46 protein-coding genes, 2 tRNA genes, 6 rRNA genes and 4 pseudogenes are annotated in these 57,671 nt (G+C 33.6%); 42 read left to right on the top strand and 16 right to left on the bottom strand.

Annotated features, from left to right (window positions below; genetic code table 11):
- Positions 1-1,085 precede the first annotated feature (1,085 nt).
- The 37 genes and pseudogenes from AB4W73_RS00290 (at position 1,086) to pgi (ending at position 23,376) form a co-directional block, all read left to right on the top strand.
- Positions 1,086-1,274 carry a DsrH/TusB family sulfur metabolism protein gene (locus tag AB4W73_RS00290; protein ID WP_367680723.1) on the top strand — a complete coding sequence of 63 codons (189 nt, stop codon included), beginning with the start codon at positions 1,086-1,088 and terminating at the stop codon, positions 1,272-1,274.
- 167 nt (positions 1,275-1,441) lie between these two features.
- Complete coding sequence (gene rpsL, locus AB4W73_RS00285) at positions 1,442-1,816, top strand: 30S ribosomal protein S12 (protein ID WP_367680479.1); 375 nt, start codon at positions 1,442-1,444, stop codon at positions 1,814-1,816.
- 97 nt (positions 1,817-1,913) lie between these two features.
- Entirely contained in the window at positions 1,914-2,384 is a 471-nt protein-coding gene (gene rpsG, locus AB4W73_RS00280) for a 30S ribosomal protein S7 (protein ID WP_367680478.1), read from the top strand.
- A gap of 105 nt (positions 2,385-2,489) precedes the next feature.
- Positions 2,490-4,625: an elongation factor G gene (gene fusA / locus AB4W73_RS00275; protein ID WP_367680477.1), complete on the top strand. Its 2,136-nt coding sequence runs from the start codon at positions 2,490-2,492 to the stop codon at positions 4,623-4,625.
- A gap of 71 nt (positions 4,626-4,696) precedes the next feature.
- On the top strand, positions 4,697-5,881 hold the full coding sequence (gene tuf / locus AB4W73_RS00270) for an elongation factor Tu (protein ID WP_367680476.1): 1,185 nt from the start codon (positions 4,697-4,699) through the stop codon (positions 5,879-5,881).
- Between the two features lie 281 nt (positions 5,882-6,162).
- On the top strand, positions 6,163-6,474 hold the full coding sequence (rpsJ, locus tag AB4W73_RS00265; protein WP_367680475.1) for a 30S ribosomal protein S10: 312 nt from the start codon (positions 6,163-6,165) through the stop codon (positions 6,472-6,474).
- A gap of 30 nt (positions 6,475-6,504) precedes the next feature.
- Positions 6,505-7,239 (top strand): 50S ribosomal protein L3, encoded by a 735-nt coding sequence (gene rplC, locus AB4W73_RS00260; RefSeq protein ID WP_367680474.1) that lies wholly within the window; start codon positions 6,505-6,507, stop codon positions 7,237-7,239.
- A gap of 15 nt (positions 7,240-7,254) precedes the next feature.
- Positions 7,255-7,860, top strand: a complete 606-nt coding sequence (gene rplD, locus AB4W73_RS00255; protein ID WP_367680473.1) for a 50S ribosomal protein L4 — start codon at positions 7,255-7,257, stop codon at positions 7,858-7,860.
- Positions 7,857-8,042: pseudogene (gene rplW / locus AB4W73_RS00250) on the top strand (50S ribosomal protein L23); the annotation flags it as partial. The gene rplD and the pseudogene rplW, both read left to right, overlap by 4 nt.
- A 483-nt stretch (positions 8,043-8,525) precedes the next feature.
- Positions 8,526-8,840 carry a 50S ribosomal protein L23 gene (locus AB4W73_RS00245; protein WP_367680722.1) on the top strand — a complete coding sequence of 105 codons (315 nt, stop codon included), beginning with the start codon at positions 8,526-8,528 and terminating at the stop codon, positions 8,838-8,840.
- Positions 8,841-8,858: 18 nt separating this feature from the next.
- Entirely contained in the window at positions 8,859-9,686 is an 828-nt protein-coding gene (gene rplB, locus AB4W73_RS00240) for a 50S ribosomal protein L2 (protein ID WP_367680472.1), read from the top strand.
- A gap of 17 nt (positions 9,687-9,703) precedes the next feature.
- Positions 9,704-9,982 carry a 30S ribosomal protein S19 gene (rpsS, locus tag AB4W73_RS00235; protein ID WP_367680471.1) on the top strand — a complete coding sequence of 93 codons (279 nt, stop codon included), beginning with the start codon at positions 9,704-9,706 and terminating at the stop codon, positions 9,980-9,982.
- Positions 9,983-9,995: 13 nt separating this feature from the next.
- Complete coding sequence (rplV, locus tag AB4W73_RS00230) at positions 9,996-10,349, top strand: 50S ribosomal protein L22 (RefSeq protein WP_367680470.1); 354 nt, start codon at positions 9,996-9,998, stop codon at positions 10,347-10,349.
- Between the two features lie 2 nt (positions 10,350-10,351).
- On the top strand, positions 10,352-11,050 hold the full coding sequence (gene rpsC / locus AB4W73_RS00225; RefSeq protein WP_367680469.1) for a 30S ribosomal protein S3: 699 nt from the start codon (positions 10,352-10,354) through the stop codon (positions 11,048-11,050).
- 12 nt (positions 11,051-11,062) lie between these two features.
- On the top strand, positions 11,063-11,473 hold the full coding sequence (rplP, locus tag AB4W73_RS00220) for a 50S ribosomal protein L16 (protein WP_367680468.1): 411 nt from the start codon (positions 11,063-11,065) through the stop codon (positions 11,471-11,473).
- A complete protein-coding gene (rpmC, locus tag AB4W73_RS00215) occupies positions 11,473-11,688 on the top strand; it encodes a 50S ribosomal protein L29 (RefSeq protein ID WP_367680467.1) in 216 nt (71 codons plus the stop codon). Before rplP ends, rpmC begins: the two co-directional genes overlap by 1 nt.
- Positions 11,681-11,938 carry a 30S ribosomal protein S17 gene (rpsQ, locus tag AB4W73_RS00210; protein ID WP_367680466.1) on the top strand — a complete coding sequence of 86 codons (258 nt, stop codon included), beginning with the start codon at positions 11,681-11,683 and terminating at the stop codon, positions 11,936-11,938. The genes rpmC and rpsQ overlap by 8 nt, the downstream gene beginning before the upstream one ends.
- A gap of 175 nt (positions 11,939-12,113) precedes the next feature.
- Entirely contained in the window at positions 12,114-12,485 is a 372-nt protein-coding gene (rplN, locus tag AB4W73_RS00205; protein WP_367680465.1) for a 50S ribosomal protein L14, read from the top strand.
- 10 nt (positions 12,486-12,495) lie between these two features.
- A complete protein-coding gene (gene rplX / locus AB4W73_RS00200) occupies positions 12,496-12,828 on the top strand; it encodes a 50S ribosomal protein L24 (protein ID WP_367680464.1) in 333 nt (110 codons plus the stop codon).
- Between the two features lie 14 nt (positions 12,829-12,842).
- The gene (gene rplE, locus AB4W73_RS00195; RefSeq protein ID WP_367680463.1) at positions 12,843-13,430 is read left to right on the top strand and encodes a 50S ribosomal protein L5; all 588 of its coding nucleotides are present in this window, start codon (positions 12,843-12,845) and stop codon (positions 13,428-13,430) included.
- Positions 13,423-13,746, top strand: coding sequence for a 30S ribosomal protein S14 (rpsN, locus tag AB4W73_RS00190; protein WP_367680462.1), 324 nt, complete (start codon positions 13,423-13,425; stop codon positions 13,744-13,746). The genes rplE and rpsN overlap by 8 nt, the downstream gene beginning before the upstream one ends.
- A gap of 32 nt (positions 13,747-13,778) precedes the next feature.
- Positions 13,779-14,171, top strand: a complete 393-nt coding sequence (gene rpsH, locus AB4W73_RS00185) for a 30S ribosomal protein S8 (RefSeq protein ID WP_367680461.1) — start codon at positions 13,779-13,781, stop codon at positions 14,169-14,171.
- 13 nt (positions 14,172-14,184) lie between these two features.
- Positions 14,185-14,718, top strand: coding sequence for a 50S ribosomal protein L6 (gene rplF, locus AB4W73_RS00180; RefSeq protein WP_367680460.1), 534 nt, complete (start codon positions 14,185-14,187; stop codon positions 14,716-14,718).
- A gap of 8 nt (positions 14,719-14,726) precedes the next feature.
- Positions 14,727-15,080 (top strand): 50S ribosomal protein L18, encoded by a 354-nt coding sequence (rplR, locus tag AB4W73_RS00175; RefSeq protein WP_367680459.1) that lies wholly within the window; start codon positions 14,727-14,729, stop codon positions 15,078-15,080.
- 12 nt (positions 15,081-15,092) lie between these two features.
- On the top strand, positions 15,093-15,596 hold the full coding sequence (rpsE, locus tag AB4W73_RS00170; RefSeq protein WP_367680458.1) for a 30S ribosomal protein S5: 504 nt from the start codon (positions 15,093-15,095) through the stop codon (positions 15,594-15,596).
- 5 nt (positions 15,597-15,601) lie between these two features.
- Entirely contained in the window at positions 15,602-15,808 is a 207-nt protein-coding gene (gene rpmD, locus AB4W73_RS00165; protein ID WP_367680457.1) for a 50S ribosomal protein L30, read from the top strand.
- Positions 15,808-16,281 (top strand): annotated as a pseudogene (rplO, locus tag AB4W73_RS00160) (50S ribosomal protein L15); the annotation flags it as partial. The gene rpmD and the pseudogene rplO, both read left to right, overlap by 1 nt.
- Positions 16,282-16,287: 6 nt before the next feature.
- The gene (locus AB4W73_RS00155) at positions 16,288-16,503 is read left to right on the top strand and encodes an uL15 family ribosomal protein (RefSeq protein WP_367680721.1); all 216 of its coding nucleotides are present in this window, start codon (positions 16,288-16,290) and stop codon (positions 16,501-16,503) included.
- A gap of 7 nt (positions 16,504-16,510) precedes the next feature.
- Positions 16,511-17,842, top strand: coding sequence for a preprotein translocase subunit SecY (gene secY, locus AB4W73_RS00150; RefSeq protein WP_367680456.1), 1,332 nt, complete (start codon positions 16,511-16,513; stop codon positions 17,840-17,842).
- Between the two features lie 37 nt (positions 17,843-17,879).
- A complete protein-coding gene (gene rpmJ / locus AB4W73_RS00145) occupies positions 17,880-17,996 on the top strand; it encodes a 50S ribosomal protein L36 (RefSeq protein ID WP_367680455.1) in 117 nt (38 codons plus the stop codon).
- 143 nt (positions 17,997-18,139) lie between these two features.
- Positions 18,140-18,532 (top strand): 30S ribosomal protein S13, encoded by a 393-nt coding sequence (gene rpsM, locus AB4W73_RS00140; protein WP_367680720.1) that lies wholly within the window; start codon positions 18,140-18,142, stop codon positions 18,530-18,532.
- 16 nt (positions 18,533-18,548) lie between these two features.
- Positions 18,549-18,938 (top strand): 30S ribosomal protein S11, encoded by a 390-nt coding sequence (gene rpsK / locus AB4W73_RS00135; RefSeq protein ID WP_367680454.1) that lies wholly within the window; start codon positions 18,549-18,551, stop codon positions 18,936-18,938.
- 29 nt (positions 18,939-18,967) lie between these two features.
- Complete coding sequence (gene rpsD, locus AB4W73_RS00130; RefSeq protein ID WP_367680453.1) at positions 18,968-19,588, top strand: 30S ribosomal protein S4; 621 nt, start codon at positions 18,968-18,970, stop codon at positions 19,586-19,588.
- A gap of 27 nt (positions 19,589-19,615) precedes the next feature.
- Positions 19,616-20,620, top strand: coding sequence for a DNA-directed RNA polymerase subunit alpha (rpoA, locus tag AB4W73_RS00125; protein WP_367680452.1), 1,005 nt, complete (start codon positions 19,616-19,618; stop codon positions 20,618-20,620).
- Between the two features lie 39 nt (positions 20,621-20,659).
- Positions 20,660-20,845 (top strand): annotated as a pseudogene (locus AB4W73_RS00120) (bL17 family ribosomal protein); the annotation flags it as partial.
- Positions 20,846-21,103: 258 nt separating this feature from the next.
- Positions 21,104-21,343 (top strand): annotated as a pseudogene (gene rplQ, locus AB4W73_RS00115) (50S ribosomal protein L17); the annotation flags it as partial.
- A gap of 389 nt (positions 21,344-21,732) precedes the next feature.
- Positions 21,733-23,376, top strand: a complete 1,644-nt coding sequence (gene pgi / locus AB4W73_RS00110; protein ID WP_367680451.1) for a glucose-6-phosphate isomerase — start codon at positions 21,733-21,735, stop codon at positions 23,374-23,376.
- Between the two features lie 203 nt (positions 23,377-23,579).
- On the opposite strand, the gene AB4W73_RS00105 is transcribed toward pgi, so the two are convergent.
- The 4 genes from AB4W73_RS00105 to AB4W73_RS00090 form a co-directional block, all read right to left on the bottom strand.
- Positions 23,580-23,656: transfer RNA gene (locus AB4W73_RS00105), tRNA-Asp, on the bottom strand.
- 51 nt (positions 23,657-23,707) lie between these two features.
- Positions 23,708-23,823, bottom strand: a 5S ribosomal RNA gene (gene rrf / locus AB4W73_RS00100).
- 70 nt (positions 23,824-23,893) lie between these two features.
- A 23S ribosomal RNA gene (locus AB4W73_RS00095) occupies positions 23,894-26,807 on the bottom strand.
- A gap of 497 nt (positions 26,808-27,304) precedes the next feature.
- Positions 27,305-28,851, bottom strand: a 16S ribosomal RNA gene (locus AB4W73_RS00090).
- 2,215 nt (positions 28,852-31,066) lie between these two features.
- On the opposite strand from AB4W73_RS00090, the gene AB4W73_RS00085 reads away from it, so the two are divergent.
- The 5 genes from AB4W73_RS00085 to topA all read left to right on the top strand — a co-directional run bounded on the left by AB4W73_RS00085 (position 31,067) and on the right by topA (position 42,393).
- Positions 31,067-32,613, top strand: a 16S ribosomal RNA gene (locus AB4W73_RS00085).
- A 497-nt stretch (positions 32,614-33,110) separates the two neighbouring features.
- A 23S ribosomal RNA gene (locus tag AB4W73_RS00080) occupies positions 33,111-36,024 on the top strand.
- Positions 36,025-36,094: 70 nt separating this feature from the next.
- Positions 36,095-36,210 (top strand): 5S ribosomal RNA (rrf, locus tag AB4W73_RS00075).
- 26 nt (positions 36,211-36,236) lie between these two features.
- Positions 36,237-36,312: transfer RNA gene (locus tag AB4W73_RS00070), tRNA-Trp, on the top strand.
- 3,462 nt (positions 36,313-39,774) lie between these two features.
- Positions 39,775-42,393 carry a type I DNA topoisomerase gene (gene topA / locus AB4W73_RS00065; RefSeq protein WP_367680450.1) on the top strand — a complete coding sequence of 873 codons (2,619 nt, stop codon included), beginning with the start codon at positions 39,775-39,777 and terminating at the stop codon, positions 42,391-42,393.
- Between the two features lie 692 nt (positions 42,394-43,085).
- Here the strand turns inward: topA and rlmB are convergent.
- From rlmB to mnmG, 12 genes are all read right to left on the bottom strand, one after another.
- Positions 43,086-43,823 (bottom strand): 23S rRNA (guanosine(2251)-2'-O)-methyltransferase RlmB, encoded by a 738-nt coding sequence (rlmB, locus tag AB4W73_RS00060; RefSeq protein WP_367680449.1) that lies wholly within the window; start codon positions 43,821-43,823, stop codon positions 43,086-43,088.
- Positions 43,824-44,924: 1,101 nt separating this feature from the next.
- Positions 44,925-46,751 (bottom strand): glutamine--fructose-6-phosphate transaminase (isomerizing), encoded by a 1,827-nt coding sequence (gene glmS / locus AB4W73_RS00055; RefSeq protein ID WP_367680448.1) that lies wholly within the window; start codon positions 46,749-46,751, stop codon positions 44,925-44,927.
- 12 nt (positions 46,752-46,763) lie between these two features.
- On the bottom strand, positions 46,764-48,137 hold the full coding sequence (gene glmU, locus AB4W73_RS00050; RefSeq protein WP_367680447.1) for a bifunctional UDP-N-acetylglucosamine diphosphorylase/glucosamine-1-phosphate N-acetyltransferase GlmU: 1,374 nt from the start codon (positions 48,135-48,137) through the stop codon (positions 46,764-46,766).
- 113 nt (positions 48,138-48,250) lie between these two features.
- Positions 48,251-48,685, bottom strand: a complete 435-nt coding sequence (locus AB4W73_RS00045; RefSeq protein WP_367680446.1) for a F0F1 ATP synthase subunit epsilon — start codon at positions 48,683-48,685, stop codon at positions 48,251-48,253.
- Positions 48,686-48,706: 21 nt separating this feature from the next.
- Positions 48,707-50,089 (bottom strand): F0F1 ATP synthase subunit beta, encoded by a 1,383-nt coding sequence (atpD, locus tag AB4W73_RS00040; protein WP_367680445.1) that lies wholly within the window; start codon positions 50,087-50,089, stop codon positions 48,707-48,709.
- Between the two features lie 35 nt (positions 50,090-50,124).
- The gene (gene atpG / locus AB4W73_RS00035) at positions 50,125-51,003 is read right to left on the bottom strand and encodes a F0F1 ATP synthase subunit gamma (RefSeq protein ID WP_367680444.1); all 879 of its coding nucleotides are present in this window, start codon (positions 51,001-51,003) and stop codon (positions 50,125-50,127) included.
- Between the two features lie 12 nt (positions 51,004-51,015).
- Complete coding sequence (gene atpA, locus AB4W73_RS00030; protein ID WP_367680443.1) at positions 51,016-52,560, bottom strand: F0F1 ATP synthase subunit alpha; 1,545 nt, start codon at positions 52,558-52,560, stop codon at positions 51,016-51,018.
- 15 nt (positions 52,561-52,575) lie between these two features.
- Positions 52,576-53,115 carry a F0F1 ATP synthase subunit delta gene (atpH, locus tag AB4W73_RS00025; RefSeq protein WP_367680442.1) on the bottom strand — a complete coding sequence of 180 codons (540 nt, stop codon included), beginning with the start codon at positions 53,113-53,115 and terminating at the stop codon, positions 52,576-52,578.
- Positions 53,116-53,126: 11 nt separating this feature from the next.
- Positions 53,127-53,597: a F0F1 ATP synthase subunit B gene (gene atpF, locus AB4W73_RS00020; RefSeq protein WP_367680441.1), complete on the bottom strand. Its 471-nt coding sequence runs from the start codon at positions 53,595-53,597 to the stop codon at positions 53,127-53,129.
- A gap of 65 nt (positions 53,598-53,662) precedes the next feature.
- Positions 53,663-53,902: a F0F1 ATP synthase subunit C gene (gene atpE / locus AB4W73_RS00015; RefSeq protein WP_367680440.1), complete on the bottom strand. Its 240-nt coding sequence runs from the start codon at positions 53,900-53,902 to the stop codon at positions 53,663-53,665.
- Between the two features lie 41 nt (positions 53,903-53,943).
- The gene (gene atpB / locus AB4W73_RS00010) at positions 53,944-54,768 is read right to left on the bottom strand and encodes a F0F1 ATP synthase subunit A (RefSeq protein ID WP_367680439.1); all 825 of its coding nucleotides are present in this window, start codon (positions 54,766-54,768) and stop codon (positions 53,944-53,946) included.
- 799 nt (positions 54,769-55,567) lie between these two features.
- On the bottom strand, positions 55,568-57,457 hold the full coding sequence (gene mnmG / locus AB4W73_RS00005; protein ID WP_367680438.1) for a tRNA uridine-5-carboxymethylaminomethyl(34) synthesis enzyme MnmG: 1,890 nt from the start codon (positions 57,455-57,457) through the stop codon (positions 55,568-55,570).
- Positions 57,458-57,671 lie beyond the last annotated feature (214 nt).

Here is a 57,671-nt window from a genome sequence, read left to right as displayed (position 1 = left end):
TTTTACACTATAAATTTCATGAGGTAGTCAAAATATTTTATTTGAATTATTATTTATTAGTTACTAGTCCTTACATATAGACACTTAACAAGCTAGTAGTACTTATCAATTTATGTAAGCACTATTAATTACAGGTTATCAATTAGCTAGTATTTTTTATCGCTAATAGGCATTGAATGCGAATCAATTAACAGCACCGGTCACAGATGAATTTAATCTTGTATAAGAGCATGACAAAAGTTATTTCGTGGTAAAAATAATACTTAACGTCTGCATAGCAGTGGCATTATGGCGTAATATTAGCAATAAAGTGGTACAGGATAATCTTAGTATACTGCTAGTTTATAATCTAATTTTATATTTAGCAGTTTGGGTGTATTAGCTGAAATATTATGGATCTGTGATCGCATAGTGCAATTTTAATTTTAATATATAACTTAATAATAAAAAAATTAATTCAGTCGCTTTTGTTTTTACATGATCAACTCATAATTCTATCGTAGATAGAGAAAAGTTAGATGCACTATTTGCTAATTTAGTGTTAATGGATAATACAGATAGAATTGTTATTTTTCTTTATTGTTAATAACGTGTTATAGCTATCATCATAAATAATAACTAAAAAATTTTTAGTTTAAGACTATATTACTATTTTTTAGTATACTATCATTATATAATATAAAAATACTATCTATGCAAAACTTTATTAAAGCAACATAGACTTAATATTGATAACAAATAGATTATTAATGATATTATCTTATTGTTTCTAATAGATTTGAGCCTTCAACTAAAGATTTATGATATTAAACTAATATTTTAAAAACCTATTCTAAATCTCTTATATTCGTTACTATTTTATAAAAAATATACTAAATACTATGTACTCTATTTTATATGCAATAAAAGAATAGGATATATTATATCTGTGTTTTTTCTTTTAAGCACAGCGAAAAGATTTATAATAAGACTCTAAAGTTATTAATCAGGATAGGATGCTAATATAGTGTATAGTATTAGTTATTTTCCATATTAATGTAATTTAGTTTCTCTATTAAGGTAGTAACACTATAGGATAATATCTTATTTTTATAGGATGGCGTAATAGTTTTAATAAAAAGAATATAGTTTATAAATTAATATTAAGTCAATTAAAAAATCTGTTTGTGCTGGAAGATGATTTAGTAATACAAGACTTACATTATCAAATTACAGATTATATTAAGGTAATTAACTATAATACTTTCATTAACCTTACTATTAAACATTATTAATATTTAGATGGTAAGCATAATAAGATACAATAATCTAGGTAATATTGTATATTTCTTGACTCCTTGTATTGTCAGCCATAAAATTTTACGTTCTCTTAATTTGCCAGTTATGCACAGGGAGAATAATTTATTATCATTTATAAAGAAAGCTAGGAGTTTATTTAATAATGACAACGATTAACCAGTTAGTTCGTAAGCCACGTAGTAGTAAAATTATAAAAAGTAATGTTCCTGCTCTGGAAGCTTGCCCGCAAAAACGTGGGGTTTGTACTCGCGTATATACCACTACACCAAAAAAACCTAACTCTGCAATGCGTAAAGTATGTCGTGTACGTTTAACTAATGGATTTGAAGTAACTTCTTATATTGGTGGCGAAGGCCATAACTTACAGGAGCACTCAGTAGTTTTAACTCGTGGTGGTCGTGTTAAAGATTTACCTGGTGTTCGTTATCATGTTGTTCGTGGAGCGCTTGATTGCTCAGGGGTTAAAGACCGTAAACAAGCACGTTCTAAATATGGTGTGAAAAAACCTAAATCTTAATGGTACTTCGTTAAGTAAGGCTAAATATTATTATTCTAATATTAAAATAAACTCACAGAATTTTGGACAACCCTGAATTATCAACGGAGTTATTATCATGCCACGTCGTCGCATTATTGGCCAACGTAAAATTTTACCAGATCCTAAATTTGGATCTGAGTTATTAGCTAAATTTATTAATATCCTGATGGTAGATGGCAAGAAATCTATTGCTGAAGCTATCGTCTATAGTTCGCTAGAAAATCTAGCACAGCGTTCTAGTAAAAATTATTTAGAAGCTTTTGAAATAGCGTTAAATAACGTACGTCCTACAGTAGAAGTTAAATCGCGCCGCGTTGGTGGTTCTACTTATCAGGTACCGGTTGAAGTCCGTCCGGTTCGCCGTAATGCTTTAGCAATGCGTTGGATTGTTGATTCTGCACGTAAACGTAACGACAAGTCAATGGCTTTACGCTTAGCGAATGAATTATTTGATGCAGTAGAAAACAAAGGTGCCGCTATTAAAAAACGTGAAGATGTTCATCGTACAGCTGAAGCTAACAAAGCATTTGCTCACTACCGTTGGTAATTTTAGTACTATTCGTTAATTACTAAGCAGGAATATACTAACCATGGAAATACTATAGTAGCAAGTTTAGTATATAGGTTAACCTGAACCTTTAGGAGAAATTACATGGCTCGTAAAACGCCCATTGAGCACTATCGTAATATTGGTATTAGTGCGCATATCGATGCTGGTAAAACAACTACTACTGAACGAATTTTGTTTTATACTGGTGTGAATCATAAAATCGGTGAAGTGCATGATGGAGCGGCAACTATGGACTGGATGGAACAGGAGCAGGAACGAGGGATTACAATTACTTCTGCTGCTACTACCTGCTTTTGGTCTGGCATGGCTAAACAATTTGCATCTCATCATATTAATATCATTGATACTCCAGGACATGTTGATTTTACTATTGAAGTAGAACGTTCCATGCGCGTTCTTGATGGTGCAGTAATGATTTATTGTGCTGTTGGTGGTGTTCAACCGCAATCTGAAACTGTATGGCGTCAAGCGAATAAATATAAAGTTCCACGTATTGCGTTCATTAATAAAATGGATCGTATGGGCGCTAACTTTCTACGTGTTATTAAGCAATTACGAGATCGTTTAAATACAAATCCAGTACCAATTCAATTAGCTATAGGTGCAGAAGATAATTTTACTGGTGTTATTGATCTAGTAAAAATGAAAGCTATTAACTGGAGTGATCATGATCAAGGAGTCACTTTTAAATATCAGGATATCCCATTCGATATGCAAGCATTAGCTAATGAATGGCGTGAATATTTAGTTGCAGCGGCCGCTGAAGCTTCAGATGAACTGACAGATAAATTTTTTACTGATAGTAATTCTCTAACAGAAGAAGAGATTAGAAAAAGTTTACGTGATCGAGTATTAAAAAATGAAATTATTTTAGTTACCTGTGGTTCTGCATTTAAAAATAAAGGCGTACAGGCTTTACTAGATGCTATTATCGAATATTTACCAGCACCTACTGATATTCCAGCAATTAATGGAACATTGAATGACAATACTCCAGCTGAACGTCAATCTAGTGATAAAGAACCATTTTCTGCATTAGCTTTTAAAATTGCTAGTGATCCCTTTGTGGGAAATCTTACTTTCTTCCGTGTTTATTCTGGCGTAGTTAAGTCTGGTGATATGGTATTAAACTCAGTAAAAGAACAGCGTGAACGCTTTGGCCGTATTGTGCAGATGCATGCTAATAAACGTGAAGAAATTAAAGAAGTATATGCAGGTGACATTGCCGCTGCTATTGGTTTGAAAGATGTCACAACAGGTGAAACTTTATGTGACTTAAATCCTAATAGTATAATTATTCTTGAACGAATGGAGTTTCCTGAACCTGTTATTTCTGTTGCTGTAGAACCAAAAACTAAAGCTGACCAAGAAAAAATGGGTATGGCTTTAGGACGTTTAGCGAAAGAAGATCCATCTTTTCGTGTAAGAACTGACGACGAATCAGGCCAAACTATAATTTCTGGTATGGGTGAATTACATTTAGAAATTTTAGTTGAACGAATGCGTCGTGAATTTAATGTAGAAGCAAACGTTGGTAAACCTCAGGTTGCTTATCGTGAAACTATTCGAGCTACTGTTGAGCAAGAAGGAAAACACGTAAAACAGTCTGGTGGTCGTGGTCAATTTGGTCATGTATGGTTAAAAATTGAACCTTTAGTAAAAGATGATAATGCAGAAGTAATAGATAACAAGTTAAACTATGAATTTGTTAATAATATTGTTGGTGGTGTTATTCCTAAAGAATATATACCAGCAGTAGATAAAGGTATTAAGGAGCAGTTAAAGACAGGTATTTTAGCTGGTTACCCCATTGTTGATGTTAAAGTTACTTTGTTTGATGGCTCTTATCATGAAGTAGATTCCTCAGAAATTGCGTTTAAAATTACAGGTTCTATGGCATTTAAAGCTGCTTTTATGAAAGCAAAACCAGTTTTATTAGAACCAATTATGAAAGTTGAAGTTGAAACACCAGAAGATTACATGGGTGATGTTATTGGTGACTTAAATCGTCGTCGTGGTATAATCGAAGGCATGGAAGATACAACTACTAGTAAGATTATTAGCGCTAAAGTGCCATTAGCTGAAATGTTTGGTTATGCTACTGATTTACGTTCTCAAACTCAAGGGCGTGCTTCTTACTCCATGGAATTTCAACAGTACGATGAAGCACCGCATAATGTAGCTTGTGCTATTATTGAAGTTCGTAATGCTAAATAATATTACAATTTTAAAAAAAATTTAGATTAAGTGTTCTTTCTTTAAGAAAATACTAGAGTGAGGAAATAATCGTGTCTAAAGAAAAATTTGAACGTAAAAAGCTCCACATTAATGTAGGTACTATTGGCCATGTTGACCATGGTAAAACTACTCTAACTGCCGCTATTACTTCAGTATTAGCTAAAACGTACGGCGGTACTGCTAGGGCGTTTGAGCAAATAGATAACGCGCCAGAAGAAAAAGCACGAGGTATTACCATTAATACTTCTCATGTTGAATACGATACCCTAATTCGTCATTATGCACACGTTGACTGCCCAGGACATGCTGATTATGTAAAGAATATGATTACTGGTGCAGCTCAAATGGATGGAGCAATCTTAGTTGTTGCCGCAACAGATGGCCCAATGCCACAGACACGTGAGCATATTTTATTAGGTCGCCAAGTTGGTGTTCCTTATATGATCGTGTTTATGAATAAATGCGATATGGTTGATGATGAAGAGTTACTAGAATTAGTTGAAATGGAAATTCGTGAACTTCTTACTCAATATGAGTTTCCGGGTGACGATACGCCAATTGTAAGAGGATCAGCACTAAAAGCATTAGAAGGTGAGGAAAAATGGGAAGCAAAAATTATTGAACTTACTAATTGTTTAGATAACTATATTCCTGAACCAAAACGTGATATTGATAAACCATTTCTATTACCAATTGAAGATGTATTTAGTATCGAGGGTCGTGGTACGGTAGTAACTGGTCGTGTAGAGCGAGGCATTATCAATAAGGGTGATGAAGTAGAAATAGTTGGTATTAAAGATACAATTAAGAGCGTTGCTACAGGTATTGAGATGTTTCGTAAATTACTTGATGAAGGCCGTGCAGGTGAGAATATTGGTGTCTTATTGCGTGGTATTAAACGTGAAGAGATTGAACGTGGGCAAGTCTTATGTAAACCAGGTAGCATTAAACCTCATACTATATTTAAAGCAAAGATTTATGTTCTTACTAAAGAAGAAGGTGGTCGTCATACCCCTTTTATCAATAAATACCGTCCGCAGTTCTATTTCCGTACTACCGATGTAACTGGTGCTATTGAACTACCAGAAGGTGTAGCAATGGCAATGCCAGGTGATAATATTGAGATGGAGATTACCTTAATACATGCGATAGCAATGGATGAAGGGTTACATTTTGCGATTCGTGAAGGTGGTCGTACTATTGGTGCTGGTGTTGTTGCTAAGATTATTCAATAACATTTAAACATTAAAAGGGTACAGAGGTGCCCTTTTAATGTTTTATTATAAAGATTATTAATACTAACTTGTTTCCTATTAAAGTTTGTGTATAGTAGCATTACTTTGCTAGGCCTTAGTGAGTTATCAAGTTAGTTTAAACTCATTATTTTAATATTATCAGCAAATAAATACTCCCGACAGAGGAGTTATATATTAAATGACTGCACTCTTCTTCTTATTAATTAAAAAATAAGAGTGATAGTTGTTTGCTTTTTATAAATTATTGGAGCTCTGGTCTCATGCAGAAACAAAGGATTCGTATCCGCCTGAAAGCATTTGATCATTATTTAATCGATCAATCAACAGGAAAAATCGTCGAGACTGCAAAACGTACTGGTTCGCGAGTTCGTGGGCCAATCCCATTACCAACCCGTAAGGAGTGCTTTACTATTTTAACTTCTCCGCATGTTAATAAAGACGCACGCGATCAATATGAAATTCGTACTCATGAGCGCCTGGTTGATATTGTTGAGCCAACTGAGACAACTATTGAGGCCTTAATGCGCCTCGATCTAGCTGCCGGTGTCGATGTGCAGATTAGCTTGAGTTAATCAGACCATTGAACGATTGAGGTTAAAATAATGATTGGTTTAGTTGGTAAAAAACTTGGCATGACACGTATCTTTACTAAAGAAGGTGTCTCAATTCCTATAACTGTTATTGAAGTGGAAAATAATAGGATCACTCAGGTTAAAACTTTAGATACTGATGGCTATTGTGCTATTCAAGTTACTACTGGTAGTAAAAAAGCAAATCGTATAAATAAACCTACGGCAGGACACTTTACCGAAGCTGGTAAAGTAAAATTAGGTAGAATGGTAAGTAAAAAAGCGCGTAAAACACGTAAAACACGTGAAGATGCGCGTAAAAGAATGAGTTTAGAAACAGGTGAAAAATTAGGTGTAAAAGCAGGTCGTGGTTTATGGGAATTTCGTTCTACAGAATGCCATGAATATGCTGTTGGTAATGAAATTAGCGTCAAAATTTTTATAAATATTAAAAAAGTTGATGTTACTGGAACATCTAAAGGTAAAGGTTTTTCAGGTACAGTAAAACGCTGGAATTTCCGTACTCAAGATACCACTCATGGTAACTCCCTATCTCACCGTGTCCCAGGTTCCATCGGTCAAAACCAAACTCCAGGTAAAGTATTTAAAGGTAAAAAAATGGCCGGTCAATTAGGTAATGAACGTATAACTATTCAAAACCTAGACTTAGTACATATTGATGTAGAACGTAACCTCTTGCTAGTTAAGGGCGCTGTACCAGGAGCAACTGGTAGCAATTTAATTATTAAACCAGCTGTTAAGGCGTAGCGTCAAGGAGATAAAATGGAATTGGCAATAAAAGACGCATCAGGTGTACTGACTGTTTCCGAAACTACTTTCGGGCGTGATTTTAATGAAGCGCTAGTGCATCAGGTTATTGTTGCTTATGCAGCAGGATCTCGCCAAGGTACTCGTGCTCAGAAAACCCGCGCTGAAGTAGTAGCTTCGGGTAAGAAACCATGGCGTCAAAAAGGAACAGGTCGTGCGCGAGCAGGTTCCGTTAAAAGTCCTATTTGGCGTTCTGGTGGTGTTACTTTTGCTGCGAAACCCCAGGATCATAGTCAAAAAGTAAATAAAAAAATGTATCGTGGTGCGATGACATGTATCTTGTCAGAACTTGTGCGTCAGAATCGTTTGATCCTTGTTGAAGAGTTTTCTATTATAGCACCTAAAACTAAGTTATTAGTACAAAAGCTTAAAGAAATGGGCATAAAAGATGTATTAATTATAACTAATATAATTGATAAAACATTATATTTGGCTGCTCGTAACTTATATAAAGTTGATGTTTGTGATGCTACGAGTATCAACCCAGTTAGCCTAATTACTTTTAATATAGTAGTAATAACTACTGATGCGTTAAAGCGCGTTGAGGAGATGCTAACATGATTCCTGAAGAGCGTTTACTAGAAGTATTACGCGTTCCATTAGTATCTGAAAAGGCAACTGTAGTAATGGAAAAAAATAATACTATTGTTGTTAAGGTTGCTAAAAATGCGACTAAAACAGAGATTAAAGAAGCAGTAAATAAATTATTTTTTAGTACTTACGAAGTAACTTCTACTCAGGTTAATACAGCAGTAAATAATCTAAATTTCTTAAGTAATACAGAAATCATAGCAGAACTACACAAATTATTCGCAGCTACAGGTGCATTTAAAACAAAAATTACTATTATTATAAATGAGTTATTCAAAAAAACTAAAGAAAAAGTAACTGAAACAGAAGTTAAAACAGAAACCTATAAATTATGTAAAATTAGAAAAGCACCTAAAATAGGAATCGACAATGCTTTGGAAAAACTATTTCTTAATGTTAACAGTATTAATAAAATAAGTTTTCAAAAAAGCTTATTGCATAAACAAATTAAAACTGAAAAAGAAATTTTAAAAGTACTAGAAGATCTATTTTCTAGAACTAAATTTATAACTAAATCAGAACTAAAAGCTTTAATAGACAATATATTTATAATACCCAGTGAAATAAAAATTAATACTGTAATTAGTAAGTTATTTGAAGCTCGCAAAGCGCTTAAAGTAGAAACTAAGACTGCGATGAATGAATTATTTTCTAAAGCTGAATCTAAGACTAAACCAGGATTTAGAAAATTTTTAATAGATTTAGATAAGCTAACAAAAAAAGAAGTAAGAGACTCAAAATCAATTAGGTATACCGGTTTGCTAAAAACAAAACTTAATGTTGTAATTAATAAATTATTTGAAAGTAAAGTTAAAGATGTAAATACTTTACTAGTTAAAGGTAAAACTAAGCGTCGGGGTCAACGTATAGGTCAGCGTAGTGATTGGAAAAAAGCTTATGTCACCCTTAAAGAGGGCTACAGGCTAGATTTCATCAATGACGCAAAGTAAATCGAAGGAGAGTAAACAATGGCACTACTTGTTAAATGCAAACCTACATCTCCGGGTCGTCGTCATGTTGTTAAATTGGTTAGTCCTGAGTTACATAAGGGTAAGCCCTATATTTCGCTACTTGAAAAATTAAGTAAAAGTGGCGGTCGCAATAACCAGGGTCGTATCACTACTCGTCATATTGGTGGTGGCCATAAGCGACATTATCGTCTTATTGACTTTAAGCGTAATAAAGACGGTATTCCTGCTAAGATTGAACGTTTAGAGTACGATCCGAACCGTTCTGCTAATATCGCGTTAGTTTTATATTCAGATGGTGAACGTCGTTATATTCTAGCCCCAAAAGGTCTAGTAGCAAAAGATACAATCCAATCGGGTATTAATGCCGCAATTAAATTAGGAAATACTCTACCTATGTATAATATTCCAATGGGATCAAAAGTTCATAACGTAGAGATGAAACCAGGTAAGGGCGGTCAATTAGCGCGTTCTGCTGGTGCATATGTTGAGATTGTTGCGAGCAATGGCCCTTATGTTACTCTACGTCTACGTTCTGGCGAAATACGTAAGGTTTTATCTGCTTGTCGTGCTACTTTAGGTCAAGTTGGTAATACTGAACACATGTTACGTCAATTAGGTAAAGCAGGAGCTAGTCGCTGGCGCGGTATTCGTCCTACTGTTCGTGGTACAGCAATGAACCCAGTAGATCATCCACATGGTGGTGGTGAGGGGCGTAATTTCGGTAAACATCCAGTAACCCCATGGGGTATTCAGACTAAAGGTAAAAAAACACGTAGCAATAAACGTACTAATAAATTTATAGTATATCGCCGTAATAAAAAGTAATTATTAGAGGATAAGCCATGCCACGTTCTCTCAAGAAAGGTCCTTTTATAGACTATCATTTGCTGAAGAAGATAAAGAAAGCGGTGGAAAATAGAGATAAAAAACCAATTAAAACTTGGTCCCGTCGTTCAACAATTCTTCCAGAAATGGTTGGCTTAACCATCGCTATCCATAATGGTCATCAGCATATTCCAGTATTTATTTCCTCAGAAATGATCGAGCATAAATTAGGTGAATTTGCATTAACCCGTACTTATCGCGGCCATGTAGCCGATAAAAAAATTAAAAAACGCTAAAGTAGGAGGAGAGATGGAAACTATTGCTAAACATCGCCATGCTCATTCTTCTGCCCAGAAGGTTCGTCTTGTGGCGGATTTAATCCGCGGAAAGAAAGTATCGCAAGCTCTAGAGACTTTAATTTATACCAATAAAAAAGCAGCTAATTTGGTTAAAAAAGTATTAGAGTCTGCTATTGCTAACGCAGAACACAATGATGGTTCTGATATTGATGAGCTTATGGTTGCAAAAATTTTCGTAGATGCAGGTCCTAGCATGAAGCGTACTATGCCACGTGCAAAAGGTCGAGCAGATCGTATTCTAAAGCGTACCAGCCATATTACTGTGGTTGTGTCCGATAATCGACGAGACTTTGTTGGAGACTAGTAATGGGTCAAAAAGTACATCCTAATGGTATTCGGTTAGGTATTGTTAAGCGCTGGAACTCTACTTGGTATGCAGATACTAAAGAATTCGCTATTAATCTAGATAGCGATTTTAAAGTTCGTCAATTTTTGTATAAAGAACTGGCAAAGGCATCTGTTTCTCGTATAGTTATTGAACGTCCCGCAAAAAGTATTCGGGTAACTATTCATACAGCTAGACCAGGAATTATTATTGGTAAAAAAGGTGAGGATATTGAAAAATTACGTAAAATGGTAGCGGATATTGCTAGCGTACCAGCGCAGATTAATATTTCAGAAATTCGCAAACCAGAATTAGATGCAAAATTAGTAGCTGATAATATAACTTCACAGTTAGAACGTCGCGTTATGTTCCGTCGTGCAATGAAGCGTGCCGTACAGAATGCTATGCGTCTTGGTGCAAAAGGTATTAGAATTAACGTTAGTGGTCGTCTTGGTGGTGCTGAAATTGCGCGTACTGAGTGGTATCGTGAAGGTCGTGTTCCGTTACATACATTACGTGCAGATATTGATTATAGCACATCTGAGGCGCATACTACTTATGGTATTATCGGCGTTAAAATTTGGATCTTTAAAGGTGAGATCTTGGGTGGTATGACCGCTATTGAACAACCAGACCAAACTGCTCAGCCTAAAAAGCAACAGCGTAAAGGCCGCAAGTAAGGAGAATCGCTGATGTTACAACCAAAACGCACAAAATTCCGTAAGATGCAGAAGGGTCGTAATCGTGGTCTAGCACATGGCAGAGATATTAGTTTCGGTGAATTTGGCTTAAAGGCTTGCGGTTGCTGTCGCATAACAGCGCGTCAAATTGAAGCAGCTCGTCGTGCATTAACACGTGCAATTAAGCGTCAAGGTAAAGTTTGGATTCGTATATTTCCTGATAAACCAATCACTCAAAAACCACTAGAAGTACGAATGGGTAAAGGTAAAGGTAATGTAGAGTATTGGGTAGCTTTAATTAAGCCAGGAAAAATGCTATTTGAAATGGCTGGTGTTTCTGAAGATATTGCTCGTCTAGCATTTAAGCTCGCGGCAGCAAAGTTACCTGTTAGAACCACGTTTGTAACTAAGACGGTGATGTAATGAAAGTGAAAGAGATACATAAAAAAAGCATTACGGAGCTAAACACTGAGCTACTTAGTTTATTGCGTGCACAATTTAACCTACGCATGCAAATAGCTAGTAATCAGTTAAAGCAAACTCATCTGTTAAAACAAGGACGGCAACAGATCGCACGTATTAAGACTTTACTAACCAAAAAGACTAAAGAGGCTAAAAAGCGGGTGCATTATGACTGAAAAAAAGATCCGTACGAAGCAGGGTCGTGTAGTAAGTGATAAAATGGATAAATCTATTGTTGTTACTATTGAGCGAATGGTAAAGCATCCAGTTTATGGTAAATTTATAAAACGTACAACAAAATTACATGTACATGATAAAGATAATGAATGTAGTATTGGTGACATAGTAAAGGTCCGTGAATGCCGTCCACTATCAAAGACTAAATCTTGGATACTTGTTAAAATTGTAGAAAAAGCAATTCTTTAATTTATATTGCTACTTAACAAATTAATTTAAAACGTATTATTTATTTTGTCTACCTATAATCTAGTAGCAATGTTATAATATTTTATCTTAATTTACTAGGTCTTAACTAGTCTATCTCAGGCTCTAATGTGTCTATTTAGGTCTAAATAATAGTTGATATTAGCGGAGTATTAATATGATCCAAGAACAGACTATGCTAGTCGTAGCCGATAACTCTGGTGCACGTCGCGTGATGTGTATCAAGGTTCTTGGTGGCTCACGTCGCCGTTACGCACACATTGGTGACATCATCAAAATTTCTATCAAGGAAGCGATTCCTCGCGGAAAAGTAAAAAAGGGTGATGTAATGAAAGCGGTAGTTGTGCGCACTAAGAAGGGTGTACGTCGTCTTGATGGTTCTGTCATTCGCTTCGATGGTAATGCTTGTGTTATATTAAATAATAGCAGTGAACAACCAATTGGTACCCGTGTTTTTGGTCCTGTCACTCGTGAACTACGTAGTGATAAGTTCATGAAAATTATTTCTTTAGCACCAGAGGTACTATAAGGAGTGAACTATGGCAACAAAAATTCGTTATAATGACGAAGTAATTGTACTTGTTGGAAAAGATAAAGGTAAGCGTGGTAAAGTATTGAATGTTTTATCTTCTGGTAAAATTATTATTAATGGTATTAATTTTATTAAAAAACATCAAAAACCCGCTCCAAACCAGAAGCAGCCAGGTGGTATTCTTAAAAAAGAGGCAGCAATTCAAGCTTCTAATGTTGCACTGATTAACACAGAGACAGATAAGGCTGATCGCGTGGGCTTTAGATTTCAAGAAGGTAAAAAAGTGCGTTTCTTTAAATCTAATGGCAAAACTGTTCCTAGTAAAAAAATTAGTAAGTAATTTGGAATAATACGATGGCAACACTTCATAATTGCTACAAAAAAAAGATAGCCCCAGAATTAAAAGTTAAGCTTGGTTACAGCTCTATTATGGAAGTTCCTAGGATTAAAAAAATTACCTTAAATATGGGCGTTGGTGAAGCTATTTCTGATAAAAAATTATTAGATAGTGCAATGAATGATTTAGCAGCTATTTCAGGCCAAAAGGCATTAATAACTAAAGCTCGTAAATCAATTGCAGGATTCAAAATTCGTCAAGGTTATCCAATCGGTTGTATGGTAACCCTGCGCGGTAAACGTATGTGGGGGTTTTTTGAGCGTCTTATTTTTATTGCTATACCTCGTATTCGTGATTTTCGTGGTTTATCTACTAAGTCATTTGATGGTAATGGAAATTACAGTATAGGGGTGCATGAGCAAATTATTTTTCCAGAAATTGACTATGATAAGATTAATCATATACGTGGCTTAGATATCACCATTACTACTACTGCAAAATCTAATAAAGATGGTTATGAGTTACTAGCTGCTTTTAAATTTCCATTCCGCGATGATTTCCTATTTCCAACTTGCAAGGAAGGTAAGGTTATAACCTATGGCTAAGCAATCATTAAAAGCACGTGAAATAAAACGTTTAGAGTTAGCTATTAAATATCAAAAAAAACGCGTGGAATTAAAAAGTATTATTGCTAGTAAAGGAAAAGCATCCGAAACGCATTGGAGCAATGAAGAGCGCTGGGCTGCTGTTCTTAAACTACAAACCTTACCACGTGATTCCAGTCCATCTCGTCAGCGTAATCGCTGTCGTCAAACTGGTCGTCCGCATGCTTATCTAAGAAAGTTTGGCTTAAGTCGCATGAAAGTCCGTGAAACCGCAATGCGCGGTGAAATACCGGGCCTCAGAAAGGCTAGCTGGTAATCACCTATTAAGAATCACTGGAGCAAAGATAAATGAGCATGCAAGATCCAATCGCAGATATGTTAACTCGTATCCGTAACAGTCAGGCTGCAAACAAAGTAATAGTTACTATGCCTTCCTCTAAGCTAAAAGTAGCTATTGCTATAGTTCTAAAAAAAGAGGGTTTTATTAATAATTTCTGTATTACTGGAGAATCTAAACTCACCTTAGAACTAGAGCTTAAGTACTTTGAAGGAAAGCCAGTAGTAGAAACTATTCAACGCATTAGTCGTCCAGGTTTGCGTATCTATAAGAAAAAAGATGAACTACCAAAGGTTATGGCTGGTTTAGGTATTGCTATTATCTCTACCTCTCGAGGTATTATGACTGATTATGTAGCTCGTAAAGCTAAAGTTGGTGGTGAGATTATCTGTTACGTAGCTTAATTTGGGAGGAAGAATGTCTCGTATTGCAAAATTACCCGTTATTATTCCTGCCAATATAGAGGTAACACTCAATAGTCAGGTTATTTCAATTAAGAGTAAAAATAGCGAGCTAACTCGTATAATCCATAGTTCTGTTATTATTAAGCATGAAGAAAATACATTATTTTTCGCTTCATATGAAGGTGCTATAGAAGGTTCAGCACAAGCAGGTACTGCTCGTGCATTAGTTAATGCTATGATTCTTGGTGTAACTAAAGGTTTTACTAAGAAGCTACAATTGGTAGGTGTAGGTTATCGTGCTAAAATTAATGACAACAAAATAAACTTAACATTAGGTTTTTCTCATCCTATTGAATACAAGCTTCCAATTGGTATTACTGCTGAATGTCCAAACCAAACTGAAATCGTGCTAAGAGGCGCTGATAAACAGGTTGTTGGTCAGGTTGCAGCAGATCTACGTGCCTATCGTCGTTCCGAGCCTTATAAAGGTAAAGGTATCCATTATAATAATGAGATCATGCGTACTAAAGTAGCTAAGAAAAAATAAGGTACACTATGGATAAAAAAGTAGCCCGTATCCGTCGTGCGACCCGTACACGACGTAAATTAAAAAAACTAGGCGCAACTTGCTTAGTAGTGCATCGCACCACACGCCATATGTATGCACAGATTATTAATTCAAATAGTTCTAAAGTTTTAGTAGCAGCCTCTACAGTAGAGAAAGTTATTAAAGAACAATTAAAATATACTGGTAACAAAGATGCAGCAGTAATAATTGGCAAAGTAATTACTGAACGCGCGTTAGCAAAAGATATACAGAATGTATCTTTTGATCGTTCTGGTTTTCAATATCATGGTCGAGTTAGGGCATTGGCAGATGCTGCCCGTGAAGCTGGCCTTTGGTTTTAAGGTAAAAATAAAATGGCTCATACTGAAAAACAAGCTGGTGAATTTCAAGAAAAGCTAATTACGGTGAATCGTGTATCTAAAACTGTAAAAGGTGGTCGTATTTTTAGTTTTACTGCACTTACAGTTATAGGTGACGGCAATGGTCGCGTTGGTTTTGGTTATGGTAAAGCACGCGAGGTTCCGGCAGCAATCCAAAAAGCAATGGAAAAAGCACGACGTTCTATGATTAAAGTTCCATTAAATAATGGAACTCTACAGTATGCTATTAAGGGCACTCATACGGGTTCTAATGTATTTATGCGACCTGCTTCTGAAGGTACTGGCATCATTACTGGTGGTGCTATGCGCTCTGTTTTAGAAGTTGCAGGGGTTCGTGAAGTATTATCTAAAACTTATGGTTCTACTAATCCAATTAATGTAGTTCGTGCAACTTTTGCCGCCTTAAAAAGAATGAAATCTCCAGAAATGGTTGCTGCAAAGCGTGGTAAAACTGTTGAAGAAATTCTAGGGTACTAATAACCGTGATAAAAACTATGATTAAAATAACCCAAACTCGCAGTTCTATTGGTCGCTTACCTAAACACAAGAAAACACTCATTGGTTTAGGACTACGTCGTATTGGTCATACTGTAGAGCGCGAAGATACCCCTTCCATACGCGGTATGATAAAACAGCTTTCTTACATGATAAAAGTTATTAAAAAAATCAATGTTGAGGAGAGCAAATAATGCGTTTAAATGCTCTGTCTCCAGCTAAAGGAGCAAAAAACATACCAAAGCGTGTAGGTCGCGGTATTGGTTCTGGCTTAGGTAAGACCTGTGGTCGTGGTCATAAAGGTCAGAATTCGCGATCTGGTGGTGGTGTGCGTCGTGGTTTTGAAGGAGGCCAGATGCCTCTACAGCGTCGTTTGCCAAAGTTTGGCTTTATTTCTCGTAAAGCTAGATTTATAGCAGAAGTTCGTCTTTCCGAACTGTTATCAATAGACACTAATATAATCGATTTAAATACATTAAAAATTGCTAATATTATTAATTCTCAGATTAAATCTGTAAAAATTATTATGTCTGGTAAAATTAATCGTGCAATAATTTTACGTAGTCTATATGTTATCAAACATACTCATGAAGAGAGTATGGGAGATTTGCGCGTTACTAAAGGTGCCCAAACTGCTATTGAAGCCGCTGGTGGTAAAGTTAAAAAAACTGTAATTGCAGAAATCAATTTATTCAGGCTAGCTAAAATAGAAGGTAATATCATTAATTTAAGTATACTAAAAGCAGCTAATATTGTTAATACTGAAGTTGAATCTGTGAAAGTTGTATTACCTGGTAAAATTAATCGCGCAATAACTTTTTATGGTTTACGTGTTAGTACTAATGCCCGCACTGTTATTGAAGCAGCTGGTGGTAAAATTGAGGAATAAGTAACAGATGACTAAGCAACCAGGACTAGATTTTCAAAGTGCTAAAGGTGGATTAGGTGAGCTAAAACATAGACTACTATTTGTTATTAGCATACTTGTTGTTTTTCGTATTGGCTCTTTTATTCCAATTCCTGGTATTAATGCTGCTATACTTGCTAAATTACTTGAACAACAGAGTGGCACCGTTATTGAAATGTTTAATATGTTTTCTGGTGGCGCTCTTAGTCGTGCTTCAATTTTTGCCTTAGGCATTATGCCATATATTTCAGCATCAATTATTATTCAATTATTAATGTTAGTTAATCCTGTATTAGCAGAGATAAAGAAGGATGGTGAAGCTGGTCGTCGAAAGATTAGTCAATATACTCGCTATAGTACGTTAGTATTAGCTATATTCCAATCGATTGGCGTTGTTACTGGATTACCGAATATGCCTGGAATGCAGGGTTTAGTACTAAATCCTGGTTTTGCTTTTTATTTCATTGCTATTGTAAGCCTAGTTGCTGGAACTATATTTCTTATGTGGCTAGGTGAGCAAATTACTGAACGAGGCATTGGTAATGGAATTTCGATTATAATCTTTGCTGGTATTGTAGCAGGATTACCATCAGCAATAGCCCATACTATTGAGCAAGCTAGACAAGGTGATTTACATTTTCTTTTATTACTGTTAGTTATGATATTAGTATTTGCAGTTACTTTTTTTGTTGTTTTTATCGAACGTGGCCAGCGGCGTATTGTTGTTAACTACGCAAAACGTCAACAAGGTCGTCGTGTTTATGCAGCACAGAGTACACATTTACCATTAAAAGTAAATATGGCTGGAGTTATTCCAGCAATTTTTGCTTCTAGCATAATTTTATTCCCTGCAACTATTGTTTCTTGGTTTGGCGGTGGTACTGGCTGGAATTGGTTAACAACTATTTCAATGTATTTGCAACCAGGGCAACCGCTTTATATATTACTATATGCATCAGCAATTATTTTTTTCTGTTTCTTTTATACTGCATTAGTATTTAATCCTCGTGAAACAGCAGACAACCTAAAAAAGTCTGGCGCATTCATCCCTGGTATCCGCCCAGGAGAACAAACAGCTAGATATATTGATAAAGTAATGACGCGCCTTACCTTAATTGATGCTATTTATATTACTTTTATCTGCTTAATCCCTGAATTTATGCGTGATGCAATGAAAGTACCTTTTTATTTTGGCGGCACTTCACTATTAATTGTTGTAGTGGTTATCATGGATTTTATGTCACAAGTACAAACTTTAATGATGTCAACTCAATATGAGTCTACATTGAAAAAAGCAAACCTAAAAAGCAATAATAGTTAGTTAGATAGAAATCTTAAGAAGCGAAGTGGAGAAAAAAATGAAAGTTCGTGCTTCTGTTAAAAAATTATGTCGTAATTGTAAAGTCGTTAAACGTTATGGCATCGTTCGTGTAATTTGCAGTATTGAACCAAAACATAAACAGCGTCAAGGATAATTTTTTACATAATTTTCTTGCAAAGCTGAGTTAAGCTAGCTAGATTAGCTAACTAATCTTTTATATATAACTAGATGTCATTTAAGTATCCTAAAATGAGCTTTTAGAATGGTATTTTTTTATAAAATAATTAGGAGTGCATGGTGGCCCGTATAGCAGGCGTTAACATTCCTGACCAAAAACATACTGCTATTGCGTTAACAGCAATTTATGGTATAGGGAAAACTCTTTCACAGTCTATCTGTGATATTACAGGTATTGCTAAAAATATTAAGGTGAAGGAACTTTCTGAAGAACAAATCGAGAAGTTACGTCAAGAAATTACCCGGTCAGTTATGTCTGATGATAATAAACTTAAGCCTAAATATGTTATAGAAGGTGATCTACGTCGTCAAATTACTCTTAATATCAAACGTCTTATAGATCTTGGAACTTATCGTGGCTTGCGCCATCGTCGTAGTTTACCAGTTCGTGGGCAACGTACAAAGACTAACGCACGTACCCGTAAAGGTCCGCGTAAACTAATTAAGAAATAATCAGGGTAATTAAATAATGGCAAAGGTTTCTGTTCATACGCGCAAGCGTATAAAAAAACAAGTTTCTGATGGTATAGCTTATATTCATGCTTCTTTTAACAATACTATTGTTAGCATTACTGATCGTCAAGGTAATGCTTTAGGTTGGGCAACAGCGGGAGGATCTGGTTTTCGTGGTTCTCGTAAGTCAACTCCATTTGCAGCACAAGTTGCAGCAGAGCGCTGCGCTGAGGTAGTTAAAGACTATGGTATCAAAAATTTAGAAATTATGGTTAAAGGACCAGGTCCAGGTCGTGAGTCTACTATCCGCGCGTTAAATGCGGCAGGCTTCCGCATCACTAATATTACCGATGCGACTCCTATTCCTCATAATGGTTGTCGTCCACCTAAAAAACGTCGTGTGTAGTACTGTACTAAATTTGTTGGAGAAAAAAAATGGCAAGATACCTGGGACCCAAGCTTAAGCTTAGCCGTCGTGAGGGTACTGATTTATTTCTAAAATCAGGCACACGTACGATTGGTACCAAGTGTAAAATTGATCAACCACCTGGCCAGCATGGTACACGTAAACCACGTTTGTCCGATTATGGTATACAGTTACGTGAAAAGCAAAAAGTTCGCCGGATATATGGCGTTTTAGAACATCAATTTCGTAATTATTATAAAAAAGCTGCAAGTATAAAAGGGAATACAGGTGCAAACTTATTACAACTATTAGAAAGTCGTTTAGATAATATTGTTTACCTTATGGGTTTTAGTGCTACTCGTGCTGAAGCACGTCAGTTAGTAAGTCATAAAGCTATATTGGTAAATGAACATATTGTTAATATTGCTTCCTATCAAGTATCTCCAAATGAAAAAATAAGTGTTCGTAAAAAAGCAAAAACACAAAAACGCATTAAGGCTGCTTTAGAGCTATCTGAGCAGCGTGAAAAACCAAATTGGTTAGAAGTTAATGCTGTTGAAATGATTGGTATATTTAAGTGCATTCCTGAACGTACTGATTTATCTGCGGATATTAATGAACACCTGATCGTTGAACTTTACTCTAAGTAAAGTTCAGTACCAAAGAGAGAGGATATAATGCAGGGTTCTGTAACAGAGTTTCTAAAACCACGCTTAGTAAACATTGAACAAATTAGTCATACGCATGTCAAGGTAACACTTGAACCTTTAGAACGTGGCTTTGGCCATACTCTTGGTAACGCACTACGCCGCATTTTACTTTCATCTATGCCTGGTTGTGCAGTGACCGAGGTTGAAATTGCTAGTGTACTTCATGAATATAGTAGTAAAGAAGGTATACAAGAAGATATTCAAGAAATCCTACTTAACTTAAAAGGATTAGCAGTAAAAATTCAAGGTAAAGATGAAGTTATTCTTACTCTGAATAAATCTGGTATTGGTTCTGTGATAGCTGCTGATATTACATATGATAGTGAAATTGAAATTATCAAACCACAACAAATAATTTGTAACTTAACTAACGAGAACTCATCTATTAGTATGCGTATCAAGGTTCAACGTGGTCGTGGCTATGTTCCAGCTTCTACCCGAATGCATTTAAAAGAAGATGAGCATCATATTGGTCGTTTATTAGTGGATGCATGCTATAGTCCTGTAGAGCGTATTTCCTATGATGTTGAAGCGGCTCGTGTAGGACAACGCACTGACTTGGATAAGCTAGTTATTGATATGGAAACTAATGGTACTATTGAACCTGAAGATGCTATTCGTCGTGCTGCAACTATTTTAGCTGAACAGTTAGAGGCTTTTGTTGATCTACGTGATATACGCCAACCAGAAGAAAAAGAAGTGAAGCCAGAATTTGATCCAGTTTTGCTACGTCCTGTTGATGATTTAGAGTTAACTGTCCGTTCCGCTAACTGCCTTAAAGCAGAAGCTATCCAGTACATTGGTGATCTAGTACAACGAACAGAGGTTGAATTACTAAAGACGCCAAATTTAGGTAAAAAATCGCTTACTGAAATTAAGGACGTACTAGCTTCGCGCGGTCTATCTTTAGGTATTCGCTTGGAAAAATGGCCTCCAGTTTGTATTGCTGATAATCTACCAGAACACTTATAATAATCGTAGATTAAAGTTTTATTGAAAAGGATAAGGTTTATGCGCCATCGTAAAAGTGGTCGTCAACTAAACCGTAATAGTAGTCATCGACAGGCTATGTTACGTAATCTAGCCAGTTCTTTGCTCCGTCATGAAGTAATTAAAACAACCTTACCGAAAGCAAAAGAGTTGTGTCGTATTGTTGAACTACTAATTACTATCGCTAAGAACGACTATATAGATCACGAAGGAAGTTATGAAGTTAAGAAAAAAGAGTATGAAGTTAAGCAGGATAAATACAAAGTTACGAAAAAAAAATACGATACTAAAGTAGAGGAATTAATTACAGAAAGTAAAGAATATAAATCTGAGCAAGAGGAAAATCAAAGCTTTGTAGGGTTTGAGAAACATCTTAAGAATTTTAAAAAAAACCTTAAAGCAAATCTTAATAAGAGGTTTAAAGAAAAACACAGTCAACTCGATGAATTCGATAAATATAATGCAATTAAAAAAATCAAGGTAGACGCTATTAAACCAGTAGCTAAACATTTAGCTAGATATCGTCAAGTATTTGATTATCTTCGTGATAATAAAATAGTAGTAAAGTTATTTAATGATTTAGGTCCAGGTTTTATAGCACGTCCAGGCGGTTATACTCGAATTTTAAAGTGTGGTTTTCGTATCGGTGATAATGCACCTATGGCATATATCCAACTAGTTAAGCCTAAATATCCAACTAAGTAGAGAAATAAAATAATTATAGCAAACTACCGTAAGCATATAAAAACCGGGCCCATCCGGTTTTTATATTAGTTAAGGAAGATACGGTTATTTAAGAAATATACAATTATTTATAAAATTCTATAGTAATAATTTAACTAATTAAACTTTAATATTACTCTGGTACTATTAATTATTTTATAGCCTTATAAATTAAATATGTAGTTATTAAAGAAAATAAGTCTTAATATATACAAATAATAGCGCTTAATAGAAATTAAGTATGTTAATCACAAAAAAATAATAAATAATATATTAATATAATTACTTTTATTATTAAATATAATTATATCATATCGCCATTCCATATAAAAAATAGATTGTATTTTTCTCTCAGAGCGAAGAATATTATCATGAAAAATATTAATCCTAGCCATACTCCTGCCTGGATAGCATTACAGCAACATTTTAAAAAAATAAAAAATGTGCATATCCGTGATCTTTTTGCTGAAGACAAAGAAAGATTTAATAAATTTTCAATTATATTTGATGATCAATTATTAGTAGACTTTTCAAAAAATCGTATTACTACTACAACTATGAAAAAATTACAAGCTCTAGCAAAGGAGACTAATTTACAAGACGCAATTAATTCAATGTTTAACGGTGAAAAAATTAATCGTACAGAAAACCGCGCAGTTTTACATATCGCTTTACGTAATCGTAGTAATAATCCTATTTTACTAGATGGTGAAAATGTAATGCCAAAAGTGAATAATGTACTAACAAGAATGAAAAAATTCTGTCAGGACGTTATAGATGGAGTTTGGAAAGGCTATAGCGGTAAAGCAATTACTGATGTGGTTAATATTGGGATTGGTGGCTCAGATCTTGGTCCTTATATGGTAACTGAGGCACTTTACTATTATAAAAATCATCTACAAATACATTTTGTTTCTAACGTTGATGGCACTCATATTACTGAAACATTAAAAACACTTAAACAGGAAACAACACTATTTTTGATTGCATCTAAAACATTTACTACCCAAGAAACAATGACTAATGCTCATAGTGCTCGTAAATGGCTTCTTAAAACAGCTAGTCAAAAAGATATTGCAAAACATTTTATAGCATTATCTACTAATAATAAAGCAGTAAGTGAATTTGGTATCAATATAGTATATATGTTTGAATTCTGGGATTGGGTGGGTGGTCGTTACTCTCTATGGTCTGCTATTGGTTTACCTATCGCATTGTCAATTGGCTTTAATAATTTTTTAAAATTATTAGATGGCGCTTACGCAATGGACTGTCATTTTAAAGACGCTCCAATTAAACAGAATATACCAATTTTATTAGCACTAATTTCTATCTGGTATAGTAATTTTTTTGGTACAGAAACTGAAGCTATCTTCCCTTATGATCAATATATGCATCGTTTTCCTGCCTATTGTCAACAAGGTAATATGGAATCTAATGGTAAATGTATTGATCGTAATGGTCAACAGGTAAATTACCAAACTGGTTCAATTATTTGGGGCGAACCTGGTACTAATGGTCAACATGCTTTTTACCAATTAATTCACCAAAGTAGTAAAATAATTCCTTGTGATTTTATTGCCCCAGCTATCAGTCATAATCCACTTAATGATCATCATTTTAAATTATTATCAAATTTTTTTGCTCAAACAAGAGCGCTAGCATTTGGTAAGACTAGAGTTGAAGTAGAAACTGAATTTACTAGTAAAAATTTAGCACAAACAAAAAATATTATACCATTCAAAGTTTTTGAAGGAAACAAACCAACTAACTCAATCTTACTACGTGAAATTACTCCATTTAGTCTAGGATTATTAATTGCTTTGTATGAGCATAAGATTTTCACACAGGGAGTAATCTTGAATATCTTTAGTTTTGATCAATGGGGCGTAGAACTAGGTAAACAATTAACTCATAAAATTTTACTTGAATTACAGAACAGTACAAATATTTCTAGTTATGATAGCTCAACAAATGCTTTAATTAATAAATTTAAACAATGGTGTAAGAGCTAATATTTTAGTATTAAATTAATTTGTATAAATGTATTACTAATTTTATATAGTAATATAAAAAGTATTAATAAATTTTTCAAAAATATTTAAATAAATTAAAAGTTTATTTAGAGTAGTTGTTAGTAATGCTTTAAAGCAATAAAAAATTAATAATAAATATACAATGATTTATTAAAAAATCATTGTATACGTAAAAATTATAATGGCGGTGCGGACGGGATTTGAACCCGTGACCCCCGGCGTGACAGGCCGATATTCTAACCAACTGAACTACCGCACCACTAATTCTCTTATGTTATCAACGTAAAATATTGATAATGTAAAATATGAAGCCTGGCAGTGTCCTACTCTCACATGGGGAAACCCCACACTACCATCGGCGCTACAACGTTTCACTTCTGAGTTCGGAATGGGATCAGGTGGGACCATCGTGCTAAGACTACCAGGCAAAACTCTTTTTTTAAAATATTCGTTCTAGAAACAAGTTAAATTAACATAAAAACAACTTTGGTGTTGTAAGGTTAAGACTCCTGGGTCATTAGTACTGGTTAGCTCAATACATTACTGTAATTACACATCCAGCCTATCTACGTCTTCGTCTTAAACGTCCCTTCGGAGATTTTTATCTCTGGGAAGAATAATCTTGGGGCAAGTTTCCCGCTTAGATGCTTTCAGCGGTTATCTCTTCCGCATTTAGCTACCGGGCTATGCCATTGGCATGACAACCCGTACACCAGCGATGCGTCCACTCCGGTCCTCTCGTACTAGCAGCAGCCCCCCTCAATCTTCCTACGCCCACGACAGATAGGGACCGAACTGTCTCACGACGTTCTAAACCCAGCTCGCGTACCACTTTAAATGGCGAACAGCCATACCCTTGGGACCTACTTCAGCCCCAGGATGTGATGAGCCGACATCGAGGTGCCAAACACCGCCGTCGATATGAACTCTTGGGCGGTATAAGCCTGTTATCCCCGGAGTACCTTTTATTCGTTGAGCGATGGCCCTTCCATTTAGAACCACCGGATCACTAAGACCTACTTTCGTACCTGCTCGAGCTGTCACTCTCGCAGTCAAGCTAGCTTATGCCTTTGCACTATCCTCACGATGTCCGACCGTGATTAGCTAACCTTTGTGCTCCTCCGTTACTCTTTAGGAGGAGACCGCCCCAGTCAAACTACCCACTAGACACTGTCCTTACACCGGATTACGGCGCTAAGTTAGAAAATCAAAAACTAAAGAGTGGTATTTCAACAACGGCTCCATATAGACTAGCGCCTACATTTCATTGCCTCCCACTTATCCTACACATTAATTCTCAATTTCCAGTGTCAAGCTATAGTAAAGGTTCACGGGGTCTTTCCGTCTTGCCGCGGGTACACTGCATCTTCACAGCGAATTCAATTTCACTGAGTCTCGGGTGGAGACAGCCTAGCCATCATTACGCCATTCGTGCAGGTCGGAACTTACCCGACAAGGAATTTCGCTACCTTAGGACCGTTATAGTTACGGCCGCCGTTTACCGGGGCTTCGATCAAGTGCTTTTCTTTATAGATAACACCATCAATTAACCTTCCGGCACCGGGCAGGCGTCACACCGTATACGTCCACTTACGTGTTAGCACAGTGCTGTGTTTTTAATAAACAGTTGCAGCTAGCTGGTCTCTGCGACTTACATACGCTCAGCACGTTTTCAGTGCTTCACCTATATTAGCGTGCCTTCTCCCGAAGTTACGGCACCATTTTGCCTAGTTCCTTCACCCGAGTTCTCTCAAGCGCCTTGGTATACTCTACCTGACTACCTGTGTTGGTTTTGGGTACGATTATTTATTACATTTCACTTAGTAGCTTTTCCTGGAAGCTGGGCATCTATTACTTGAGTACTTACATACTTCCCCATCTCGCCTTAGAATTATGTGTCGTCGGATTTGCCTAACTACACTTCCTACACGATTGAACCAGGTAAACCATCTCCTGGATAATATAGCCTTCTCCGTCACTACTTCGTCATAACAAACTGTACAGGAATATTAACCTGTTGCCCATCGACTACGCTTTTCAGCCTCGCCTTAGGGGTCGACTCACCCTGCCTCGATTAACGTTGGACAGGAACCCTTAGTCTTTCGGCGAGCGGGTTTTTCACCCGCTTTATCGTTACTTATGTCAGCATTCGCACTTCTGATACCTCCAGTAAACATCTCTATTTACCTTCTACGGCTTACAGAACGCTCCCCTACCCAATAATTATTACAAATGTAATGATTATTGCCGCAGCTTCGGTGTATGGTTTTAGCCCCGTTACATTTTCCGCGCAGGCCGACTCGACCAGTGAGCTATTACGCTTTCTTTTAATGATGGCTGCTTCTAAGCCAACATCCTGGCTGTCTTCGCCTTCCCACTTCGTTTCCCACTTAACCATAACTTTGGGACCTTAGCTGGCGGTCTGGGTTGTTACCCTCTTCACGACGGACGTTAGCACCCGCCGTGTGTCTCCCGTGATATATTCTTTGGTATTCGTAGTTTGCATCGGGGTGGTAAGCCGGGATGGCCCCCTAGCCGAAACAGTGCTCTACCCCCAAAGATAACCTCACGAGGCGCTACCTAAATAGCTTTCGGGGAGAACCAGCTATCTCCCGGTTTGATTGGCCTTTCACCCCCAACCACAAGTCATCCGCTCATTTTTCAACATAAGTCGGTTCGGTCCTCCAATAGACGTTAACCTATCTTCAACCTGCTCATGGCTAGATCACCGGGTTTCGGGTCTATACCTTGCAACTTATCGCCTTGTTCAGACTCGGTTTCCCTACGGCTCCCTTAAACAGTTAACCTTGCTACAAAATATAAGTCGCTGACCCATTATACAAAAGGTACGCAGTCACCTTATACAAGGCTCCCACTGCTTGTACGTACAGGGTTTCAGGATCTCTTTCACTCCCCTCGCCGGGGTTCTTTTCGCCTTTCCCTCACGGTACTAGTTCACTATCGGTCAGTCAGGAGTATTTAGCCTTGGAGGATGGGCCCCCCTTCTTCAAACAGGATTTCTCGTGTCCCGCTCTACTTTTTGAGTAAAATGTTAGCGTATTTTTAAGTACGGGGTTATCACCCTTTATTACTGGTCTTTCCAAACCATTCCTCTAATACCCTTAACAATAAATATACTCTAGGCTGCTCCCCGTTCGCTCGCCACTACTAAGGGAATCTCGGTTGATTTCTTTTCCTCGGGGTACTTAGATGTTTCAGTTCTCCCGGTTCGCTTCGTTAAACTATGTATTGATCTAACGATAGTGTAACGTATTACACTGGGTTGCCCCATTCGGGAATCGTCGGTTATCTCGCTTCATATCAGCTTACCGACGCTTTTCGCAGATTTGCACGCCCTTCTTCGCCTCTGACTGCCTAGGCATCCACCCTGTACGCTTTACTACTTAACCTTACAACCCAAAATTATCTTTAGGTTTTAAGTTATTACAATGATATACGTTAACTTTATATAACGCATAACTTTGTTATCTTAACTTTAACTTGATCTAGATTATTAAAGAGCAACTATTCCTTAATATATTTTTACTTTTAATATCAATATATTATAAAATAGTTTTTATATGGTGGAGCTAAGCGGGATTGAATTACTAACCTCATGCCTTATACGCAGGAGACTTCCCACTACATAAAAAATTAATAATATCATCATTATAATTTTTTAAATAAGATACAAATACTATAATTTTTTATTACTATAATACTATAATAGTCTATTATTTATGTTATTGTCAAGTTTTAGTGGACTTAAATCACCGACCTCACCCTTATCAGGGGTGTGCTCTAACCACCTGAGCTACAGACCCAACAAGATATAAAACTAAGCTAAGTTTAGTTTTACTTTTATCAGACAATTTGTGTGGACACCAGATAAATACTTATCTTTAGATAAGGAGGTAATCCAACCGCAGGTTCCCCTACAGTTACCTTGTTACGACTTCACCCCAGTCATGGTTCACAAAGTGGTAAGCGCCATCCTAAAGGTTAAGCTACCTACTTCTTTTGCAAAACACTCCCATGGTGTGACGGGCGGTGTGTACAAGGCCCGGGAACGTATTCACCGTAGCATTCTGATCTACGATTACTAGCGATTCCGACTTCATGGAGTCGAGTTGCAGACTCCAATCCGGACTACGACGTACTTTATGAGATCCGCTTACCCTCACAGGCTTGCTTCTCTTTGTATACGCCATTGTAGCACGTGTGTAGCCCTACTCGTAAGGGCCATGATGACTTGACGTCATCCCCACCTTCCTCCAGTTTATAACTGGCAGTTTCTTTTGAGTTCCCACCTTTACGTGCTGGCAACAAAAGATAAGGGTTGCGCTCGTTGCGGGACTTAACCCAACATTTCACAACACGAGCTGACGACAGCCATGCAGCACCTGTCTCAAAGTTACCCAAAGGGCACGTCAACATCTCTGCTAACTACTCTGGATGTCAAGAGTAGGTAAGGTTCTTCGCGTTGCATCGAATTAAACCACATGCTCCACCGCTTGTGCGGGCCCCCGTCAATTCATTTGAGTTTTAACCTTGCGGCCGTACTCCCCAGGCGGTCGATTTAACGCGTTTGCTCCGTAAGTCACAGTTTATAACTACAACCTACAAATCGACATCGTTTACAGCGTGGACTACCAGGGTATCTAATCCTGTTTGCTACCCACGCTTTCGCACCTCAGCGTCAGTCTTTATCCAGGGAGCCGCCTTCGCCACTGGTATTCCTCCAGATATCTACGCATTTCACCGCTACACCTGGAATTCTACTCCCCTCTATAAGACTCTAGGCTCTCAGTTTCAAATGCCGTTCCTAAGTTAAGCTCAGGGATTTCACATCTGACTTAAGAAACCGCCTACATGCCCTTTACGCCCAGTAATTCCGATTAACGCTCGCACCCTCCGTATTACCGCGGCTGCTGGCACGGAGTTAGCCGGTGCTTCTTCTGCGAGTAACGTCTATTAACAATATTCTTCGTATTGATTCATTCCTCCTCGCTGAAAGTGCTTTACAACCCGAAGGCCTTCTTCACACACGCGGCATGGCTGCATCAGGCTTTCGCCCATTGTGCAATATTCCCCACTGCTGCCTCCCGTAGGAGTCTGGACCGTCTCTCAGTTCCAGTGTGGCTGGTTATCCTCTCAGACCAGCTAGGGATCGTTGCCTAGGGGAGCCATTACCTCTCCTACTAGCTAATCCCATCTGGGTTCATCTAATGGCGCGAGGTCCGAAGATCCCCCGCTTTGGTTTTATAACATCATGCGGTATTAGCTATCGTTTCCAATAGTTATCCCCCTCCATCAGGCAGATCCCCAGATATTACTCACCCGTCCGCCGCTCGCCGGCAAAAATAGCAAGCTATTTTTCCGATGCCGCTCGACTTGCATGTGTTAGGCCTGCCGCCAGCGTTCAATCTGAGCCATGATCAAACTCTTCAATTTTATTTAATATTTTGTGTTTTAATATAAAAAATTTATCTTAATTATTTTGCATCAAAAACATACAAACAAAATAACTATAGATATATTTATATCTTTAGCACTTTATTCTTACTTTTACTTAGTATCTTTCAAAACTAAGCGATAGTATATTACTGGTGCCCACACAGATTGTCTGATAAATTATTAAAGAGCTACTATAAAAGATTTATTAAATTACTACTATGTTAGTAAAGGTATATTATAGAGAATTTATCTTAGTCTGCAACCATTAATTTAAAAAGAATTTTTTAATTACTTAATCTATTCAAAAAATATATCATAAAATAATATAGCACACTTAAAAACATATAAAAGCTTTATATTTTAATTAGATTAAACATAAACCTAACCCAGAAGAGTAAAAGTTATCTAATATATTTAACAATAGCATCCTAATAACGTCCAAATTTTATTAACAAAGAGTAGTATTTTCTAATAAAGGATATTATTTTAAGATAATTATATAACTATAACTAAAAATATGATTTATTATATCTAGTCTATATAAACTTCTAATAGTATTTAATATAGCTTATTAATAGAATATTTTTAAATATACTATATTTTCTTAAAACGTATGCAATTATTTTAACTAGTATCTAATACTTTCGTGAGATAAAGACGATATATTTACTTCTAGTGGTATTAAACTAGGGTGCTTTATAGCCTTTATCTTAACTATAAAATATTCTATCAAATATTTTATGCAGCTATTCATAACTTAGTAATTAATAGTTATTAGCTTTTTAAGATTTTATTTTTTACTATTTTATTAAATATAAGCTTTATTCCATAATTAATAATGGTAAAAAGATAGTAAAATACTAATAAGATAGGAATAATTTATATATAAAAAATCTTTTTGCAAAATGTTTCTACAAACTAGTAATATAAGATATTTTAGTTTAGTGTTGCTAAAATAGGTCTATTGTAGATATCTTATAATATTATAATTTACTAATTAAATAGTCAATATTTTTTGCTTTAAAAATTATGGAAGCTATCCTTATTATAAATTTATCATAGATTACTTTATTTATTAATTGTGAAATACTACTATATTAAAACAATAGAGTAAGAAGATAGAACTCTTTTATTATAAATACTTTATTAATAACTACAGTATTATAATTGACATTAATTTATTTAATCTATTATAGTAAAATTTAAAGATAATTAATGCCTATTGACTGCTTAATTTATAAGTAAAAAACTAATAAGAAAATAAAAACTTACATTTTTATAATATGTAAAATTAATAATAATAAAGGAAGTATAATTTCTAGATCATTAATTATAAATATATTATATTCAAGTTTAAATAATTTTAAAACTATTTATTTTATAATAGATTAGAATTGCTATATTATAAAAGAATTAGATAGCTAAATATAACATAAAATCAGTTTTAATAAAAATTATATAAGAATAATTTTTAGTCTATTTATGTGACTATTTTGAGATAATAATTTTTAAGTTTATAGTTATGCATGGTAGCATTAATTCTATTATTATAATCTAAAAATTTTTACTTATAAAGAAATTAGTACTACTATTAAAATCTAATAAACTATTGAAATTACTATTGAAAAGTTTAATAAATTTATAGTATAAAATACTATTAGAAGTTTATATAGACTAGATATAATAAATCATATTTTTAGTTATAGTTATATAATTATCTTAAAATAATATCCTTTATTAGAAAATACTACTCTTTGTTAATAAAATTTGGACGTTATTAGGATGCTATTGTTAAATATATTAGATAACTTTTACTCTTCTGGGTTAGGTTTATGTTTAATCTAATTAAAATATAAAGCTTTTATATGTTTTTAAGTGTGCTATATTATTTTATGATATATTTTTTGAATAGATTAAGTAATTAAAAAATTCTTTTTAAATTAATGGTTGCAGACTAAGATAAATTCTCTATAATATACCTTTACTAACATAGTAGTAATTTAATAAATCTTTTATAGTAGCTCTTTAATAATTTATCAGACAATCTGTGTGGGCACCAGTAATATACTATCGCTTAGTTTTGAAAGATACTAAGTAAAAGTAAGAATAAAGTGCTAAAGATATAAATATATCTATAGTTATTTTGTTTGTATGTTTTTGATGCAAAATAATTAAGATAAATTTTTTATATTAAAACACAAAATATTAAATAAAATTGAAGAGTTTGATCATGGCTCAGATTGAACGCTGGCGGCAGGCCTAACACATGCAAGTCGAGCGGCATCGGAAAAATAGCTTGCTATTTTTGCCGGCGAGCGGCGGACGGGTGAGTAATATCTGGGGATCTGCCTGATGGAGGGGGATAACTATTGGAAACGATAGCTAATACCGCATGATGTTATAAAACCAAAGCGGGGGATCTTCGGACCTCGCGCCATTAGATGAACCCAGATGGGATTAGCTAGTAGGAGAGGTAATGGCTCCCCTAGGCAACGATCCCTAGCTGGTCTGAGAGGATAACCAGCCACACTGGAACTGAGAGACGGTCCAGACTCCTACGGGAGGCAGCAGTGGGGAATATTGCACAATGGGCGAAAGCCTGATGCAGCCATGCCGCGTGTGTGAAGAAGGCCTTCGGGTTGTAAAGCACTTTCAGCGAGGAGGAATGAATCAATACGAAGAATATTGTTAATAGACGTTACTCGCAGAAGAAGCACCGGCTAACTCCGTGCCAGCAGCCGCGGTAATACGGAGGGTGCGAGCGTTAATCGGAATTACTGGGCGTAAAGGGCATGTAGGCGGTTTCTTAAGTCAGATGTGAAATCCCTGAGCTTAACTTAGGAACGGCATTTGAAACTGAGAGCCTAGAGTCTTATAGAGGGGAGTAGAATTCCAGGTGTAGCGGTGAAATGCGTAGATATCTGGAGGAATACCAGTGGCGAAGGCGGCTCCCTGGATAAAGACTGACGCTGAGGTGCGAAAGCGTGGGTAGCAAACAGGATTAGATACCCTGGTAGTCCACGCTGTAAACGATGTCGATTTGTAGGTTGTAGTTATAAACTGTGACTTACGGAGCAAACGCGTTAAATCGACCGCCTGGGGAGTACGGCCGCAAGGTTAAAACTCAAATGAATTGACGGGGGCCCGCACAAGCGGTGGAGCATGTGGTTTAATTCGATGCAACGCGAAGAACCTTACCTACTCTTGACATCCAGAGTAGTTAGCAGAGATGTTGACGTGCCCTTTGGGTAACTTTGAGACAGGTGCTGCATGGCTGTCGTCAGCTCGTGTTGTGAAATGTTGGGTTAAGTCCCGCAACGAGCGCAACCCTTATCTTTTGTTGCCAGCACGTAAAGGTGGGAACTCAAAAGAAACTGCCAGTTATAAACTGGAGGAAGGTGGGGATGACGTCAAGTCATCATGGCCCTTACGAGTAGGGCTACACACGTGCTACAATGGCGTATACAAAGAGAAGCAAGCCTGTGAGGGTAAGCGGATCTCATAAAGTACGTCGTAGTCCGGATTGGAGTCTGCAACTCGACTCCATGAAGTCGGAATCGCTAGTAATCGTAGATCAGAATGCTACGGTGAATACGTTCCCGGGCCTTGTACACACCGCCCGTCACACCATGGGAGTGTTTTGCAAAAGAAGTAGGTAGCTTAACCTTTAGGATGGCGCTTACCACTTTGTGAACCATGACTGGGGTGAAGTCGTAACAAGGTAACTGTAGGGGAACCTGCGGTTGGATTACCTCCTTATCTAAAGATAAGTATTTATCTGGTGTCCACACAAATTGTCTGATAAAAGTAAAACTAAACTTAGCTTAGTTTTATATCTTGTTGGGTCTGTAGCTCAGGTGGTTAGAGCACACCCCTGATAAGGGTGAGGTCGGTGATTTAAGTCCACTAAAACTTGACAATAACATAAATAATAGACTATTATAGTATTATAGTAATAAAAAATTATAGTATTTGTATCTTATTTAAAAAATTATAATGATGATATTATTAATTTTTTATGTAGTGGGAAGTCTCCTGCGTATAAGGCATGAGGTTAGTAATTCAATCCCGCTTAGCTCCACCATATAAAAACTATTTTATAATATATTGATATTAAAAGTAAAAATATATTAAGGAATAGTTGCTCTTTAATAATCTAGATCAAGTTAAAGTTAAGATAACAAAGTTATGCGTTATATAAAGTTAACGTATATCATTGTAATAACTTAAAACCTAAAGATAATTTTGGGTTGTAAGGTTAAGTAGTAAAGCGTACAGGGTGGATGCCTAGGCAGTCAGAGGCGAAGAAGGGCGTGCAAATCTGCGAAAAGCGTCGGTAAGCTGATATGAAGCGAGATAACCGACGATTCCCGAATGGGGCAACCCAGTGTAATACGTTACACTATCGTTAGATCAATACATAGTTTAACGAAGCGAACCGGGAGAACTGAAACATCTAAGTACCCCGAGGAAAAGAAATCAACCGAGATTCCCTTAGTAGTGGCGAGCGAACGGGGAGCAGCCTAGAGTATATTTATTGTTAAGGGTATTAGAGGAATGGTTTGGAAAGACCAGTAATAAAGGGTGATAACCCCGTACTTAAAAATACGCTAACATTTTACTCAAAAAGTAGAGCGGGACACGAGAAATCCTGTTTGAAGAAGGGGGGCCCATCCTCCAAGGCTAAATACTCCTGACTGACCGATAGTGAACTAGTACCGTGAGGGAAAGGCGAAAAGAACCCCGGCGAGGGGAGTGAAAGAGATCCTGAAACCCTGTACGTACAAGCAGTGGGAGCCTTGTATAAGGTGACTGCGTACCTTTTGTATAATGGGTCAGCGACTTATATTTTGTAGCAAGGTTAACTGTTTAAGGGAGCCGTAGGGAAACCGAGTCTGAACAAGGCGATAAGTTGCAAGGTATAGACCCGAAACCCGGTGATCTAGCCATGAGCAGGTTGAAGATAGGTTAACGTCTATTGGAGGACCGAACCGACTTATGTTGAAAAATGAGCGGATGACTTGTGGTTGGGGGTGAAAGGCCAATCAAACCGGGAGATAGCTGGTTCTCCCCGAAAGCTATTTAGGTAGCGCCTCGTGAGGTTATCTTTGGGGGTAGAGCACTGTTTCGGCTAGGGGGCCATCCCGGCTTACCACCCCGATGCAAACTACGAATACCAAAGAATATATCACGGGAGACACACGGCGGGTGCTAACGTCCGTCGTGAAGAGGGTAACAACCCAGACCGCCAGCTAAGGTCCCAAAGTTATGGTTAAGTGGGAAACGAAGTGGGAAGGCGAAGACAGCCAGGATGTTGGCTTAGAAGCAGCCATCATTAAAAGAAAGCGTAATAGCTCACTGGTCGAGTCGGCCTGCGCGGAAAATGTAACGGGGCTAAAACCATACACCGAAGCTGCGGCAATAATCATTACATTTGTAATAATTATTGGGTAGGGGAGCGTTCTGTAAGCCGTAGAAGGTAAATAGAGATGTTTACTGGAGGTATCAGAAGTGCGAATGCTGACATAAGTAACGATAAAGCGGGTGAAAAACCCGCTCGCCGAAAGACTAAGGGTTCCTGTCCAACGTTAATCGAGGCAGGGTGAGTCGACCCCTAAGGCGAGGCTGAAAAGCGTAGTCGATGGGCAACAGGTTAATATTCCTGTACAGTTTGTTATGACGAAGTAGTGACGGAGAAGGCTATATTATCCAGGAGATGGTTTACCTGGTTCAATCGTGTAGGAAGTGTAGTTAGGCAAATCCGACGACACATAATTCTAAGGCGAGATGGGGAAGTATGTAAGTACTCAAGTAATAGATGCCCAGCTTCCAGGAAAAGCTACTAAGTGAAATGTAATAAATAATCGTACCCAAAACCAACACAGGTAGTCAGGTAGAGTATACCAAGGCGCTTGAGAGAACTCGGGTGAAGGAACTAGGCAAAATGGTGCCGTAACTTCGGGAGAAGGCACGCTAATATAGGTGAAGCACTGAAAACGTGCTGAGCGTATGTAAGTCGCAGAGACCAGCTAGCTGCAACTGTTTATTAAAAACACAGCACTGTGCTAACACGTAAGTGGACGTATACGGTGTGACGCCTGCCCGGTGCCGGAAGGTTAATTGATGGTGTTATCTATAAAGAAAAGCACTTGATCGAAGCCCCGGTAAACGGCGGCCGTAACTATAACGGTCCTAAGGTAGCGAAATTCCTTGTCGGGTAAGTTCCGACCTGCACGAATGGCGTAATGATGGCTAGGCTGTCTCCACCCGAGACTCAGTGAAATTGAATTCGCTGTGAAGATGCAGTGTACCCGCGGCAAGACGGAAAGACCCCGTGAACCTTTACTATAGCTTGACACTGGAAATTGAGAATTAATGTGTAGGATAAGTGGGAGGCAATGAAATGTAGGCGCTAGTCTATATGGAGCCGTTGTTGAAATACCACTCTTTAGTTTTTGATTTTCTAACTTAGCGCCGTAATCCGGTGTAAGGACAGTGTCTAGTGGGTAGTTTGACTGGGGCGGTCTCCTCCTAAAGAGTAACGGAGGAGCACAAAGGTTAGCTAATCACGGTCGGACATCGTGAGGATAGTGCAAAGGCATAAGCTAGCTTGACTGCGAGAGTGACAGCTCGAGCAGGTACGAAAGTAGGTCTTAGTGATCCGGTGGTTCTAAATGGAAGGGCCATCGCTCAACGAATAAAAGGTACTCCGGGGATAACAGGCTTATACCGCCCAAGAGTTCATATCGACGGCGGTGTTTGGCACCTCGATGTCGGCTCATCACATCCTGGGGCTGAAGTAGGTCCCAAGGGTATGGCTGTTCGCCATTTAAAGTGGTACGCGAGCTGGGTTTAGAACGTCGTGAGACAGTTCGGTCCCTATCTGTCGTGGGCGTAGGAAGATTGAGGGGGGCTGCTGCTAGTACGAGAGGACCGGAGTGGACGCATCGCTGGTGTACGGGTTGTCATGCCAATGGCATAGCCCGGTAGCTAAATGCGGAAGAGATAACCGCTGAAAGCATCTAAGCGGGAAACTTGCCCCAAGATTATTCTTCCCAGAGATAAAAATCTCCGAAGGGACGTTTAAGACGAAGACGTAGATAGGCTGGATGTGTAATTACAGTAATGTATTGAGCTAACCAGTACTAATGACCCAGGAGTCTTAACCTTACAACACCAAAGTTGTTTTTATGTTAATTTAACTTGTTTCTAGAACGAATATTTTAAAAAAAGAGTTTTGCCTGGTAGTCTTAGCACGATGGTCCCACCTGATCCCATTCCGAACTCAGAAGTGAAACGTTGTAGCGCCGATGGTAGTGTGGGGTTTCCCCATGTGAGAGTAGGACACTGCCAGGCTTCATATTTTACATTATCAATATTTTAGGGGTGTAGTTCAACTGGTAGAGCACCGGTCTCCAAAACCGGATGTTGGGAGTTCGAGCCCCCCCACCCCTGCCAAATATGTTAAATAAAAATTATTCACTAAAATATTTTACTTGATATATTAATTTTTTTATTTAAACACTTTAAATAAAAAAATGATTAGTAAGTAGTATAAAAAATTACTTAATATTAAAAATTACTGAAAGGTAAAAGTAATTTATATATGTTATATAATTCTATGCTATATTAGTAAGGATAATTATATAAATCTAAATTATATTATGAAATAATTAATATAAAATAGATGCAAATTACATACAGTTTAGCTATATTACATTATAAACTTAAATAAAATTAATTATATTACTAAAGTAGTATAATTAATTTTATTACTAAAATATGTATTAACTGTAATTATTAAGAAACCTATTTAAAGATTCTTATAATAAAGATAATAAAAATAATAAAGATAATAGATAGTATTTAATGTAAAAATAAAATATTTAAAATAATAAAGAAATTATATATCTAGAATTTTTAATTTAAATAAAATTTTAAAAATATTCAAATTAATCAAATATTAATGTACAGGATAGTATCTTAATTATACTAATTAAATAGTTAATATAATTAATTAAAATTAATATAATAGTAAACTAGATATTTATTATTTTAATATATTAATTTTAAATGCAAAAAATAATAATAGCAAAATATTAAAAAATTAATAATTATTTTAAACCTTAATTACAGTAATGATCTTATAGCTTAATACTTAATATATAAATAATTTATTTCTATATAATATCAAGATTATTATCCATTTATATTTTATTAACATGTATTAGCTATTAAAAAATAATTTCTAGTCTACATATAAATAATAATACACTTTAGTATAGAAAATAGTAATCTAAAGTAGTGAGTTAAATAATGATAAACATCACTTAGCATTTAATAAAATTATTACTAAATAGATATAATAGTGTTCTTTTTTAGTATGGAGAACTATTCTAATACTTATTAATACAGGATACTTAACATCTGGCAAAATTATTGGAAGTATCTATTATATATTAAGGTATACTAAATTTTGCTATAAAATTTAGTATAAACTCTATGATTCACGTTTTAGTAACTAGAATATGCACTAATTTCTTAGGCATTGCTAAGAAATGCTATTAATTATGATGCCTTTAATTACGATATTAATAATATTTTCTATATCTAAATAGCCTAAGACTTAATAGCTAAAGTATCTAAAAGTAGTAATTATTACTACAGATAATATATGTTTTATATAATATTATTTTTTGTTTTCTTGTAACTCTATTAAGAATTAAATTATTTATTTTATTGAATAATTATGGAAATATAAATTATTAGTGTATCTTAAATTTTTTTTATACTTTTTTAAAGTACTAGGTTATTAGTTAAAAAATACAATAGAATATATATATTCTATTTGGTAACTAAATATTAGTTATGATTTATATTGGTATTCTATAATTTATATATAATACTACTTATGTATAAGTTAATAATAAAAATCTTTAGGTTATATAGTAACTATATACTAAGTAATTATATTCTGTAATCATCATAACAAATAAAATTATACAACATTTAATAAGTAATAAACAAAAAAACTATTAGTTTTTAAATATAAAATATCTATTAATTCTAATATTAATATATAAGTTATAATAATATTTAACGTTAATTATTTTAATATCACTTAAGTAATAATTTTATTAAATTAGCCTAGAAAAAAATAAAATATGCTAAAAAATAAGTAAATTTAATTATTAATTATAGTAACTTAAGTCAAAAGTTGATCATAATAATTAGTATAGTTAAGTCTGTCCAATAACAATTAAAAAATAATCTAATAATTTATTTTCTTTTAACTATTAGTTAGTAGTACTAATCAGTCTATTAAATAATAGGTCTTTTTAGGGAGTAGAAAATACAGTAAATTTTAAAAGAGATTTAAAAACTCTTAATGCAAAAAAAATAAATAAATACAGAATAATATTCTGGATAATTTAACCTCTACTAATATCTATAAAGCATCATAAAGATTATTTAATAAACAAAAAAATTATAAAAAATATTAACTAAATCTAGTTATAGTTTTCGTCATAAAATCGAAAATATTATTGAACAAGATCGTATTGGTATTAATAGTAAAGTAGCTAAATTAGCTAATTGTATCTATGTTTACAAAGTCAATAAAAATTTATTTAGATGGTGAAGTACTATTAATTACTAAATCATAAGAAATACTATATATATTCTTACTTATTATAAACCTAATAGTAAATTATGCTCCACTATAATCCTAAAGTATAACTAACAGCATTTGATTGGCTACCTAAATTATGTGATTTCGTTAGGTTATTATAGGATATTTAGGTGTTAATATTTAAAGTCTAATAGTATTTAATACTCGTGATCTATTAGCCAATTATTTAATATACTATATGGATTTTTAGTAAAATTAATAATGATATAATTAAAATACTAAAACAAGGTATATAGCTAAAAAAGACTTATCTAGCTCCGTGTTATTAGTTTTTAAAAAGAAGAGATTTGAATTAGTAATAATATTATTATAGTAGAAGGTATTATAATAAAGCTATTATATTTAGCAGTAGTATTGATTCAAGTAAATCATTTAATTAATATTTATTACGGTAGTGTATTTTTATCTAAAATCTTGTTACGTAATAAGTGTATATAATTTAATTAACAAACCACTAGCTACTTAAGAAAGTTAGTAGGATTATAGATTAAACTTTAAGTAAATTATTAATTAAAAATAAAATAGCACCACTAATAAAAATTGATTCAATTAATTTACTAAAACATTATACTTTTATATAACACAAGAAAATTTAGCGTAAAATATAGTTATTAGTATCTAATATAAAATATTTAATATAAAACAAAGAATTATTATAAAGCATTGCTAGTGTTAGTTAAAGTAAAAGATTAAGTATTTTAGAGTAAAAAATATAAGTGCTATATAGCCTAGTTTAATAGTTTTATAATTAATATTATATCATATTAATATTTACCTGTAACTTACTAAAATTATTACTATTTATAATTATATTATAATTTATATTACTAATTATAATGTATCTATCCTTTATATTATTAATGATTTATCTTTATAATAGTACGATCTATAAAGAGTTAAATAAAAATATATTTATATAAATAATAAATATATTTTATAAATAATAGTGAGTACTCAGGCTAAAGATAGAGCTGTTAGATGCTATTAGAACTAATAGTAATTTATTAAAATCTAAAATAGATAAATATAAAGTTTTTAGTGTAATTTATAAATATTGTATTTAATTAACTTATTAAATTACTAAAATACAACATAAAGTATTAATTGTTTATTATTACATTGATAGTAACATTATGGAAATTTATTAATATAAAAACTAGATATTTCTAAAATACAAAAATTCTGGCAGATAAAAATCTAGGTGTTAGAGTAAATAATTGAAGGTAATTATGGATAAAGCTCTCGTAATAGTTGAATCACCGGCAAAAGCTAAAACTATTAACAAATATTTAGGTAATAGCTATGTGGTCAAATCTAGTATTGGTCATATTCGTGATTTGCCAACTGGAAGATCAAATAGAAAAAAAAATATAGATTTAGCTGAAAAAAAAATATCAAAAAAAGATCAACTAAATAAAAAAGTTAAAAAAAATAAAAAAATAGCATTAGTTAATCGAATGGGAATCGATCCTTATCATGACTGGCAAGCACAATACGAAATTTTACCTGGTAAAGAAAAAGTAGTTGCTGAACTAAAATCATTAGCGGCAAAAGTAAATCATATTTATCTTGCAACTGATCTTGATCGTGAAGGAGAGGCTATTGCTTGGCATCTACGTGAGATTATTGGCGGAAATAACACGCGTTTTAGTCGCGTAATGTTTAACGAAATTACTCAAAATGCAATTGGACAGGCTTTTAAATATCCTATTGAGCTAAATATTCATCGCATCAATGCCCAGCAAGCTCGTCGTTTTATGGATAGAATTGTAGGCTATATGATTTCACCATTATTATGGAAAAAAATCGCCCATGGCTTATCTGCAGGACGAGTGCAATCTGTTGCTTTACGTTTAGTTGTTAAACGTGAAAACAATATTAAAACTTTTATCCCAGTAGAATATTGGGATCTTAATGTAGAATTATTAACACAAAGTGGCATTAGTGTCCAAATGGAAGTTACTCATGTACAAGATTGCGTATTTAAACCTATTAGTGCTAAACAAATACATACTGCGGTAACATTACTAGAAAATGCTCAATACAAAGTATCAGAATGGAAAAAAAAATCCATTATTAGTAAACCTAATGCTCCTTTTATTACTTCAACGCTACAGCAAACTGCAAATACTCGCTTAGGTTTTAGAGTAAAAAAAACTATGTTAATAGCACAGAGATTATATGAAGCGGGTTATATTACTTATATGCGTACCGATTCTACTAATTTAAGTAATGATGCTTTAGCAATGGTACGAAATTATATTCATGCTAATTTTGGTGAATATTATCTATCATCATCAATTAATCAATATAATAATAAAAAAAATTCTCAAGAAGCTCATGAAGCTATTCGCCCATCTAATATTAATATATTAGCAACACAATTAACAGATATGGAAGGAGATGCACAAAAGTTATATAAACTAATTTGGTGTCAATTTATTGCTTGTCAAATGAGTGCTGCTATATATGATTCAACTACACTAATTGTTCAAGCATTAGATTATCAACTAAAAGCAAAGGGAAGAACATTGCGTTTTGATGGATGGACTAAAATAATACCTACATTAAACAAAAGCAATAAAGATTGTACTTTACCAGTAATAAATATTGGTAGTATATTGTACTTAAAAAAACTACAACCAAATCAGCATTTTACTAAACCACCATCGCGTTACAATGAGGCTTCCTTAGTAAAAGAGTTAGAAAAAAAAGGAATTGGTCGTCCTTCAACTTATGCTACTATCATTTCTACTATTCAAGAACGTGGTTATGTACGAGTTCATAACAATCGTTTTTATGCTGAAAAAATAGGTGAAATTGTTACTGATCGGTTAGAAAAGAATTTTCATGAATTAATGAATTATGATTTCACAGCACGAATGGAAAATAGACTAGATCAGATTGCTAATAATCAGGCAAAATGGAAAACGGTACTTGATGTGTTTTTTAGTGAATTTAATGCACAACTAATAGAGGCAGAAAAAGATCCAGAAGAAGGTGGTATGTGTCCAAATTCCATAGTGTTAACTCAGATTATATGTCCAACATGTAGTCGTCAAATGGGAATCCGTACTACTAGTACTGGGGTATTTTTAGGGTGTTCAGGTTATACATTACTACCAAAAGAGCGTTGTAAAATGACAATTAACTTAATTCCTGAAACTGAGATCCTTAATATTCAAGAAGGAGAATATGCTGAAACTAATGCGTTACGCGCGCGCCATCGTTGTCAAAAATGTAAAACAGCAATGGATAGTTACCTTATAGATACAGAATATAAGTTACATGTTTGTGGTAATAATCCTATATGTGAAGGTTATGAAATTGAAAAAGGTAAGTTTCATATTAAAGGTTACAAAGGTCCTATTATTAAATGTGAAAAATGTAGTGCAGACATGCATTTAAAAATAGGTCGTTTTGGCAAATACATAGGTTGTACTGGTGATAAATGTAAAAATACCCGTAAGATTTTACGTAATGGGGAAGTTGCACCGCCAAAAGAAGCGCCAATTCTTTTACCAGAGTTACCTTGTGAAAAATCTAATGCTTATTTTGTACTTCATGATGGAGCTGTTGGCGTATTTTTATCTGCTAATACATTCCCTCAATCACGGGAAACTAGGGCTCCACGAGTGGAAGAGTTAGTTAGATTTAAGCATCTTTTACCAGAAAAATTACGTTATTTAGCTGATGCTCCAGTAAAAGATAAAGAAGGAAATAAGACTTTAGTTCATTTTAGTCGAAAGACAAAACAGCAATATATTTTATCTGAAAAAGCTGGGAAAACAACCTCTTGGTCGGCTTTTTATGTTAATGGTAAATGGATTGAAAGTAAAAATAAGTAAAAATTAAAAATTTAATACTATTAAATTACAGTAATTTCATTACATTTTTAAAATAGTTAAATATAATTTGAATATATTATTTAATACTAAAGATCTAACGTCTAGAAACTAAGCATTAATAAATAGATAAAATTCTAGGCAATAAACTAAAAAATTTTAATTATTATATAGCAAATATTTAATACAGACAATAATAGCTATACAGGAAATAATTAACTTATAAGTAAGGTACTATTGAAATTATAAACAATAAAAATTAATTATTAAAGATGTATCATATTAAGATTTACTTGATATTATAATAATATATAACTAAAGTATATTATTATTTTACTATAAATAATTAAAAGTTTACTAGTTATTTCATAATATGTTTTACATATACATTAATATATCTATTAAGATTACTATAATTATTAATAATAATAATAATATTACTTAAAAAATATTAAACTTATCAAATAAAGCTTCATTATACTATATTAATTATAAAATACTATTTTAGGGCTAATATATAAAAATAATTACTCGATTATATTATATTAATCTAACACATATTCTATTAAATAAATATTATGTAGGTATTTATTTTCTTTGTAATTAATATCAATAATTATTGTATACTACTCTGTATTTTAGTAATTATTCTATTTCTAAGTAATAATTTTATAAAAAGTTTAATAATTTTTTAATTAGATAAAACTACGCTGACGTACTACTTCAAATAAACAAACACCAGCAGCAACAGAAATATTTAAAGAATATACTATACCAACCATTGGAATACGGATTAATTTATCACAATATTTACGAGTTAAATAATTCATTCCTCTACCCTCTGACCCCATTACTAAGGCTATAGGTCCAGTTAAATTATTTTGATATATATTTTCTTTTACTTTACCTGACGTACCAACAATATAGATATTTTGTTCTTTTAATAGCTGCAAGGTACGTGCTAAATTAGTTACCTGAATTAAGGGTACATTTTCAGCCGCACCACTCGCTACCTTCTTTACTGTAGCATTAAGCGAAGCAGAACGATTACGAGGTATAATAACTATATCTACACCAGCTGCATCTGCACTTCGCAAACAAGCGCCTAAATTATGTGGATCAGTAATACCATCTAATATCAATAAAAAAGGGATTTTTATATTAGATAAAAAAAGAAGTAAATCACTTTCCTGATACTGGCGTCCTTTACGAACTCGCGCTACAATATTTTGATGTATTCCCCCTTTAGTTTGGGAATCTAACCATTTTCTACTAGCATATTGAACTGCTAAACCACAAGTTCTCACTTGAGAAACTAACGTTTGTAACCGATTATTATTATGATTCTTTTGAATAAAAATCTCTAGAAAACGTTGTGGTTCATGATCTAATAAGACTTTGATAGTATGAATACCATAAATAATTTCACTCATATAAAGATCTGCTTTTAATTATAACTCAATAAATTTAAATACATTTTATTAACCAAGTTAATTATTCTTACTTACAATAATAAGTATTATTTTTAATAATTTCTACTTAAAAAGTAATATTATATCATATAAGTTTTTATGTATATCTACTAAAATTAATAAATTTATAGTATATTTTACTTATACATAACTCTTTAAGCTCATTATTTTAATAACTTACTTTTTGATACTTTTATTTAATATTTATTAACTTAAATTAGGTTATATAAGTGTATTTATATTTAACTTTTTAAAAGTAATATATTTTACTTTAAAAATAAATAAATTACTAACAAGAAATACTAACTTACACTTTTTTATTTCTGTAATAATTAATATTATTAATGGGTTAAGTGGTAAACTGTAAAGTATAATTCATATTATAGTTATGATATTTTTATAAATTTTAATAAATAAGTTTTTATATTACAAATATTAATCTTTTTATTAAAACTCATTTTAAAAAACTATACTAAAAAATTTTTAATTATCAATAATATGATAATTAATTAAACTACAGAAGCATACAAGTAACATATAATAAAAATAAACATGAATAACTAACATTAATATAAATTAAAAGACAAAAATATTGTATTTTAGTAAAAAATTTTAGTTAAATAAATTTTTTAGTTTTAATTTTTAAGTAAACTTAATACTATATATTTTCTGTTATTATAAGTTTAATTACTATTTATTATATTTTTAAAATAAATAACACATAAAAATAATTATATGTTTAATCAAAAAACTAAAATAGTAACTAAATAGTTTAATAAAATAAAATCGTATAGAATTATATTCTAATTTAGTAAAATAAATATGGAGCTTAATAAAGAATAATACTACTATTCTAAAAATTTATAGTAAGTATTATATATAAGTAGTTATTATTTGCTAATATAAAATCTCTATACTAATAGAGCTAATAATTAGTATAATATTTACCTTTAATTTAATTAAATTAAAGTATAGTAATAACCTAAGAAAAATTCTAATCAATAATTTACTAATAAATAATAATAATTAATAAAGAATTTTATAAAAATATAGTTTGAGATACTATTCAACTGTCACTGATTTTGCTAAATTACGTGGCTGATCAATATCGGTACCTTTAATTAAAGCGACATAATAAGCAAGTAATTGTAGTGGTATAGTATAAAAAATAGGCGCAATAATTTCTTCTACATATGGTAATGGAATAATTTTCATTTTAGTATTATTACTAAAATATATATTCTTATCAGCAAAGATATACAGCCATCCTCCTCTAGCACGTACTTCTTCAATATTTGATTTCAATTTTTTTAATAATTTATTATTTGGTGCATTAACAATAACTGGCATCTCATTATCGACTAATGCTAATGGACCATGCTTTAGATCACCAGCAGCAAAAGCTTCAGCATGAATATAAGAAATTTCTTTTAATTTTAAAGCACCTTCCATAGCAATTGGGTATTGATCACCACGTCCAAGAAATAATGCATGCTTTTTATCAACAAAATTTTTTGCTAATGTTTCAATAGTTTTATCTAATGTTAATATCTGTTCTATTCTTGCTGGTAACTTTTGTAATGCTTGTGCAATATCATATTCTTTACTTATTACTTGACCTTGTAAACGTCCAATATAAGCTACCAGCATTAATAATAAGGTTAATTGACTCGTAAATGCTTTAGTAGAAGCAACACCAATTTCAGTACCGGCTTTAGTTAGTAATACCATATTAGATTCACGTACCAATGAAGATACTAAAACATTAGAGATTACTAATGAACTTAAATAACCAAGTTCTTTAGATAAGCGTAAAGCTGCCAACGTATCTGCTGTTTCTCCTGATTGAGATAATGCAATTAGCAAGCTATTTTTACGTACGCAAGATTTACGATAACGAAACTCAGAGGCAATTTCAACATCGCATGCTATACCTGCTAAAGATTCAAACCAATAGCGAGCTACCATTCCTGAATTATAAGAGGTGCCACAAGCAACAATTTGAATATGTTGCACTACTGATAATAGTTCCTGTTTTTCAGTTAATTCTGATAAATTAATTTTACCCCGATTCAAACGACCTTCTAATGTATTTTTAATTGCTATCGGTTGTTCATAGATTTCTTTTTCCATATAATGACGATAGGTTCCTTTACTGCTAGTATCGTATTTTGTTTGTAATTCTACTACTGGACGTTTTACTATATTGTTATGCTTATCAAATATACTCAGATTATTAGCGTATATTTCAGCTAAATCCCCTTCTTCTAAGCAAATAAAACGGTGAACAATAGATAGTAGAGCTAACTGGTCAGAAGCAACAAAATTTTCCCCCTCACCACAACCAATAATTAATGGACTACCTGAACGTGCAGCTACTAAATGACTAGGATCCTGGATATCCATTATAACTATGCTATAAGAACCACGTAGCTGAGTAATTGCAGTTTTAACAACCTTAAGCAGAGAACCACCTTGTTGTTGTTGCCAATTTACTAGATGAGCAATAACTTCAGTATCAGTTTCAGAAGTAAAATGATAACCACGATCGATTAATAACTCACGTAATGATTCGTGGTTTTCAATAATACCATTATGAACTACATAAATATGTTGTGAAACATGAGGATGTGTATTAGCTTCTGAAGGCTCACCATGAGTTGCCCAGCGAGTATGTGCAATTCCAGTGCTACCATCTAATTTTTGTATCATATCAGCATCAGATAATACCTGTACTTTACCTACTCTGCGTAAACTATTTATCTGACCTTTATTATCTACTACGCTTAAACCAGCAGAATCATAGCCACGATATTCAAGACGGCGTAAGCCTTCAATCAATATTTTAGTAATATTACGTAGTGCTACTGCACCAATAATTCCACACATTAGTTTATGTTCCTATTTGATAATTTTTTTTACTGGACGTCGCCACCCTTGAATATTGCATTGTTTAACACGGCTAAGTACTAATTCATTTTCAGCAACATCATTCGTTACGGTTGTACCAGCACCAATAGTTGCACCATTTGCTACTTTAATTGGTGCTATAAATTGGCTAGCTGAACCAACAAAAACATTATCACCAATGCTAGTTTTATATTTATTAATACCATTATAATTACATGTAATACTTCCTGCTCCGATATTTACTTTAGAACCAATGTCAGCATCTCCAAGATAAGAAAAATGACCTGCTTTTGAATCTTTACCTAGATGTGTATTTTTAATTTCTACAAAGTTACCAATTTGCACTCCATCAGCTAACTTGCTTCCTGGACGTAAGTGAGCGAAAGGACCAACTCTACAAGTTACTTCTAAAAAAGCATTTTCTATTATAGTATAGGGTTTTATTTGACAATCATTATTAATCTGTGAGTTTATTAAAATACATCCAGTACCTATATATACTCGATCTCCTAAAGTAACACTGCCTTCAATAATTACATTAGTATCAATAGTGACGTCGCGACCACAAATTAAATCACCGCGTAAATCAAAACGCTCCATATCTAGTAAAGTAACGCCAGATAAAAGTAATCTTTTTGCTTGCTCTATTTGAAATATCCTCTCAAGACTTGCAAGCTGTAAATGGTTATTAATACCTTCAACTTCACTAAAATGAGAAGGTTGAATAGTAACAATTTTTCTACCCTTAGCATAAGCAAACGCAATAATATCAGTAAGATAAAATTCACCTTTAGCATTATTATTATTTAGCATAGACAATAATTGTTTAAGATCAGTACCATTAGCAACTAAAATACCAGTATTAATTTCATTAATTGCTTGTTGATTATTATTAGCGTCTTTATGCTCAATAATGCCAATGACATTACCATTTTCACGTAAAATACGACCATAACCACAAGGATCATTCCGTTTAATTGTTAGTAAGCTAATACCTCCTGCAGGCTTAACTGCTAATAAACGCTTTAATGTTTCAACTGTGATTAAGGGTACATCACCATATAATACTAAAATATCTTCATCAGCAGAAAAATAAGGTGAGGCTTGCTGTACAGCATGTCCAGTACCAAGCTGTTGTTGTTGTAATACCCAATTTAATTTTAGATCAATTAATGTTTCTTTAAGTAATTTACCTTCATGTCCATAAACTATATGAATATTTCTTGATCCTAATTTTAAAATAGAGTCAATGATATGTCGTATCATAGGTTTTCCTGCTAGCGGATGCAATACTTTAGGAAGCGATGAATGCATCCGTATTCCCTTGCCAGCAGCAAGAATAACGACACTGAAACTGTTTGTCATAAATAATCTAATTACTCTATTTAAATCATTAAATATAAAATAAAAAATATATTTAAAATAGACTTTAATAAAATTATATGTACTACTAAAAGTAAACTAAAGATCTATTACTTTTAGTCAATATAACTATATTGTTTTTTAATTAATTTAATTATACGTAATTTTGCAATTTCTTTTGCTAGTTCAGCAGATAATTGGGCATAATTAATATTATGACGGGTATCATTAATATAAATTTCTGCTTTACGTTTAGCTTCAAGCGCCTTTACTTCGTCAAGATCTTCTCCACGAATAGCAGTGTCAGCTAATAAGGTTACAATATTTGGATGCACCTCAAGAAAACCACCAGAAAGATAAATAAATTTTTCTTCACCAAACTGTTTAATAAAACGTACCATACCAGGTTTAATAAAAGTTAATAGTGGAGCGTGACCTGGATAAATACCTAATTCTCCTTCACTACCTGTCACTTGAATTTTTTGTACTAAGCCAGAAAATATTCTATTTTCTGCACTAACCACATCTAGATGGTAATTTATTGTAGTCATGTCACCTTCCTATCAGTAGTATTACAGTTTTTTAGCTTTTTCTATAGCTTCTTCAATAGTACCAACCATATAAAATGCCTGTTCTGGCAAATGATCATAATCACTATCTATAATACCTTTAAAACCACGGATAGTATCTTTTAATGATACAAATTTACCTGGAAAGCCAGTAAAGACTTCTGCAACAAAGAATGGTTGTGATAGAAAACGTTGAATTTTACGGGCACGAGAAATGATTAACTTATCTTCTTCTGATAATTCATCCATTCCTAAAATTGCAATAATATCTTTTAATTCTTGGTAACGCTGCAAAATCGATTGAACCCCTCGAGCAACATCATAATGTTCTTGACCAATAATTAAAGGATCAAGTTGGCGACTAGTAGAATTAAGTGGATCAACTGCTGGATAAATACCAAGAGAAGCAATTTGACGGCTCAATACAACAGTTGCATCCAAATGAGCAAAAGTAGTAGCAGGTGATGGATCCGTTAAATCATCAGCAGGTACATAGATAGCTTGCACTGAGGTAATAGAACCTTTTTTTGTTGAGGTAATACGTTCCTGTAATACTCCCATTTCTTCTGCTAAAGTAGGTTGATAACCTACTGCTGATGGCATACGTCCTAATAATGCAGAAACTTCGGTACCTGCTAAAGTATAACGATAAATATTATCAACAAAAAACAAAACATCACGTCCTTCATCACGAAATTTCTCTGCTATAGTAAGCCCAGTAAGTGCTACACGTAGACGATTACCTGGTGGTTCATTCATTTGACCATATACCAAAGAAACTTTATCTAATACTTTAGAATCTTTCATTTCATGATAGAAGTCATTACCTTCACGAGTCCGCTCACCAACCCCAGTAAATACTGAGTAACCTGAATGTTCAATTGCAATGTTACGAATTAACTCCATCATATTTACTGTTTTACCTACTCCAGCACCACCAAATAAACCAACTTTTCCGCCCTTAGCGAATGGACAGATTAGATCCATTACTTTGATTCCGGTTTCTAGTAAATCTTGTGAATTAGCAAGTTCTTCATAACAAGGCGCTTCACGATGGATTGCCCAACATTCTTCTTCACCAATAGCACCTTTCATATCGATAGGTTCGCCTAACACGTTCATAATTCGACCAAGTGTTGCTTTACCAACAGGTACCTTGATTGGGCTACCTTGATTAATTACTTGTAATCCACGTCGTAAACCGTCCGAAGAACCCATTGCAATACAGCGAACAATACCGCCTCCAAGCTGTTGCTGCACCTCTAGTATTAACTTACTCTCTATCCCCTTCACTTCAAGAGCATGGTAGATTTTGGGTGCCATATCTTGAATGAATTCAACGTCCACTACAGCACCAATTACCTGGATAATTTTTCCAGTAACCATCTTAAATCCTCTAAGTAACACGTTAAATTTTTACTTTAAACCGCGGAGGCTCCTCCAACAATTTCAATAAGTTCTTGAGTAATGTTAGCCTGACGCGCTTTATTGTAAATCAATTGTAACTCTTTAATAAAATTACTACTATTATCAGTAGCGGCTTTCATTGCAACCATACGTGATGCTTGTTCACTAGCTAAATTCTCAACTACTCCTTGATAAACCTGTGATTCTAAATAGCGACGTAAAAGTTTATCTAGTAAGATTTTAGAATCTGGTTCATACAGATAATCCCAAGATTTTTTTTCTAATTTATTTTTTTTTATAGGGACAAGGGGTAATAACTGTATAATTTGTGGTTCCTGAGATAGGGTATTTATAAATTTATTGTTGACAATATATAACTTATCTAGATGACCTTTATCATAGGCTTGCAGCATAACTTTTACTAAACCAATAAGTTCTGATAGTAATGGATTATCTCTAATTCCAGTTACTTCAGCAATAATATTACCTGGTATACCATTATTAATAAAGGACCTAAAAAAAGAAACTGCTTTCAATCCAATTAAAGCTAAATTACATTTAATACCTTTTTCCAACCAATTTTGCATTTCAGCTAATAATTTCTTAAACAGATTAATATTTAAGCTACCACATAAACCACGATCAGTAGAAACTACTAAATACCCTACATGTTTAATTTTACGTTCTTCTAAATATGGATGCTTGTATTCTAGATTGCCTAATGTAAGATGCTCAATTACATTACGTATTGCTTCTGCATAAGGACGACTAGCTATCATATATTTTTGTGATTTACGCATTTTAGAAGCAGCAACCATTTCCATAGCTTTAGTAATTTTTTGCGTATTTTGTATATTAGTAATCTTAGATTGAACCTCTTTTGCTCCAGCCATTATTTCTCCTTGTTACCAGGATTTAGTTTCCTTAAACTTTTCTAAAATATCTTTTAATTTACTCTTAATTTTATCGTCATATGTACCAGTTTTGTTAACGTATTGTAAAAACTTAAAGTATTCACGATCAGCAAAATTTAATAACATAACTTCAAAGCTACTAATTTTTGTTAGTTCAATATCTGTTAAATAACCCTGCTCTACTGCAAAAAGTACTAAAGATTGTTGAGCTATAGACATAGGCGCATATTGTTTTTGTTTTAATAATTCAGTCACTTTTTGGCCATGATTAAGTTGTTTTCGTGTTGTATCATCTAAATCAGAAGCAAATTGGGAAAAAGCAGCAAGTTCGCGATATTGTGCTAAAGCAGTACGGATACCACTAGATAATTTTTTAATAATTTTAGTTTGTGCAGCACCACCAACACGAGATACTGAAATACCAGGATTAACTGCTGGGCGAATACCTGCATTAAATAAATCTGATTCAAGAAAAATTTGACCATCAGTAATTGAAATAACGTTTGTTGGTACAAATGCAGAAACGTCACCAGCTTGCGTTTCTATGATTGGTAGAGCTGTAAGAGAACCAGTTTTATTTTTTATCATGCCTTTAGTAAAAGTATTGACATAAGCAGCATTAACACGAGCAGCACGTTCTAATAAACGTGAATGAAGATAAAATATATCACCTGGATAAGCTTCACGACCAGGTGGACGACGAAGCAATAGAGAAATTTGACGATATGCAACAGCTTGTTTAGATAAATCATCATAAATAATCAATGCATCTTCACCACGATTACGAAAATATTCTCCCATAGTGCAACCAGAGTAAGGTGCTAAATATTGTAGCGCAGCAGATTCAGAAGCTGTTGCTACTACTACTATAGTATTTATTAAAGCATTATGTTCTTCTAATTTACGAACTACATTTGCTACTGTTGAGGCTTTTTGACCAATAGCAACATAAATACATTTAATATTAGAATCACGTTGATTAATAATCGTATCAATTGCTAATGCTGTTTTACCTGTTTGACGATCACCAATAATTAATTCACGCTGACCTCGACCAATAGGAATCATTGCATCAATAGATTTATAACCTGTCTGAACTGGTTCATCAACAGATTGACGTTCAATTACCCCAGATGCAACAGCTTCAATAGCAGAAAAACCATCATTTTCTATTGGACCTTTACCATCAATAGGTTTACCTAACGCATTAACAATACGACCTAGCAAGTTATGACCAACAGGCACTTCTAAAATACGACCAGTACATTTAACTTTCATGCCTTCAACAAGATTGGTGTATGGTCCCATTACTACAGCACCCACAGAACCACGTTCTAGATTTAAGGCTATTGCATAAAGGTTATCTGGTAGCGCAACCATCTCTCCCTGCATCACATCTTTTAAACCATGTATACGGATAATGCCATCGCTAACAGAAATAATAGTGCCTTCATTATAAGTTTCGCTGATTATCTTAAATTGAGTAATACGCTTTTTAATTAGTTCACTAATTTCATTAGAATTAAGTTGTTGCATATACTTCCGGTTTCCTTAAGACTGCAAGATACCTGATAGACGTCTAATGTGACTACGTACACTACCATCTATAACTATATCGTTAGTACGAATAATTACACCAGCAATAATAGATTTATCAATCTTACAGTTTAGCTTAATTTTATGTAGTAATTTTAGTTTCTTTTTTATTGCAGTAGATATTTTTTTTCGCTGCGTATCATTTAGCACTCTCGCTGAGAAAACTTCAATTTCAATAGTTGACTCTAGTAAAGCTCGTAGCTGAATAAATTGTTCAAGTATTTCAGGTAGAATTTGTAAACGACCATTTTCCGCCATAATCCGAATAAAATTTCGGGCAAATTCATCAAGCTCATTATCACAAATAGTAATAAATATTTCTGATATTATTTCTGGTGCTAAAGAACGAGAAAATAATTCGGCAATATATTCATTACGCGCTACTTTAACAGCAAAAACTAACATATTCTGCCAAGATTTAACTGCTTGATGTTTAATAGAAAAATCAAAAGCAGCTTTAGCATAAGTACGAGCTACAGTAATAAAATCAAACATTAACCACTCACTTACAGTTTAGTAATCATTTTATTAATTATATCATTACTAATAGTTACATCTATAGAACGTTCAATAATTTTCTCAGCACCAGCTATTGCTAACACTGCAATTTGCTTACGTAATTCTTCATAAGCACGTTTACGTGCAGCTTCTATATCAGTCTGTGCTTGCATTAAAATTTTATTACGCTCCTGTTTAGCCTCAGTTTTTGCTTTTTCAAGAATCTGGTCTTTGCATTTATTTGCTTGCTCAATAATTGTTTGAACTTGCATTTTGGCTTTATTTAATTCATTAGTCGCATTGATTTGCGCTAAATCTAGATCTTTTTTAGCACGCTCTGCAAAAGCAAGACCGTCAGAAATTTCTTTTTGACGTTTCTCAATGGCAGTTATAATCGGTGGCCATACATATTTCATACAGAAAATAACGAATAGAAAAAATGCGATAGCCTGACCAAAGATTGTTGCATTAAGATTCACAGCACAATGTCTCTTTAAAAGTTAATAGATAAGCATAAATTTATAACAGTAATAACTATGCTATTTTACGCAATAGTAAAAATTAGATACAAACCAAGACCAACAACAATCATAGGGATTGCATCAACTAACCCCATAACTATAAAAAATTGCGTACGTAATAAAGAAATTAAATCGGGTTGACGTGCCGCTCCTTCTAAAAATTTACCACCTAAAATACCAATACCAATAGCAGCACCGATTGCTGCTAACCCCATCATTATAGCAGCAGCCATGTATAATAGATCCATATTTAGATTTTCCATGATAGTCTCCATATTAAATTAAAATATAGTAATATAAAAAATTAGTGCTCTTCAGATGCCATTGAAAGATAAACAATTGTTAGGACCATAAAAATAAAGGCCTGTAACATAATAATTAAAATATGAAAAATTGCCCAAGGTACACTTAATAACCATTGTGACCACCAAGGCAAAATAGCGGTAATTAGGATAAAGATTAACTCACCTGCGTACATATTACCAAATAATCGTAAACTTAGTGAAACTGGTTTAGATAGCAGGCTAATACCTTCAAGAACCAAATTAACTGGAATAAATATCGGGTGATTAAAAGGTTGTAGAGTTAATTCTTTTATAAAGCCGTTAAATCCCTTTATTTTAATGGTATAAAATATAATTAAAAAAAATACACCTAATGCCATTGAGACGGTAATACTTACATCAGCAGTAGGGACTACACGTAACGCTGGTAACCCAAAAATATGTTCAGCGATATAAGGCAATAAATCAATTGGTAATAAATCCATAGTATTCATTAACGCTACCCAAACAAATACTGTTAAAGCAAGTGGTGCAATAATTTTGCTTTTACTGTGATACATGTCATAAACATTACTATCAACAAAACTAATAACTAATTCAACTGTAGTCTGTAATTTATTAGGAACGCTATTGGTGGCGCTTTTTGCTATTTTATAAAAAATAAGTAAAAAAAAGATACCTAATGCAAAAGAAAAAAATAGCGAATCAATATTTAATGTCCAAAATGAGACTGAATTTGTAAAATCTGGATTTATTAACTTAAAAGTATGAAGATCCACCTGAAGGTGATTCAAGTGATGAGTTATATATTCTTGTTGAGAAATGCTTTCTCCTGATGCAGACATAATACCTCTATAACTACTGATAATTATTGATAATTTATAAATTTTTTGTAAAACCTATTACGTTATAAGTTACTTATTTTTCTTATACGCTAGAATATGAAATTTTTATATTATTTATACTTGTAGTTTAACTTAACTTAAATTTTAAATATAAGTAAATTAATTAACTAAAGATAAATAAATTATACATAGTAATAATATTATTTTTAAGATAACTAAATAAGATTCTTTAGGCAAATTTAATATTTATAATTTTGCTATTAATTTTATAGTTATTTCTAATAGGTAAATTTGCTAATTTATTATTTAATTTTAGTTTTTTAGTACATAAAATATTCTTTATATTGTTTGTTTACTAAATAGCGATACATTAATAACATATTTTGTAATAAAACAAATATATAACTATCACATTATCAAATAATAGATTTATAACAAAGTTTTTAACATGGTTTTGTATTAGTATAACATTAGACATTTTTAATTTACGCTGTATTTATCGTATAAAATGAACTCTTTTTTCTAAGTTATCAAGTAAAATAAAATAAATATTAGGATAAATAATAACTATGGTAAAATGCTAGGTAAACCTGCGCTACTACTAATATCAACAAATTTTTTGCTTCTAGGTAAGGTTTAATGATTATACTATCCATATTTATTCTATTTGTTTATAACTAATATGTTAACTAGTTATTTATTTTATTTGTTAGATGATCATCTATTTTATTAAATAAAAATTATAATTTTTAGTATTAAAATATTTTTTAAATTTAAATTTATATCACAAATGCTTAAATTAAGCACTACGGTGTAATAGGTTTTGTTTTTTTAACCAAATTAATAAAATGGATATTGCTGCTGGAGTTACACCTGAAATACGAGATGCTTGACCAATAGAATTTGGTTTGTGATCGTTAAGTTTAGCAATAACTTCATTAGATAAACCAGAAATATTCTGATAATTAAGATCTATAGGTAATAAAATATTTTCATTATATTGTTGTTTTTTTATTTCTTTTTTTTGACGTAAAATATATCCTTGATATTTAGCTTGAATTTCAACCTGTTCAGTTACTTGAGAATTAGTTAATGCTGGAATAAATAAATCTAATGTAGTAAGCATTTGGTAATTAACTTCTGGTCTACGTAGTAACTCTTCGCCATTAGTTTCTCGTAATAAAGGTGATTGTAGTAGCTTATTTAGTTGATTAGCATTTTCTGAATGCGGATGTACCCAGGTATTACGTAAACGTTGTCTTTCTTTTTCTATTTGTTCAGTTTTTTTATTATAATGCGCCCAACGAAAATCATCAACTAAACCTAACTTACGACCAATTTCAGTTAAACGTAAATCAGCATTATCTTCACGTAATATTAAACGATATTCAGCTCTAGAAGTAAACATACGATAAGGTTCTTTAGTGCCTAATACACTTAAATCATCTACTAATACACCAAGATAAGATTGGTCTCTTCTTGGTGACCAACCTTCATCTCCATTAGCTAAACGTCCAGCATTAAGTCCAGCAAGTAATCCTTGAGCTGCTGCTTCTTCATAACCTGTAGTTCCATTAATTTGACCTGCAAAAAAGAGTCCATGGATATATTTACTTTCTAATGTAGTTTTTAAATCACGAGGATCGAAATAATCGTATTCAATAGCGTATCCAGGCCGTATAATATGTGCGTTTTTCATTCCTTTAATTGAGCGGACAAACTGTATTTGTACATCAAAAGGTAAGCTTGTTGAGATACCATTTGGATAGATTTCATTACTAGTTAATCCTTCAGGTTCTAAAAATATTTGATGAGCATTGCGATCAGCAAAACGTATGATTTTATCTTCTATTGATGGGCAATAACGTGGACCAATTCCTTCAATTATACCTGAATATATTGGGCTACGATTAAGGTTATTACGAATAATTTCATGCATTTTTTCATTAGTATAAGCAATATAGCACGCGATCTGTTTAGGGTGTTGTGTTGGATGACCAAGGAAAGAAAATACTGGTATTGGCATATCACCTAATTGAAAATTTAATTGATTAAAATCGATAGTTTTTGCATCAATTCTTGGTGGAGTTCCTGTTTTTAAACGGTTTATTCGTAAAGGAAGTTCTTTTAATCTCTGAGATAATGAGATTGAAGCAGGATCGCCAGCACGACCACTACTATAATTTTTTAAACCAATATGTACTTTGCCATCTAAAAAAGTACCAACGGTCAATACAACTGCTTTAGCATAAAATTTTATTCCAATTTGTGTTACAACACCAATAATTTGGTTATTTTTAATTACTAGGTCTTCAACTGATTGTTGGAAAATCCTTAGATTAGGTTGATTTTCTAATGCAATACGTATTGCTTGACGATAAAGAATTCGATCGGCTTGGGCGCGAGTAGCTCTAACAGCAGGTCCTTTGCTAGAGTTAAGGATTTTAAATTGAATACCAGCTTGGTCTATTGCTTTTGCCATTAAACCACCTAAAGCATCAATTTCTTTTACTAGATGTCCTTTACCAATACCACCAATTGCTGGATTGCAAGACATCTGTCCTAAAGTATCGATATTATGCGTTAGTAATAGAGTTTGACGTCCTATTCGAGCACTAGCCATAGCAGCTTCAGTACCTGCATGACCACCACCAATAATAATAACGTCAAATTGATTATAATAAAACATAATGCCTATACCTCGCTTAATGCAAGTAGTAAGTCTTGTATTCTAAGAGTCTATAGAGATTTTAGATAAATTCCTAGTATTACTAGTTCTATGTAAATTTAATAAATTAACTAAGTAATCTTAAATTAAGTTTAATTTTATTTTTTAGTTATTTTAGATCTTTTATAGATCTTTTATTATACTTATTACTAAGATCGTGGTTATCTGTGGATAA

Origin of the sequence: Candidatus Fukatsuia anoeciicola (genome assembly GCF_964059965.1) — a bacterium.
Classification (GTDB): Bacteria; Pseudomonadota; Gammaproteobacteria; order Enterobacterales; family Enterobacteriaceae; genus Fukatsuia; species Fukatsuia anoeciicola.
Note: the sequence above shows the minus strand (reverse complement) of the source record. Positions and strands in the feature narration are given on the sequence as shown.

Bases quoted from the DNA above. Each gene is read 5' to 3' on its own strand.
- rplD (WP_367680473.1), top strand. From the start codon at position 7,255: ATGGAATTGGCAATAAAAGACGCATCAGGTGTACTGACTGTTTCCGAA.
- secY (WP_367680456.1), top strand. From the start codon at position 16,511: ATGACTAAGCAACCAGGACTAGATTTTCAAAGTGCTAAAGGTGGATTA.
- AB4W73_RS00045 (WP_367680446.1), bottom strand. From the start codon at position 48,685: ATGACTACAATAAATTACCATCTAGATGTGGTTAGTGCAGAAAATAGA.
- rplB (WP_367680472.1), top strand. From the start codon at position 8,859: ATGGCACTACTTGTTAAATGCAAACCTACATCTCCGGGTCGTCGTCAT.
- atpH (WP_367680442.1), bottom strand. From the start codon at position 53,115: ATGTTTGATTTTATTACTGTAGCTCGTACTTATGCTAAAGCTGCTTTT.
- rplX (WP_367680464.1), top strand. From the start codon at position 12,496: ATGGCAACAAAAATTCGTTATAATGACGAAGTAATTGTACTTGTTGGA.
- rpsC (WP_367680469.1), top strand. From the start codon at position 10,352: ATGGGTCAAAAAGTACATCCTAATGGTATTCGGTTAGGTATTGTTAAG.
- rpsK (WP_367680454.1), top strand. From the start codon at position 18,549: ATGGCAAAGGTTTCTGTTCATACGCGCAAGCGTATAAAAAAACAAGTT.
- rpsL (WP_367680479.1), top strand. From the start codon at position 1,442: ATGACAACGATTAACCAGTTAGTTCGTAAGCCACGTAGTAGTAAAATT.
- rpmC (WP_367680467.1), top strand. From the start codon at position 11,473: ATGAAAGTGAAAGAGATACATAAAAAAAGCATTACGGAGCTAAACACT.
- rpmJ (WP_367680455.1), top strand. From the start codon at position 17,880: ATGAAAGTTCGTGCTTCTGTTAAAAAATTATGTCGTAATTGTAAAGTC.
- atpA (WP_367680443.1), bottom strand. From the start codon at position 52,560: ATGCAACAACTTAATTCTAATGAAATTAGTGAACTAATTAAAAAGCGT.
- rpsJ (WP_367680475.1), top strand. From the start codon at position 6,163: ATGCAGAAACAAAGGATTCGTATCCGCCTGAAAGCATTTGATCATTAT.
- rplV (WP_367680470.1), top strand. From the start codon at position 9,996: ATGGAAACTATTGCTAAACATCGCCATGCTCATTCTTCTGCCCAGAAG.
- rplE (WP_367680463.1), top strand. From the start codon at position 12,843: ATGGCAACACTTCATAATTGCTACAAAAAAAAGATAGCCCCAGAATTA.
- mnmG (WP_367680438.1), bottom strand. From the start codon at position 57,457: ATGTTTTATTATAATCAATTTGACGTTATTATTATTGGTGGTGGTCAT.
- atpG (WP_367680444.1), bottom strand. From the start codon at position 51,003: ATGGCTGGAGCAAAAGAGGTTCAATCTAAGATTACTAATATACAAAAT.
- rplR (WP_367680459.1), top strand. From the start codon at position 14,727: ATGGATAAAAAAGTAGCCCGTATCCGTCGTGCGACCCGTACACGACGT.
- topA (WP_367680450.1), top strand. From the start codon at position 39,775: ATGGATAAAGCTCTCGTAATAGTTGAATCACCGGCAAAAGCTAAAACT.
- rpsD (WP_367680453.1), top strand. From the start codon at position 18,968: ATGGCAAGATACCTGGGACCCAAGCTTAAGCTTAGCCGTCGTGAGGGT.
- atpE (WP_367680440.1), bottom strand. From the start codon at position 53,902: ATGGAAAATCTAAATATGGATCTATTATACATGGCTGCTGCTATAATG.
- rpsS (WP_367680471.1), top strand. From the start codon at position 9,704: ATGCCACGTTCTCTCAAGAAAGGTCCTTTTATAGACTATCATTTGCTG.
- rpsQ (WP_367680466.1), top strand. From the start codon at position 11,681: ATGACTGAAAAAAAGATCCGTACGAAGCAGGGTCGTGTAGTAAGTGAT.
- rpsG (WP_367680478.1), top strand. From the start codon at position 1,914: ATGCCACGTCGTCGCATTATTGGCCAACGTAAAATTTTACCAGATCCT.
- rpsE (WP_367680458.1), top strand. From the start codon at position 15,093: ATGGCTCATACTGAAAAACAAGCTGGTGAATTTCAAGAAAAGCTAATT.
- pgi (WP_367680451.1), top strand. From the start codon at position 21,733: ATGAAAAATATTAATCCTAGCCATACTCCTGCCTGGATAGCATTACAG.
- glmU (WP_367680447.1), bottom strand. From the start codon at position 48,137: ATGACAAACAGTTTCAGTGTCGTTATTCTTGCTGCTGGCAAGGGAATA.
- rplF (WP_367680460.1), top strand. From the start codon at position 14,185: ATGTCTCGTATTGCAAAATTACCCGTTATTATTCCTGCCAATATAGAG.
- rlmB (WP_367680449.1), bottom strand. From the start codon at position 43,823: ATGAGTGAAATTATTTATGGTATTCATACTATCAAAGTCTTATTAGAT.
- atpD (WP_367680445.1), bottom strand. From the start codon at position 50,089: ATGGTTACTGGAAAAATTATCCAGGTAATTGGTGCTGTAGTGGACGTT.
- rpoA (WP_367680452.1), top strand. From the start codon at position 19,616: ATGCAGGGTTCTGTAACAGAGTTTCTAAAACCACGCTTAGTAAACATT.
- rpsH (WP_367680461.1), top strand. From the start codon at position 13,779: ATGAGCATGCAAGATCCAATCGCAGATATGTTAACTCGTATCCGTAAC.
- rpsN (WP_367680462.1), top strand. From the start codon at position 13,423: ATGGCTAAGCAATCATTAAAAGCACGTGAAATAAAACGTTTAGAGTTA.
- atpB (WP_367680439.1), bottom strand. From the start codon at position 54,768: ATGTCTGCATCAGGAGAAAGCATTTCTCAACAAGAATATATAACTCAT.
- rplC (WP_367680474.1), top strand. From the start codon at position 6,505: ATGATTGGTTTAGTTGGTAAAAAACTTGGCATGACACGTATCTTTACT.
- fusA (WP_367680477.1), top strand. From the start codon at position 2,490: ATGGCTCGTAAAACGCCCATTGAGCACTATCGTAATATTGGTATTAGT.
- glmS (WP_367680448.1), bottom strand. From the start codon at position 46,751: ATGTGTGGAATTATTGGTGCAGTAGCACTACGTAATATTACTAAAATA.
- AB4W73_RS00245 (WP_367680722.1), top strand. From the start codon at position 8,526: ATGAATGAATTATTTTCTAAAGCTGAATCTAAGACTAAACCAGGATTT.
- rplN (WP_367680465.1), top strand. From the start codon at position 12,114: ATGATCCAAGAACAGACTATGCTAGTCGTAGCCGATAACTCTGGTGCA.
- rplP (WP_367680468.1), top strand. From the start codon at position 11,063: ATGTTACAACCAAAACGCACAAAATTCCGTAAGATGCAGAAGGGTCGT.